Here is a 49,539-nt window from a genome sequence, read left to right as displayed (position 1 = left end):
GAAGCTTGATTGTATCTACTCATGTTATTTGTCCTCTTTGACTTCTGGAAAAATCAAAGACGCATTTAGCATGAGTAGTTTTACAGGCAAAGCCGAAACGGATGATAACCACCTACTGAAGTAGGTGGTTTAGGGCTGAAAATAAAAAACGAGCCTAAGTGGCTCGTTTTTTTGTCTCTAGAGTATGGCAGATTAAGATTCTGCTTTAGTGACTGCGTTTAGAAAACCCAGTTTCTTTGCAACCCATAGTAGCAAACCTAAGGTGATGAAGATTGCCAACATATTTGAGCCGGCATCTGGGTATTGCGCTTTGACAAACGCGGAATGGCCAAATGCTCCGACAAAGAAACACGCTAGACCCACCAGCGGGATATCTTCAGAGACAGGGTTACGTAGGTACTCTTGGTAGAGCGCTTGTACTGATAGTACAAGTGCAATCAGTGGAAAAATTGAGAAAGAGACTTCACTCATAGTTAGCCATGACAACATGGCATCACCACACATACCCGCGACGAGCGCCAATACGAGTGTTTTCTTCTCAGAACCACGATTAACTTGGTTTGTTTCATTCGACATTAATCTATCCCACCTTTTAATCGGTTACGTTCACGTTCTTTGCGATACCAGAAAGCCCCTTTGGCTATCATTCGCAATTGCATTATAAGACGCTCTGCGAGTTCATCTCGCTCATGCCTTTCTAAATCTAAAGCTTCTGCACCTGAGCTGAAGACCAAGGTAACGGATGCTTCTGCTTGGGTAAAAGCTTCGTCCCGAGTCATCCCGGTACTAATCAAATACTCTGTCATCTCTGCGACAAAATGTTGCATCTCACGAGCGACAGCGGTACGAAATTCAAAAGAAGTACCCGATCGCTCACGTAACAATAGACGAAAAACGTTTGGACTACTTTCGATAAACTCCATGAAGGTTTCAACCGAAGTTCGAATCACACTGCCCTCTTTGACAATGCGTTGGCGTGCTTGGCGCATAAGTTGACGCAGCAACAAGCCTCCCTCATCGACCATGGTTAAACCTAACTCATCCATATCCTTAAAGTGGCGGTAGAATGATGTTGGAGCGATTCCCGCTTCGCGTGCGACTTCTCTTAAACTTAAGTTGGAGAAGCTACGATCAGCACTCAATTGACTAAACGCTGCATCAATTAATGAACGACGCGTTTTTTCTTTTTGCTGTGCACGGATTCCCATGGATTTCATATTTGTTTTCTATTTTTCTTTCAACGGTAGCCTTTAATATACAACGATTGGCTTAAGGAGATAACCCATAATCTCTCGCTTTGACAACCGAGTGGCAATTAAACCGAGTTAGGCCAAATTTTCAATCTTTTCGCCCTGAATTAGAGACATACGACATACCCTTGAATCTATTTACTTGATTCTACGTGATCTCACCGACTCTCTAGTGCGCTTTTCTTTTACGCCTTTGAGGAATCAGTTAAAATCTCGCTACAGCAATGTTAAGACTATATAACAAGGAAAAAGCTATGGCGGAGAATAACCACTTTGATGTAATCGTTATTGGTAGTGGTCCCGGTGGTGAAGGGGCAGCGATGGGATTAACCAAAGCGGGATTAAATGTAGCCATTGTAGAAAAAGAAAGCAGTGTAGGTGGTGGTTGTACTCACTGGGGAACCATCCCTTCTAAGGCGCTGCGTCATGCAGTTAGCCGTATCATTGAATTCAACAGCAACCCTCTGTTCTGCCACAATAACACCAGCTTACACTCAACGTTTTCCAATATCCTTGGTCATGCAAAATCCGTTATCGATAAACAGACGCGTTTACGTCAAGGCTTTTACGACCGCAATCAGTGTAGGTTGATTTTCGGCAGCGCTCGTTTCATCGATAAGTACACGATAGCGGTAATGCAAAGTGACGGTACTGAAGAAACCTACAGTGCAGATCGATTTGTTATTGCGACGGGCTCTCGTCCATATCAACCAGACAATGTCGATTTCATGCATGAACGCATTTACGACAGTGACTCAATCCTTAACCTAAAGCATGACCCTCGCCATATCATTATCTATGGTGCTGGTGTGATCGGTTGTGAGTACGCATCGATTTTCCGTGGATTAGGGGTTAAAACTGACCTAATTAACACCCGAGATCGCCTACTTTCTTTCCTTGATAATGAAGTGTCTGATGCGCTCTCTTATCACTTCTGGAACAGTGGTGTCGTGATACGTAACGATGAGACCTTTGAAAAAATCGAAGGAACCGAAGATGGTGTCATCGTTCACTTGGAATCAGGTAAGAAGATGCGAGCTGACTGTATCCTTTACGCGAATGGTCGTACAGGTAACACGGATAAACTCAATCTTTCAGCAGTTGGTCTAGAGGCAGACTCTCGTGGTCAACTTAAGGTTGATGGAAACTATCAGACTGAAGTGGAACACATCTATGCTGTTGGTGACGTGATTGGTTACCCTAGCCTAGCCAGTGCCGCCTACGACCAAGGCCGTTTTGTTGCTCAAGCAATAACGAAAGGCCAAGCAGAAGGCCATTTGATTGATGATATCCCAACCGGCATCTACACCATTCCAGAGATCAGTTCGGTAGGTAAAACTGAACAAGAGCTGACGGCGGCCAAGGTTCCGTATGAGGTTGGACGTTCATCATTCAAACATTTGGCTCGTGCGCAAATTGCAGGGAAAGATATTGGTAGCTTAAAGATTCTATTCCATCGCGAAACCAAAGAGATCTTGGGTATTCACTGTTTTGGTGAGCGTGCCGCTGAAATCATTCACATCGGTCAAGCCATCATGGAACAGAAAGGCGAAGCGAATACGATTGAGTACTTCGTTAACACCACCTTTAACTATCCAACCATGGCGGAAGCGTACCGAGTTGCCGCTCTCAATGGTTTAAACCGATTGTTCTAAGCACCGAAACGAATTAAGCCTGCATTGTATGCAGGCTTAAATATTTAGCTATGCTTCTGAATTAGGTAAGAGGCATGGAAATCAATGTGCTCATCAATAAAGCTGGATATGAAGTAGTAACTATGGTCATAACCCGGTTGAAGGCGAACCTCGACATCTGAACCATGCTCTTGTGCCGCAGCAACCAGCACTTCTGGTTTAAGCTGTTCGACTAAAAAACTATCTGCATCGCCCTGATCAACCAGAATCGGCAGCTGAGACTTCGCCTTTTTGAGCAATTCACTCGCATCGTACTGTCTCCATGTTTCGAAATCATTACCAAGATAAGCAGTAAACGCGTTCTGCCCCCACGGTGATTGCATCGGATTACTGATCGGGCTAAACGCTGAAATCGAGCGATATTTCTCACTGTTCTTCAAACCAATAGTCAACGCACCGTGTCCCCCCATGCTATGACCAAAAATAGAACGCTCTTTAGATACGGGAAAATTTGCTTCAATCAATGCAGGCAGCTCATCAACCACATAATCGTACATCTGATAGTGGCGAGACCAAGGCTCTTGCGTAGCATTGAGATAGAAGCCCGCGCCTTTCCCAAGATCATACCCATCATCATCAGCAACATCGTCACCGCGTGGACTGGTATCTGGCGCAACAATCGCTATGCCTAACTCTGCTGCACGACGAAATGCTCCCGCTTTTTGCATGAAGTTTTCATCTGTACACGTCAATCCAGAAAGCCAATAGAGCACGGGGACGGGGCTACTCTTCGACGCTTTCGGCGGTAAAAAAATCGCAAAACGCATTGCGCAATTCAGTCGGACAGACTGATGTGTGTATTGTTTGTGCCAACCACCGAATACTTTGGCTTGGCTAATATTCTCAATGGTCATAACAACCTCATGGGGAAAAGCGATTTTGATAAATTAGAAAGTTAACGCCCCTGTTTCAGGGCGTTAAAACTTAAGCGTGAAACGTTATCTATCCATGTGAAGTACAGTACGAATAGACTCACCTCTGTGCATCAGTTCAAATGCTTCATTCACGTCTTGCAAACCCATCGTATGAGTAATGAATTCTTGCAGACCGAACTCACCAACCATGTAGCGTTCAACAATTTCAGGTAGCTCTGAACGACCTTTCACACCACCAAATGCTGAACCACGCCATACTCGACCAGTAACCAACTGGAATGGACGAGTAGAGATTTCTTGTCCAGCACCAGCGACACCAATAATCACCGATTCACCCCAGCCTTTGTGACAGCACTCTAGTGCTTGACGCATAACGTTGACGTTACCAATACACTCAAATGAGTAGTCGACACCGCCATCCGTCATTTCAACGATAACTTCTTGAATTGGCGTATCAAACTTTTGCGGGTTAATACAATCGGTCGCACCCAATTGTTTTGCTAGTTCGAACTTACTTTCATTGATATCAATGCCAATGATGCGGCTTGCGCCAGCCATACGAGCACCAATGACCGCCGATAAACCAATACCACCAAGCCCAAAGATAGCCACAGTATCGCCCTGCTTAACCTTAGCCGTGTTTAAGACAGCACCCATACCCGTTGTTACGCCACATCCCAGAAGACACACTTCTTCAAGTGGTGCTTCTTTGTTGACTTTAGCCAGTGAAATTTCTGGCAGTACGGTGTACTCAGAAAAAGTAGAGCAACCCATGTAGTGGAAAATTGTTTCACCATTAATGGAGAAACGACTTGTACCGTCTGGCATTAAACCCTTTCCTTGAGTTTCACGAACAGCCTGACATAGGTTAGTTTTACCTGATTTACAGAACTTACATTCACCACATTCAGCTGTGTATAGTGGAATAACATGATCACCCACTTCAACGCTGGTTACACCTTCGCCCACCATCTCAACAATACCACCACCTTCATGGCCGAGGATTGCAGGGAAGATGCCTTCTGGATCGTCACCAGACAAAGTAAAAGCGTCTGTGTGACATACACCAGTCGCCACAATACGAACAAGTACTTCACCCGCTTTGGGAAGCTGAACATCAACTTCTTCCATTTTTAGTGGTGCGCCAGCTGCCCATGCAACCATCGCTTTCGATTTGATATGAGTTTGACCCGGTTTCAGTTCAAGTGCCATTGGGGTTTCCTTCAAAGTAGGGATTTGTTATGACGCAATAAGCGTAGTTGAGCTCGCGTCTCAATGCTGCGTCGTTTTGTTGGAAGTTATTTTAGGCATTTCAACGACCATGATAATCCAGTCATTTTGAAAATGATTTTTACATATAAGTAATAATAGTGAGCCAATACAAAAAGCCGAGCACTAAGCTCGGCGATAGATTCAAAGAATAATTAAGCGAGAAATCTGTTTTGTCGCCACTGATTAACTAATATCAGTGCAAGCGACATTCCCCTTACGGCCATGAAACTCAACATAGCCAACCATAGTGCATGATTCTCTAGATAGGCCAGCAGATAGAACACCACAAAGAAAGTACAGGTCGAAATAAACATGCTATTGCGCATCTCCGCCCCTTTGGTTGCACCGATAAAAACGCCATCGAGTAAGAAACACCACATAGAAACCATTGGCATCGCGATTAACCAAGGTAAGTATTCAAGAGCAATAGTCTGTACCTGAGGGATATCTGTGATCATTCCGATCAAGCTCGATCCGGCGATAGCAAACACCACTGTCAGCAAAAAGCAGATCACAAAACTCCAAAAGAAGGTTCCGAGTAAAGAATGGCTCAACTGCTGTTTGTCTTTTGCCCCAATCGCTTTGCCGACCATCGCCTCCATCGCATAAGCGAAGCCATCCATACCATACGAAATTGTCATTAGGAAACTCATCAAAACCGCATTAGCCGCGACAATTTCATCACCAAAGCTTGCCCCTTGAAAGGTCATAAAAGTAAATGCAGCTTGCAGGCATAATGAGCGAAGGAAGATATCGCGATTGAGTTTAACAAAACGCGCTAAACCTTGAGTGGTGTCTTTGAGCAGTACCCACACAGGCGGTAAACGTTCAACTCGCCACTTACGCCACACACAATAGAGACCAAAAATCATCCCTGTGTAATCGGCAATGACGGAGGCCAGCGCCGCACCCTCAACTTTCCAGCCCAAACCGATCACAAACAGCACGTCGAGCACGATATTCACCACATTAGCAATGATCACCATCCACATAGGTGCTTTGGCATTTTGGGTTCCTAGCAGCCAGCCTAATATCACAAAGTTGACCAGCGCAGCTGGGGCACTCCAGGCGCGAACAGCAAAGTACTGAGCACCATATTGCTTAACCTGCTCGCTGGCATCACTAAAACTAAATATCCACTCAGCGACAAATTGATGAAATAACAGAAATAGCGAAGCAAACATCAAGGCCATACTCATGCCTTGACTGAAAACCAAGCCCAATTGGTGAGCACTTTTCGCTCCATAGGCTTGAGCAGTGAGCCCCGTCGTCGACATTCTCAGAAAACCGAGTAGCCAAAAAGTCACACTGATCATCGTGCTGCCTAACGCAACACCTCCCAAATACCAAGCATGTTCTAAGTGGCCGATAACAGCAGCATCAACCAATCCCAATAAAGGGACGGTGATATTGGAAAGCACCATAGGAATAGCAAGCAGCAATACTTGTTTATGGATAGCGCGATTAGATAGGATCTGGAGTATTTGCACGTTGTCACTCAATAAACATCAGAGTGACAAGTGTAACGAGATCACCAGCGAAGCTGAACCACTACCGGTGTTAATCTCTGCTTTATAAAACTGAGTTTGGTGATCCAGCGGTGCCACAGTTTCCAGCGTCCGCAATCTCTTTCGAGTGGTGAATAGGTTTTTGCCCAGCGAGCCCATGGCAAGTAACCAAGTAATGCCTCGCCAGGATCACTATACCCATGAGCATAATGAACAGCCCCTAGCTTTTGGCCTAGTTTGGACTGAGTGAGATCTCCCGCTAGCACCATACAGGCACGGGCAGAGTCGAAGTGACAACCTAGAGCTTGAACAAACTTCGCGATTTGCTGCGCATTACAATCAAGCAAAGCATGTTCACAAACAATCAGGACTGGTGTTTTTTCTGGAATAGGTAACTGTTCCAGCCAACTCAGCTCATCAACGCTGCCGCAAATGTGGTGGTAACGTTCACTAGCATGAAACAGTTTCTGACGCCAAAGTAGATTTTCAGTCACATCTAATTCTAGCCAGTGGCACCGACCATTATCGACGCGGTAAAAACGAGTATCGAGACCGGCACCCACATTCACAATCCAACCATCTGGATTACGTCTTATAAAATCCGAGACTTGCTGATCGCACAATTGAGTTAGCGTGACATGAAGCAGCTGTTTTTGGTCAATATCACCAGAAAAACAGTCGGGGGCAAGATGACAACGCTGGCACGCACGCGCAGCGATAGGATCATAGACCAATCCATTGTCAACCAAGCTTTCTCGGCTACGAAGCCATAATGGTTGCAGTAAATTTGTCGGGATCTGATAGCGATGTTTCGTTGATGCGTGATTGACGGCCATTATCATCTTCCTTCCGTAGCCAGAATTCAGATGATAATGAATATCAATTACAAAATCAACAAGTGAGAATAACTCTCAAGAAGAGTCATTACATCCAATCCGTATTGCGGATGATGCCGACAGCCAAACCTTCGATGGTCAATTGCTGACAAGTTAAGTCCACTTTGATCGGTTCAAACTCTTCGTTCTCTGCGTGAAGCAGAACCGTAGAGCCTTTGCGTTCTAAGCGCTTTACTGTCACGTCATCATCCACTCGAGCCACAACAACTTGCCCATCACGCACATCTTGAGTCTTATGAACAGCAAGTAAATCACCATCCATGATACCGATATCTTTCATACTCTCACCATTAACACGAAGCAAGAAATCGGCTTGCGGCTTAAACATACTAGGATCAACTTGGTAGTGCGTCTCTACATGCTCTTGAGCAAGGATAGGTTCCCCAGCAGCAACCTGACCAATCAGTGGTAGACCCTGATCATCATTAGCCGCGTCTTCTAACAAGATACGGATACCACGAGAAGCCCCTGGAATAATCTCAATCGCTTGCTTACGCGCAAGGGCTTTTAAATGTTCTTCAGCAGCATTTGCTGAACGGAAACCAAGTTCGCGTGCAATTTCAGCGCGCGTCGGTGGCATACCAGTGTCATCAATTTTACTCTTGATGAGGTCAAAAACTTGTTGTTGGCGGGGCGTTAACGGCTTCATAAGTCACCTGTCTTTTTATACAGTTAACTGTGAGTATATCCAGTGTTTGGCGAAATGAAAAGCCAATTGATTGTTTTTTAGTAAGTTAGCATGGTCACCCCGTTCTGCTTAAAAGAACAGAATGTCTAACCATACATAACCCGTTAACAACATGGTCACCATTACTGATGCTGAGCCTAAATCTTTTGCTAAACCCGCCATTTCATGTTGCTCAGTTCCGATTCTATCTACTACGGCCTCAATGGCACTGTTAAACAGTTCAGCGATCAAAACCAGCACAACAGTTGCAATCAGCAGAATCCTTTGCCACTGGTTCTCTCCTAACAAAATAGCGACTGGAATCATCAAGGCTGCCAGTAATATTTCTTCACGAAATGCAGGCTCATTTTTAAACGCCGCCTTGAGACCCTGACAGGAATAGCGTGTCGCGTTTTTGAGTCGTTTTAATCCATGAGTGGTTTTAGGTTGCAAGCTTCTCTCTCTTTGCTATTTATTTAATCGAGCTATGGGCGCAAAAATTGATGTTTTCATAATCAATAATAAGTAAAAGGTTCGACCAGTTTCTGTTATCCTTGCCACCTATAAAAATACACGCTTGGGCACATCCCCACTTCTATAGTTACAGAACTGGAAATGTGCTTATGCAAATCATCTATTTTTGAGGCTAAGAACCTTATGTCTTCTGGACGAATGTTATCGCGTTCCTTGCTAAAGCTGCCTATGTCAGTACTGGTTAAAGGGACAACAATTCCTTCAAACCCTATTGAAGATCATAGCATCGATATTAACAAGCCGATTATTTACGCTTTGCCGTATCGCTCAGGTGTCGACTTGCTTGCACTGCAAAAACAAGTCATTGCGCTGGGCCTACCTGATCCCCTTGAGCCTGTAGAAATTAATGGTAAACAGTTTAACCGCTATGTGTTTACCTCAGCCCGACAAACCGTGATGGGCAACGATCAAGATGTACCAAACGAATCGATCACTCTATTCTCCGATCTGCTGGAACTGCATAAGTTTGATTCAGAGCTCGATGTTCAAGTCATTCCGACCACCGTTCTTTGGGGCCGTAAACCGGGTAAAGAGTCACGACAAAAACCTTATCTCCAGTCACTCAATGGGCCACAAAAAGCGAAAGCGGTTTTGTTCGCGGGTCGTGATTGCTTGGTACGTATTAGCCCGGTAGTTTCACTCCGCTACATGGCGGACTCGCACGGTACGGAGGCTTCAATCGCACACAAACTTGCCCGCGTAGCGCGTATTCACTTTTCGCGTCAAAAGCTTGCTGCATCAGGCCCTAATCTGCCAAGTCGTCAGGCATTATTTGATCGTCTGATGAAATCTAAAGCCATTGAAAAGGCCATCGAAGACGAAGCCAAATCAAAGAACATCTCAATTGAGAAAGCGCGTAAAGAAGCGCACGCCATTATGGATGAGATCGCTGCAGACTTCTCTTACTCACTAATTAAGAATGGCGAACGTCTGCTTGGCTGGCTTTGGAACCGTATCTACCAAGGTTTAAACATTACCAACGCCGCTACGGTGCGAAAATTGGCTCAAGACGGACATGAAATTGTTTATGTTCCTTGTCACCGAAGCCATATGGACTACTTACTGCTGTCCTACGTACTGTACCGTGAAGGCATGGTGCCGCCGCATATCGCAGCAGGCATTAACCTAAACTTCTTCCCAGCAGGGCCTATCTTCCGTCGCGGTGGTGCTTTCTTTATTCGCCGTAGCTTTAAGGGTAATAAGCTATATTCCACCATCTTCCGCGAGTACTTGGCAGAACTTTTCGCCAAAGGTTACTCCGTAGAATATTTCAGTGAAGGCGGTCGTTCACGCACAGGTCGTTTGCTACAAGCAAAAACTGGTATGCTGGCGATGACTATCCAAGCGATGCTACGTGGCCTCAACCGCCCAGTAACGCTGGTGCCAGTCTATATCGGTTATGAGCATGTAATGGAAGTGAGCACTTACGCAAAAGAGTTACGCGGAAAGCGCAAAGAAAAAGAAAACGCAGGCCTAGTGTTACGCACAATCCGTAAACTACGCAACTTTGGCCAAGGCTATGTCAACTTTGGTGAGCCCATTCCGCTTAACCAGTACTTGAATGAAAAAGCCCCTGAGTGGACCAAAGATATCGATGCCATGGGCAGCAGTAAGCCTCAGTGGCTAAACCCTGTGGTGAATGATCTCGCGACTAAGATGATGACACATATCAACGACGCGGCGGCAACCAATGCCCTAACTCTGTGTGCGACAGCATTATTGGCTTCTCGTCAGCGAGCACTCTCTCGTGACAATTTAGTTAGCCAAATTGACTGCTACTTGTCGATCTTAAAAAACGTTCCATACTCGACAACCTATACGGTACCGGAAGATAGTGCAGAAGCATTGGTCAAGCATGCCGAGTCACTCGATAAGTTTATTATCGAATCAGACAGCATGGGCGAGATTGTGTCACTGGATCGTAATCAATCGATCTTGATGACTTACTATCGAAATAACATCATTCATTTGCTGGCTCTGCCATCACTTATCGCTCAGATGTTGGTTCGCCATCAAAAACTTTCGCTGAAGCAGATCAAACAGAATGTCGCCTTGGTTTACCCATTCCTCAAGCAGGAGCTTTTCCTGAGCATTGAACAGGAAAACTTGGATGAGCTAACGGAATCCTACATTGAAGAGCTTGCACATCAGGGACTCGTTACGATCGATAGCGAACAAAACGTCGCGATCAATCAAGCTAATACTCAAGTGCTTGTGCTACTTGGACGCACGATTACTGAAACACTGCAACGCTACGCAATCGCTCTAAATTTATTAGTTGCTAGCCCTGATTTAGGTAAATCAGATCTTGAGCAGAAGAGTCAGGACATTGCTCAACGCCTAGGTCGCCTGCACGGAATCAACGCACCAGAATTTTTCGATAAAGGTGTCTTTTCGGCGCTGTTCACAACCCTAAAACAACAAGCGTATCTTGATGTGGATGGCAACTGTGACATAGAGAAAAGCCAAGCTCTTGCGAGCCTTCTCTACTCTATGCTTTATCCTGAAGTACGTTTGACCATCAGAGAAAGTATCTGCCAAACCGCAGAAAACAAATAAAGTGACAATAAAAAGGCATCCTATGGATGCCTTTCTTTTACCAAAATGCGATAAATAACCCTATGGTGATGACCATTCCGACATAGTTGTTATTTAAGAAGGCTCTGAAGCAAAGGTCACGATCACGGTGACGAATAAGATGCTGCTGGAACACAAACAGTGCCCCTACCACCAGCAGACTCCAGTAGTAGCTAGATCCAAGTTGATACCAAGTGCCAACAAACATCAGCATCACCAAGGTGACAAGCTGAAGGGAACCGATCACCATCTTATCAAATCGTCCAAATAGGATTGCCGTCGACTTGATACCAATCTTAAGGTCATCATCTCTATCAACCATCGCATACTGAGTATCGTAAGCAATCGTCCACAGTGCATTAATGGCGAATATAAACCAAACCATCACTGGCATTTCATTCGCTTGTGCAGCCCATGCCATCGGAATCGACCAACTAAACGCTAGCCCAAGAAAGAGCTGCGGCAGGTGAGTAAAACGCTTCATGAACGGATAGATGAAGGCAAGAACAATACCGACAAAAGAGAGCTGAATTGTCAGCGTATTCATACTCAACACTAAAGCAAATGAACTGACGGCCAAGAGAGCAAAGAGAGCCAAAGCTTCCTTTGAAGTCACTCGACCAGAAGGCAAAGGTCTCTGTTTGGTGCGCTTAACATGGCCATCAACCTTACGATCAGCAAAGTCATTAATCACACAACCCGCCGCACGCATAAAAATAACACCCAAAACAAAAACCAGTAGAACCTTTAAACTTGGCATCCCTTGAGCAGAAATAATCAATGCCCAAAGTGTTGGCCACAATAGCAACAAGGTTCCAATCGGCTTATCCATGCGCATAAGTTGCCAATAAGCCAGCGCTTTATCCGCCGTCATTCAAACACTCTCCCCTGAGTAGATGGGCGCTGTAGGCAAAAATAGTTCTGCAACTAACAATGGTTTGTGATTCATCCACAACCGTGAGCGGCGAGCGAGTAAGGGTTGTTCATCAACTTCAACGACCCCAACCTGCAAGGCGTCCCGTTTGACATTGCTGGCACTAAATACCGTTAGTCCAAGGGGGATTTCTCCTTGCTGAGCCAAGTCATACTCTTGCTCCAACATTGACGAATGAGGGATTAACGTTCTCCCAATAACCCAAGCGCAGCCATCGCCTTTGAGAACAACCTTGCGCAACAAGCACTCTTCTTGAGCAAGAAGCGCAATTTCTTGTGAGTTCAGTTTTTCCGCTTTGACAATCTTGTTGTGCAGTAAGTCGACAGTTAAAGATTGGCAATAAGACTCTAATAAACGTGACAGTGAGCCCTGTTCTAACAACCACTTTTTTGCACTTTGTGTAGGGAAGCTAAAATACTCTGGATCCTGCCATTCAACTTGGCGTAACGCAGATAAATAAAGCGCAGTCGATTGATTCATACTAGTATTCAATAAGTAGCCTTATCAGCGTACAATAAAGCTTCGATCTCTGATGTTAACCACCACAACGAGTGCTTAACGCATTTTCATTACAAATAGATGCTCTATTGTAACAAGACTCTGGCGATTCGAGTATCGTGATTGGAAGAAAGAAAAGTTATAAATATGATTAAACGTTACCTAGCCCAAATTTTTGTCGCTTGGAGTCTGTTGATCAGTCTCCCTGCGATAGCGGAAGAAGAAGGCGTCCCCAAACTGGCTTATTTCACCCTTGAACCTGATTTAACCACCAATTTTTTCACTAAAGGTAAAAAGTTGGGTTATATACAGGTTCGAATCGACATCATGGTTGCCAGTCAAACGGATCTTGCCGTGATTGAATTACATCAACCCTTAATTCGCGATGCTGTAATTGAGCTATTAGGGAAGCAGTCTGAAGAGACCATTACGTCATTAGCAGGACGTGAAGATTTACGTAAAACCTTGGTCGAACAACTCAACGCGACTCTACTGCCAGAAACAGGCAAAACAATCATCGCCGATCTGCTCTTCACAAAATACCTCTACCAGTAAATCGTCTAAGGATGGACGGCGTGCATACGCCGTTTTCTTTATCTGCGTGAATTAGCCCGCCCAGCATCCACCGCTCCCATCAGCACACCAGATAGTAGGCCTACAAGATGAGCCGTATTGGCTATGGCCATAAAAGGCTGAACAAACCCGAGAACTAACCAAACAAGCATAAATCCGATGATGGGCTTTGGCATCCCCAGACCCAATTGTGGGGCTTTATAACCCACCACCCATAGATATCCCACCAACGCATACACTACGCCAGATAAACCACCGAAATTCGCACCTTCAACCCAGAATTGGCCAATGCCTGATAGTGCCGCGGATAGCAAAAACAGTTGCAGCACCTTGCCAGAGCCCAGCTTTTGTTCTATATCGCCCCCCAGTTGCCACCACCACAATAAGTTAAAGGCGATATGCATGACTGAAAAGTGTAAGAGAGCGTGGCTAAACCAACGCCATAACTGCCACTCCTGGTGAGAGAATGCTGGGAAATGGAGCGCAGCAAACACGGCCTTTCCGGCACCAAGTTGCTGGAGAGCAAATATGACAACACAGACCGCCATGACCAAGAGCGTTAGCGGGCCTGCTTTCGCTTTTACCATCGCCAGCATACTTGGTGACTGGTATTTAAAGTGATTTTGTCGCGTCTCCGCCATATCCCACGAGGCAGCCTGATACTTACTCGCATTGGGATTCTCAAGAAACTGTTCCAGTTCCGCTTCTGCTTCGATTTGATATTGGCTGTCAGTTAACCACAGTGCAAACTGCCCTTCTCCCTCCGGCATCATTTTGATATCGATCTGGCGTGAAGCCATATAGTCAATAAATGCCTGCGCCATTCTTGGATGATTGAGGGAGATGAGTTTATGCATACCGCTATCCTAAATTAGATTCTGTCGGCAGTTGAGCGCGCTGCCAGGCTTCGAAGCCACCATCAACACTATACACCTGCTCAAAGCCTTGGTTAACTAAATACTGTGCCGCACCTTGGCTACTGATGCCGTGGTAACACATCACCAAAACTGGCTGCTCAAATTCAACGCTATTCATAAACGCTACCATAGTGTCGTTGGTTAAATGGAAGGCATCTTGAGCATGTGCGACGGCAAAAGATTGCGGGTCACGAATATCGACCATACGAGCTTCACCTTGTTCCAATAGGCTTTGCGCGCTATTGACATCGATATGTTTAAACTGGTCCATTAACTTTCTCTTTTCATCATTATTATCTAGCGCCATTGTAACCTATCCAGTGGTTAACAAGTACACGGACTGAGTAAGGTTATCCACTTGTGATCATTAATTCACCGATTGTGGATAAATCTGTGGATTGCGTTGATAAAGTGCTTTCTAGATTATGGATCCACAATATGTAGTGATGATCCTTATTTGATTGTGTGTAAACAAAAATTTATCCCCACGGTAAAACATGCTCAGATGGCTTGATTCACCCTGCTTTCTGACAGATAGCAAAGAAATTTACCACAGACTTACCCACAGGCTACTGAAGCCACAACGATCATCTTGGCAGTGGATTATTTTAGAAAGCGATCACAAATAAAAAAGCCGAGATCATAAGACCTCGGCTTTACCAATTTATCAGCTGTCGAGCTAGTAATTAAAATTCGCCAACTGCAGCTTTCAGTTTTTTCATCGCATTCTTCTCTAGCTGGCGGATGCGCTCTGCAGAGACACTGTATGTTTCTGCTAATTCTTGCAGAGTAGACTTATTGTCATCAAGCCAACGTGAACGAACAATGTGCTGACTACGTTCATCCAGAGATTTAAGTGCTAAGCTCAAGCGATTGTTGGTATGCGCTTCCCAGTTAGCCGCTTCAATGTTGTCTGCAACATCAGACGCTTTATCTTCAAGATACACCATTGGAGCTGTGTATGAGTTACTTGAGTCATCTTCATCCATTGGCATCTCAAATGCCGCATCTTGCGCAGCTAGACGAGATTCCATTTCACGGACTTCTGAAGGTTCGACACCGAGTTCTCTTGCTACAGTCTCTACTTCACCGTTATTAAACCAACCTAAACGCTTTTTAGACTTACGTAGGTTGAAGAACAGTTTACGCTGAGCTTTGGTTGTAGCGATTTTAACAATTCGCCAGTTACGCAGAACGTATTCATGGATTTCAGCTTTGATCCAATGAACGGCAAAGGATACAAGGCGAACGCCGACTTCAGGGTTAAAACGTTTAACCGCTTTCATCAAACCGATATTGCCTTCTTGAACAAGGTCAGCCATTGGTAGGCCATAACCAGAATAACCACGAGCGACGTGCACGACAAAGCGAAGGTGCGAAAGGATCAAACCTTTTGCCGCCTCAATTTCACCGTCATAATGCAGTCTCTCAGCCAGTTCACGTTCCTCATCAGCCGTCAGCATTGGGTAGCTGTTTACTGAACGGATGTAGCTATCTAAGCTATCTTGCGTAACTACTGCCATTGGATATGCTTGGTTAGTCATTCATTTCCTCATCAATCTCTGATCTGGAGTATTTTTTAACCCATCAATCTTGAACCTAAAATGAACAGGTTTCAAGCTGCGAAAGTAATTATGCATAAACAAAATGTCTATACAAGGGAAAAAGTACACGGTAGCGTCTACTTTTTCAATAGTATGACCTCCACAAAGTCAATCAGTTCAAATTAAACTGGCTCGATCTCTTTTAAGTGGCGCTGCGCAGATACCTTAGCGGCTAGGCAACCTAAGAAGGTTCCAAGCATTACTAGCAGTAGCGACTCATCCCAGCTAAGGCCAATTAATCTGAAGTGACTATCATACAGAAGGGCCAATTTCTCCACACTGCTATTGAGCAAAACTGTGATTATCGCAGTCAAAATCCACGCGCTAACCGCACCGAGTAAACCAAACCACATGCCAGAGTAGAGATAAGGGCGTAAAATGTAGCTGTTCGTTGCACCAATCAGCTTCATTGTCTGGATCTCTTCTTTATTCGCTAACACATTAAAACGTAGAGTGTTGCCGACAATTAAGAATACAGAGGCAAGCATCAGCAGAGATAGGGTAATGACAATTCCGCTGACAAGGTTCTTAATCGCATCTAAGCGAGCGAGCCAATCCTCATCCAAACGAACATCAGTAATGCCCTCTTCATCGCTAATACGCTGAACAAGTTGCTTAATCATTTGATTGTCATCTTCACTTGGCGTGATGACCAACACACCAGGTAGTGCATAATCATCAAGCAAGCTCAAGGCATGTTCAAAGCCTGAATACTGACTTAAATCATCCAATCCCTGTTGAGGTGAGATGTAGTTCACTTCAGCCACATCCTCCATGCTTTCGATCTGGTCTTTTAGCACCATGATCCTAGCTTCAGGGGTGTTCTCTTTTATGTAAGCACTTACTTGCGATGGGCTGGTAACATTACTTGATGCCGCAGAGATATTCTTACCCAGTAAGTAAAGAGCCGATGGCATGGCCAATGCCATAGAGATAACTGCCAAGGTTAAGATGTTGCCCATTGGTCTTAACCAAAACTCACCTAACGAAGCTTTAGCTTGCTTGAAATGGACAGCAAAAAAGTTGTCTTTCTTAACGCGATTGTTCGTTCGTGATGCTTTAGCGCTTTTATTGCGAGCATTAATGGCCATAGTCTTCTACCTCACTGAGAAAACCTTGGTTTAATTCAAGATGACGGTATTGTGGGCGAGTATTTACTAACCCAATATCGTGTGTAGCCAGTAGGATCGTCACTCCGGCACGGTTAAACTCTTCAAACAGTTTCAACACTCGATTAGACAACTCAGGGTCGAGATTACCCGTTGGTTCATCTGCAAGTAACAGAGTAGGACGATTGACCACCGCACGTGCTATACCGACTCGCTGTTGTTCACCACCGGACAGTTGGCTCGGTAAGCACTTGGCTTTATCTAGCAGGCCCGTCTTATCCAAGGCTGCGGAGACACGACGTTTGATCTCATTTTCAGAGATGGATTCAATTCGCATCGGCAGCGCGACATTGTCGTAGACGGTTCGGTCCATCAACAAGCGATGATCCTGAAACACAATACCAATGTTGCGACGCAAAAATGGGATGTCTTTATTAGGGATTCGAGTAATGTCATGGTCATTGAAACTGATTTTTCCATCAGTTGGTCGCTCAATGGCACAAATCAATTTAAGCAGAGTACTTTTACCGGCTCCTGAATGACCACCAAGAAAGGCCATCTCACCTCTACGAAGATGAAAATCGACCTTCTGTAACGCCTGTCGACCACCACGGTAAGCCTTACTCACTTGCTGAAATTTTATCACCCGAAATCCCTCTTAACTGAGTTTCTTCAATTGGTCTTTGTGTTTACTCTAGTCTTCACGACTGAATAGAGCGTCAATGAACTCTTGAGTTTCAAATGGACGTAGATCGTCGATACCTTCACCGACCCCAATGTAACGAATTGGAATCTGGAACTGGTCAGCCAGTGCGAAGATCACACCACCTTTTGCGGTACCATCCAACTTAGTCAAGGTGATACCTGTAAGCGGTGCAACATCACTAAACAACTTAGCTTGGCTAATCGCGTTTTGGCCAGTACCAGCATCTAAGGTCAACATGATTTCATGAGGAGCTGAGCCATCAATCTTTTGCATTACACGGACGATCTTACGCAGCTCTTCCATCAAGTTAGATTTATTCTGTAAGCGACCTGCTGTGTCAGCAATCACCACATCTACACCTTTCGCTTTAGCGGACTCTATCGCGTCGTAGATCACTGAAGCACTATCTGCGCCAGTGTGCTGTGCGACTACGGGTACATTGTTTCGCTCACCCCAAACTTGAAGTTGTTCTACTGCCGCAGCACGGAACGTATCCCCTGCCGCAAGCATCACTTTTTTACCTTCAGCTTGGAACTGTTTAGCCAGTTTACCGATCGTGGTTGTTTTACCTACACCATTCACGCCAACCATTAAGATCACGTAAGGCGCTTTAGAACTGTCTACTTCTAGCGGTTTCTCGACGTTCGACAAGATCTCTGCCATTTCTTCTTTTAGAAGTCCATAGAGTGCTTCACCGTCTTTTAGTTCCTGACGTGATGCTTTTTCTGTTAGGTTTTCAATGATTTTTAATGTGGTATCCATGCCCACATCTGCAATAAGAAGCTGTTCTTCCAGCTCTTCAAACAGATCATCATCAATCTGCTTACCTTTGAACAAACCAAAGAAGCCAGCACCAATGTTGGCTTTGGTGCGTGCAAGACTGCGTTTCAAACGAGCAAAGAAACTTTCCGTCGGTTTTTCCTGTTCCACGACACGCGGTTCAACCGCTTGTGGCGTTTCAAGCTCTTCAACAGGTTCAACTATTGCTTCTGCTTCTGCTTCTGCTTCTGCTTCTGCTTCTGCTTCTGCTTCTGCTTCTGCTTCTGCTTCTGCTTCTGCTTCTGCTAGTTCAGCCTTTTTGTCTTCAATTGGTTCGTCAACAACGGCTTGCTGCTCATCTTGTTGTTCGTCAGTCGTTGTTTGTTCTTCTACGGATTGTTTTGCTTGTTCTTCATCACCAAAGCCAAGCCAAGAGAGTAATCCGCGCTTCTTTTTTTCCGTCATCTGGGGCTATCCTAGATCGTCTTAATTAACTCAGACTTTTTTCTGCGGGCATTATCCACACTGAAAAAAGCAAAATGACAACAAAGTGAAAAGTTTTCACTGCCAGAGTGTTGGTATACACTTTGTCATCAACAAATTTGGGCTGTATGTTAGCGCTCAACAGCAGAGCGACTGGCTATAGTATCACTTTATTAGCGGTCAAAAAATCTATGGTAAGACGTCGCCAGCAAAACACATCACAAAAAAAGCCTTCAACCGGCTTTGTTCGTATTATTAGCGGCTTATGGAGAGGAAGAAAACTGCCTGTTCATGATGCCGAAGGACTAAGACCAACAACAGATCGCGTCAAAGAAACACTGTTTAACTGGATCGCTCAAGATGTTCCCCGCGCTAAATGCCTCGATCTGTTCGCCGGCTCTGGTGGACTCGGTTTTGAAGCCGCTTCACGCCAAGCAGAGATGGTGACACTTATCGAGTTAAATCCTAACGCATTCAAACAAATTGAGAAAAACATTGCTTCATTAAATGCCAGCAATCTGACAGCTCATAATACTGATGCAATTAGCTTTCTTAAACAGCCGGGCACACCTCATCATGTCGTATTTATTGATCCGCCATTTCGCAAAGGCTTACTGGATGAAACCGTTGCCCTACTTGAAAGTCATGGCTGGTTAACGGATGACGCTATGATTTATGTCGAGACTGAAAAAGAATTGAGCCTTGACTCCATCCCTGCTCACTGGCACTTACACCGTGAGAAAACAGCTGGTCAGGTCAGCTATCGACTATTCGAAAGACAAGCAGATCAATAAGGAAATTTTGATGAAAGCACTGATTCTTCTGGCCAAAGCCGCAATAGGCTTTGTCTGGTTTATTCTAATCATGAACTTCTTTATGCCGTTTCCTGGCAAAGCAGCCATCGCGCTCTACATCATGACAGCATTCCTGTTCATTATGCATGGTTTGCAAATGGCGATTTTCATTGGCGCATTTGGAGACAAAATTAAAATGAGCAGTTGGGAAAAATGGTCAATACTGATCTTTGGTATCTTCGCCCTACTTGATATTCGTCGTAAGCACATGACCTAACCATTCCTGAAACAAAAAATGCCGCTCCAAATAGAGCGGCATTTTTATTTTTACGTTTCAACGCTAAGCAAGATAACTCTTCACACCATCTAAGAACATCTGGGTAGAGATCATGATCAGTAGCAAGCCCATTAAACGCTCTATCGCTTTTAGGCCACGTTCTCCCAATATACGGTGGAAGAAACTGTAGAACATTAGAATAAAGAAGGTCACGCTCCACGCGAGTAACACAGCAGCAGAAAGCTCAAGTAAATTGTTCGGGTACTGGCTTGAAAGCAGCAACAGAGCGGCAATAACTGATGGCCCTGCAATCATCGGGATAGCCATCGGCACGATAAAGGGCTCCTCACCCGCGGCCAGGCCAGTAATACTACCTGCACTAGGAAATATCATCTTAATTGCAATAATAAATAGGATGATGCCACCTGAAATGCTTAACGTTTCAGGTTGAACGTGCAAGAAGTTAAGAATCGTCTTACCTGCAAACAAGAACAGCATCAGAATCGCAAGCGCAAAAATCAACTCGCGAATAAGTACTTTACGTCTGCGCTTGGGATCGAGATGTTTTAGGATCGATAGGACAATAGGAAGATTGCCAAGCGGGTCCATGATTAGAAACAGCATGGTCGCGGCGGAAAGAATGTCCATAAGAGGTCTCCAAAACGTTATATATCAAGCACTAAAAATTCGGCGAAGTATAACAAGCTCACCAGACGATTTGGAGACATTGACAGAAATTATCTTAACGGTGGTATCGAGTCATAATTAATGACTGCACACTCTCTCTGCATTCACCATCCAGATACCATCTTGTACGATCACTTTCTCGCGATCGATAAAAAACTCGAGTAGTGTTTCCAGCGTAAATCCATTGCACTTACATGTACGAAAACGTGCTTGCTCACCAAATGCTTCGCTTACCGCCTGCTCTAAGTCTGATTTAGACATAGGCTGCTCTCGCAATAAGTTTAGAACGTTATGGGCATGAATTTCGTTTGTCATGGAACTTCCTCACTAAAGGTAATAGACCGATCAAGAATACATGCTTCATCGATATTTTCTTTGATTTTAAATAATCAGAGAAGCCGTGATAAGTGAGTGAGCAAGGAGATAGCTACCAGAGACAAGGTAACGTCCCCGATACATTGAGGGACGGTAATCACTGATTGCGAGTAGCACTGCCGATAATGTTAACGTCACTGTTCCAACGAAACCTAAACCATTGGCAATGCCGCCATTAAGCAACCACACTTCACCGGCAGCCCAATTGAGCTGTAACAGTGCGATTCCCATCATAACGACAGGGAAAATAAGTCGATCTATTTTGGGCAGTAGAAGAAAGAAGCTCACGATTGCAACGCCTAATAGCATTGCAGGCAACCACCACACGATATCACCTGACAACTTCACCCAAAAAGAGGCACCATAGCAGAGCTGGGCGGTGACAAAGCCGACAAAACACAACTTTAGGTGACGCTTTACAAGATAGAGCCAATCCGCCGCCATAGAAACGAGCAAACCAAGTGATACCCACCACGCATCGATGCCAACCAGAGCATTTTGACTCCAGAGCATGACCAACAACATAAGCAACGACATTGTTTTAAACATCGCTGCTTGTCTTACGTGATTACTTTCACTCGCAGAAATACTGATATATCCCGAAAGAGCAACAGATAGCCAGCTCCACATTCGAACACCTCAAGAAAATTTGAGGTGCTAGTGTAGGCAGAGTCGTCAAGATGTCTACCGTAGAAGGGCAAAATTTGGATCTCGATAATACTTCTCGCCGTCAACCAAGCCGACTTCTGTGAATCACCATCAGTATTGCTTTTTGCTCACAATGTTCTCAATGGATGAGAATTTCAGTATATCTTTATCTAGCACGCTTCAGATCGACCAATCGCAGTAAAAAATAAGAACTAAACGTAGCACATTTTTCACCCTAAAATTAAATCATTAAAAATTAATAACTTAACAAAAAACACAGAAAGCCCCCTCATTCAAAACATGAAGTTTTCTCATATAAACCAACCCAATCGCCCAGTATAATTTTTAGACTGAGCGCCAAAACAGAGTCAGATAGAAACTTAAAATGAACTTTTGACCATCCCTAACAATGACATGACGAACTAACCAAAAGTATAGGAAAAGTCATCTCACCCAATGAGAAAAAACAACGCCAATCATTATAAATCAACAACTTAAAAAACAAAAACAAAGCAATTAGCTGGCATCTTGAGCGGTTACAAAACTATCAAAAAACAAATTAACCTTCGAAATTCATCGAAAACAACGATAGAAAAGTATCTTTTTTAAGGACTAGCGATCAAATCACTTGATCTAACCACCAAAACACTGCTATTGTTAGTCACACATTGTTAAACATCAATTTAAAGGAGCAGTGCCATGATTTCTTCTTCACAAAAACAAGGACTTGTAATGATCGCAGTAGTCGTAGGCCTAATGACACTGCCGATGATGTACTAAGAAATTATTAAAAACAAAAAGGGACGCATTAGCGTCCCTTTTTGTTTTTATTGGGTTTTAAACCATCACTTTGATTCAAAAATACTCTGTATGTCTAAGTTTAACACTTAAAAAATAAAGGTCGTTTTTAGCAATTACTCTACAAATGTTTCGACAACACGTCCCAATGAGCATAATAGAACAATAATGCCGCAAGAGTGATTAAAGTCATCAAGGTTATAGCTGCTCTCCAGATGAAACGGCTACTCCTAGGTGTCAGCTCTTTTTCACATTCATCACAAGCGGCTAGAAACTCTTTGCGACTATCTAGTTTGTAATCTTCTTCATGCACGATTTTATTGCGAATCGTTGCGATATATCTCAGCTTACCTATTACATCGTGAGGAAGTCTTTCTTCACAACTGGTAATAAGCTGATGCAGTCCCTTACCGTCTGCATGATATTGCGTCCGAAGAAGCTTCTCGATCTTGCGTGTTCGAGTGACCACTTTTTCAATATCAGACATAGTTTCCCTCCATCGCTACTAAGTTTAGGGGGTAATTGTTACTTGTTCTATCTACTGTCCCATTTTTTCTACAAGTTGCAAGTTAATTTATGTAAATGAATCAATAGCTAATCAACTAAATTACTTCCCTTCCCCCTGTGGCAGCATGTGATATGACTCGAAAAAAGCATTCCATCTTGCTGTTTTGTTTTTACAGCAAGAGCCGTGCCCAGACTATCTAGTGAAATCACGTTAAAATGGCTGCGTTTAGTAAAAGGGACGAAAACTATGCCTCTCACTCTTTCTATTGCTATCGCCCTTTTTGCGCTTATAAGTGGATGGGCATTTGTCCATTTCTACCGTAAGCACATTCAGGGTGAAAATGCCCCACAACAAACAGTCGAAGTGACCATCCTCGATAAACAGGCAATTACAGTTGATGATCCGAAGCCTGGCCAAGATGACCAAGAATATTGGATCTATGTTCAAAAAGGAAAAATTGGTCCTAAACGTGAATTTCAGGTTGGTATCCACTATTTCCATGCCTTAAATCCGGGCGATCAAGGTACGCTCACTTATCAAGGTGCCAAGTTTCTCCACTTTGCTTTAAAGCGTTAAGGCAACAGCCAACGTGTATAAGCCGATCTCGCCAGTAGCCAGCTCATTGCAAGAGAGCCACAACCACTAATTATTATCCATACAGGGATAACCCAGGCGGGATGTCCCTGATGCCAGGCGAACTCTTTCATCGGCCATAACACGATTGGATGCAAAATATAGATGCCCAAGCTATGACTGCTAATGAACCCAATCACTCGATTGGCTTGGGATGATAAGCCTTCGCCAAAATAACGGCACAACATAAACACCATGCTCGCCGCGATGACAACGTTAAGTGTTTTATAGGATAGCCAACGTCCTACCGTATATTCTTCGGCCACTACACTATTGTTTATGACCATAAAGCCTGTGACAAATAGGGCAATGGCTCCGAGCACAGCGAAAATCATCACGTATTCTTTGCTTAGCGGCACACGTTGGTAGAGCAAGTATCCAAGAGGAAGATAGCCGCTATAGAGCCACATTTGATTGCTCCACACACCATCGATACCTGTAAGGTAGAGCAACGTAGTACCCAGCCAGATAGCGACGTAGGCATAGAGTGAGCTCTCGCCATATTGTCTTATGACAAACTGAAAAAACGGAATCACAAAATAGAGCGGGATAAAGTAGTAAAAAAATCCCAGATGGTAATAAGTAGCGTGTGTCAGGCTGTTTTCAAGTAGAGACTGAGTTTGCTGGCTGTCAAATCCGTTCAGGCTCCAACCTGCTAGAAATGCATAAAACAATGACCAGACAATAAAAGGCAATAGCACTTTGCCTAATCGACGTTTCACATAGTACTTAAAGTCAAATGGCCGCTTATCACTCAGCATCAAGGCGCCTGTGATAAGAATAAAAACGGGCACCGCCCAGCGCGTTACGCTATTGACTCCAACCGCCGTCGCCCATTGGTTAAATGGGATGAGACCCAGTTCATATCGATAAGGGGCAAGGACATGAATAGCGATCACCGCTACCGCTGCTACGCATCGTAGCAAGTCAAAAAAATGGACTCTTTCTCTCATACCTAACCCTTTGCAAACTAACTTACTGAATATAGCAATAAAAAAGCTGACCAAAGTACAACCTTGGTCAGCTTTCAGTCATGAATAGTTGATAATGTTAAGCTGATGCAACGTGTTCGATTTTCGGCAATTTCAAAGAAATCATCGTTGTTAACGCTAGGAATGCAAATGACACCCACAAACACGCCGAAAGACCCGCCATCTGAAACACCCAACCAGAAAGGATCGTTCCAATAAGACGCCCCATGGCGTTGGCCATATAGTAAAAACCAACATCCAAGGAAACCCCATCCCCTTTGGCGTAGCTAACAATCAAATAAGAGTGCAATGATGAGTTCACCGCAAAGATTGCACCAAATAGCAGCAAGCCACCGACAATCACCAGCTCAGGTTGCCAACCAATCTGAACAGCGTAGGCAATACAAGCGGTCACTACCGCCAAACCACCAGCCCACAGCATAGCAGCATGCCCGTCAGGAACTTTACCCTCTGCCTTACCCGTAATCTTTGGCGCTATCCCCTGTACAATCCCATAAGCAATGGTCCACGCAGCCAAGAACCCGCCTACCCATAAATGATCCCAGCCAAACACACTACCAAGATAAATCGGTAACGCGATAACAAACCATACATCTCGAGCACCAAACAGGAACATACGCGCCGCTGAAAGAATATTGATAGGCTCTGACTTGGAAAAAATCTGCTTAAACTTTGGCTTAGTTTTCGCTTTACCCAAATCACTTTCTAACCCAACTAGACTGCCGATAAACACTAAGCTCAGTACACCAGCCATAAGCAGTACTGCATATTTAAAACCCACTAACGACAGCAACAATCCACCAATAAAGAATCCAGCACCTTTCAAAGCGTTTTTTGAACCGGTGAGAATCGCTATCCATTTATAGAGAGAGCCTTGCTGTTCATCAGGCACCAATGTTTTTATGGAACTTTTGGCGCTCATTTTGTTGAGATCTTTTGCGATACCCGATAGTGCTTGAGCCATCATCACCCAGGGAATCGTCAGCCAACTGGTCGGTACCGCAAGCATGGCTAAGGCGAAAATCTGCATGCCCAAACCAATGTTCATCGTCTTATTTAAGCCAAGACGCGCTCCCAACCATCCGCCGATAAGGTTAGTGACAACACCAAAAAACTCATAAAACAGAAATAGCGACGCAATTTCTAGAGTGCTGTAGCCAAGACTGTGGAAATAGAGCACGACCAGCATTCTGAGTGCACCATCAGTAATGGTGAAGTTCCAGTAGTTAAACGTCACCAGCATATATTGGCGCACGTTTTTACTCAGATTTGCGAACATAGACAACCTAACCTTGTTTACTTGCTATCTAATCACACAAAAGAGTGCTAGCGAAAATAGAGCAATAAGAGCTTTTAGACACCAATAGACCAAAAGCTCTTTTCGTCGCTATTTTTCAGCTACCGCTTTGATGTAATCGACCTGAACAGACTTAGTAAAAGCACCAGGGCGTAGTGCCTGTATCGCTTCTACAATCTCTTCCAGTTGCCATCCTTTTTCTAACAAGAGATGGGCGGCAAATAGTCCAGTGCGTCCAGAGCCTCCCATACAGTGCATGGCAACTTTGCCTCCGTTGTCGACAATCTGGTGTAACTTAGGACTCGCTTGCTGCCATTTGTTAATAAAATCACCGGCCGGAGCGCAGTCATCCTCAATCTCTATCTGGAACCACTGCATCCCCATTTGCTGTGTTATTTCACCGAGTGCGGAGACATCTTTGCTTGCAAGTTCTGCGTTATCCAGTGCAGTCACAATCGCCTGCACACCTTGCTCTTTCAGTTGAGCCAGTGACTCGGCTAGATCTACGCCTTTTGTTCCAGGACATGGGGTAAGAATCAAAGCACCAGCTTCTAAATCAAGCTGCCAAGATGGGTGTGTCATTGTCTCTCTCCTTACGCCAGACCGACTTTACGAACCAGTTCCGCAGTGCGCGTCGCGTAGCCCATCTCATTGTCGTACCAAGCGTAAATTTTCACCATGCGGGTACCCACAACCATGGTTGACTGAGCATCAACGATGGTTGAGCGTTGATCACCTTTATAGTCAATCGACACCAGAGGTCGCTCTTCAAAGCCCAGAATACCCTTCAGCTCCCCTTGAGAAGCTTCTTTTAGCAAGGCATTCACCTCTTGCGCTGTGGTATCGCGTTTGACATCAAAAATGATGTCCGTTAGTGACGCGTTGGCTAACGGAACACGGACTGCATGACCATTAATTTTGCCTTTCAACTCAGGGAAAATCTCAACGATCGCCGTCGCACTGCCCGTCGTGGTTGGGATTAAGCTCATGCCACATGCGCGGGCACGACGTAGATCCTTGTGGGGTGCATCGAGAATTGTTTGAGTATTCGTCAAATCATGGATGGTCGTAAATGAAGATTGCTCAATACCCAACTTCTCATGGATCACTTTAACGACTGGCGCGATACAGTTGGTAGTACACGAAGCGGCGGTAACAATACGGTGGATCGCAGGGTCGAAGATTTCATCATTGACTCCCACAACGATATTCGCAATTCCAGGCTCTTTAACCGGTGCAGAAACAACAACGCGTTTTACACCTTGCTCTAGGTATTTGTTTAAGAAAGCGGTTTTGCGATGGACGCCCGTCGCTTCAATAACCACATCACAGCCAGACCAATCAACGGCGTCAATATCTCGCTCCTGAGTCGTTACTACAGTGCGACCATCAATCACCATCGCATTGCCGTCTACTGCAACCTCGTGATGCCAACGTCCTTGTACTGAATCAAACTCTAGAAGGTGAGCCAGTGTGGCGGTGTCACCGGCAACATCGTTGATTAGAACAAACTCCAGTTCGGGCCAATCAAACGCAGCACGCAGGGCTAAACGTCCAATACGACCGAAACCATTGATACCTACTTTAATCGTCATAACTTTGTCTCTTTATCTTCAAAAACTATGGGCAGCAGACTGGACGAGACTGGATTGCATGAAGTCTCTCTATATCTTGCTGGTATTCTTTTTTCAGGCAGTTGGAAGCCACCAAATCATCGATCAATTTGTTCATCCACCCTGGCAAGTCTTTCGCCAAACGGTAAAACACCCACTGACCTTGTCGAACATCGACCAAAATTCCGTTCGAGCGCAGTTGAGCAAGATGACGTGATACTTTCGGTTGGCTCTCTTTCAGTGCTTCTGTCAACTCTCCAACACACAGACACTCTTCTCGCATGATTAACATCAAGCAACGAACACGGGTCTCATCAGAAAGCAATTTGAAAAATTGGTGAGGTAGCATAAAATATACTCATATATGGATATGCGAATATGTTTATTTAATTAGATGAATTGATCAACACCTGAACGGCATTTGTCATAAAAAATTCATGATTGGGCAGTGGGGTTAAACGACCTTAATAAGGTCTTGGCTCCAACGTTGGGCCTGATTGATTCTTGGCATCACTTCATGAATCGAGAGGTTGAGTTGCTGACACGCTGACTCCATACCTGTCCAGTCGGCACTCTCGTAGCACTCTTCCAATTGCAATAAAGTGCCATATGGCCCCTTTCTTTCAAGCAAAACGACTTTAATGGCTTTACATAAGGGCAGTTGATTAACCAACTCTTCGAGTGGCATATCCAGCAACGCATCAAGCATTGAAAATAAACCAATAATGAAAGCCTGCTCGCACAGTTGCTCAAACGGGTTGTCATCCGACATTAGTTGAAAGAACTGAGCGCGCTGAAGGCACAAGGTGTAAATCTCTTTTGGCTTATAAGCCGAAACAAATGAAGCGACCACCAGTGACACAAATATCTTCAGCTTGTCTTGACCCAGATAAACCAGCGCCTGACGAAATGATGAGATAGGTACTTCAATCCGATTCGACATGGTATTAACGAAGCGCAACAGTTTAAATGACAGAGCCACATCTCGAGCGACAATCCTTTCTATCTGCTCAAAGTCCACTTGTGGCTGACATACAGCGCGGAACAAGTCCATCGCAATCACCTGCTCAGGGCTAAGATACCGCTGTCGAATAACAACAGGCTTACTAAAAAAGTAGCCTTGAAAAAACGAAAAACCAGCAGAGCGAGTCGCAAGAAACTCTTCTTCTGTCTCGACTCGCTCTGCTAAGAACTTCCGTTTGACGCCCATGGCTAATCGCTCTTTGATCAACGCACAAGACTCTTCCAGTCCCGTTGCCATGATGTCGATCTTAACAATGTGCACCAATGGCAGAAAACGCTCCCATTCAGGCTTGTAAACAAAGTCATCTAACGCAATTAGATAACCATTGGCATGGATCTCTTTGACGGCTAAGAACAGTTCATCGTTGGGAATACAGGTTTCAAGAATCTCAACCACAATCTGCTCTTTTGGCAACGAAAGCGGAAGTAGTCGCACCAGACTTTCGTGTGGGAAATTAATGAAGCAGCGAGAAGCCGCAATACAAGGGTTGGTCCCAATCGATAGGAAGTTTTCGACAATCAGCCGATAGGTGGCGCGGTTGGACTCGATATGACTTGGGTATGCATTGCTTTCGCCATCACGAAACAACAACTCATACCCTAAGGTTTGCCGCTTAGCATTTAAGATAGGTTGACGTGCTACATACGTATCACGTATTCGCTTTTGCATATCAGTCAGTAGCTCAGTTATGCTTTTGCAGCTGCCAATAGCGCACCACACCCCATAAACATAGAGCCAAACACTTTGTTTATCTTAGACATAATACGATCAGAACGAATGAAACGGCCCATCTGCGAAGCCAAGCTGGTGTAGCCCAACATAACGACTGAATCTATAGTTACGGTTGTAATACCTAGCACCAACAATTGAGTCAATTGGTCTCTTGCAGGGTCAATAAACTGTGGAAACAGAGCCACAAGAAAGACAATGGACTTGGGATTAGTAAGGTTAATCAACACCGCTTTGCGCATTAGGTTGGTACGTGACATATATTGAGTCGCCTCATTCGCCGCCAAGCTTGAGCGATCACGCCATTTTTGGATACCAAGCCAAATCAGATACGCCGCTCCTACCCACTTAATTACGCTAAATGCCAAAGCAGACTGTGCAACCAAGGCGCCAATACCAGCACCTACAAGAGCAATATGAATAGCAAGACCAATTTGCAGACCGGCGATAGCAGAAAGAGAATGGCGTGTGCCGTAGCTCAGTCCATTACTTATGGAATTTACGGTACCAGAGCCTGGCGCAAGGCTAAAAACAATTGCCGTAACCACATAAGCAAGCCAAACATGCATATCCATAGTATTTCCTCTCGACTAAACGTAGCTAGCCACACATAATCTAACTCTGCCGCAAAAATCAATCATATTCAGGTCATTAGCGTCAATGAATGATTCAAGCTCCAACATAACTCCTTCTTATACTCAAGAGTCAGATTTTGAGCAAGCAATCAGTAGCGATATTGCCAACTTTTGGCAATCTAGGCAGCAGGGCTACCTAAAATCGTTCGATCGGACCTCATTATACTGGATAAAGTTCTGTTCACCTCAGCACACTAAAGCGATTGTCGTGGTCAATGGACGAATCGAGTGCACCACGAAATATCAAGAACTGTTCTACGACCTATTTCAGCAGGGTTACGATATCTATTCCTATGACCACAGAGGGCAAGGGCTATCTGAACGTCTGATTGAAGATACACAGATGGGATATGTCGGAGAGTTTGAAGATTACGTTCAAGACCTAGACGTCTTACTCGAGCACTTCAGCTTAGAGCACTATGACAAGCGCTATTTACTTGGTCACTCTATGGGGGGAAACATCGTTACTCGTTATCTCCAAACACGCGATTCTCAATTTGATGCGGCATCACTTAGTGCGCCAATGTATGGCGTGAACCTGCCGTGGCACCTTAAACCCATTGCAACCCTGCTTGGCCAACTACTGACGGCAGTTTACTCCAAACCAACTTTTGCTCCCGGCCAAGTGGCTTACTATCCCAAACCTTTTGCGGGTAACCTACTTAGCCAAAGTTCGATTCGCTACCACTGGTTCCGCAACCTCTATGAGCAACACGCTGAACTAAAAGTAGGCGGAGCAAGCACGCGTTGGGTATGGCAAGGCTTAGTCGCCTGTAAACAGTGCTATTTAATGACACGTCACATTAAGACGCCACTGCTCGTGATGCAGGCAGGAGACGATCAGATCGTCTCCAATCAGGCACAAGATCAATTTATGCGTAAGCTGGCTAAAACACATCAAGATTGTGTATTGGAAGTCATCGACGGCGCCAAACACGAGCTATTGTTTGAGAAAGACGAATACCGTAATCAAGCCCTCGATCTCACCCTGAACTTCTTTGAAATGCACTAAAATAGGAAATGATTGAGGGTGAAGTTTACCCTCTTTTTCCCCTTTCTCTTGGAGTACACTATTCGCTCTAACCAATGGCGAATCAACGCTGCACAACGAGGGTGATATGACCAACTCACGCCAAGATACTCCTTTTCACATTGTCGCCTCCGATCTCGATGGTACTTTGCTTGCTCCAAACCACCAGCTAAGCGAGTTTTCCAAACAGACACTGAAAGCCCTGCACGAAAAAGGTTTCACCTTTATCTTTGCTACAGGTCGTCACCACGTCGACGTAGCTGGTATTCGAGAAATCGCCGGGATTCCAGCCTACATGATCACTTCTAACGGTGCCCGAGTGCATGACCAGAATGACCAACTCATGTACAGCAAGAATGTTCCTGCTGATTTGGTTCAAGCGGTGATCGATGTGATCAGAGAAGATCGCAATATCTTTATCCACATGTACCAAAATGAAGACTGGCTGCTGGATAGAGATGATGAGATGCTCGCAAAATTTCATAGTGAATCCGGCTTTAGCTACAAGCGATTCGAAGCACAAGCTGCGCCATGCGAAGGCATAGCAAAAATATTTTTCACTCATCCAGAGCACGATCATGACCATCTCGTTATCTTCGAGAAAAAGCTGCGAGAAACGTTTGGCGACCAGCTAAATATCGCGTTTTCCACACCTTGGTGCCTAGAGGTTATGGCAGCTGAAGTGTCCAAAGGTCATGCGCTAGAAGCGGTTGCTAAGTCCTTAAACCTCACACTAGAAAACTGCATTGCCTTTGGCGATGGTATGAACGATGCTGAAATGCTTGAAATGGCTGGAAAAGGCTTGGTGATGGAAACAGCGCACCACAAGGTGAAAGAAGCGCTGCCTAATAACGAAGTCATTGGTAGCAATGCCGATGATGCGGTCGCTCATTACCTCCAAGACCATCTGTTTTAATGACTTAATTCACGACCATCAGGCTGCTTATTGCAGCCTGATTTGCTTCATGAGAATTGTCTTTGGCTGGGGAGTTTCTCTTTGTCGAGAATCGCACTCCACTCCTGCTCAGAAACAGGCATTATTGATAAACGATTGCCCTTTTTCACTAACGGCATATTTTCCAACTCGGGCATGGCTTTCATTACTGAAAGTGGGATTAAGCGCTCTGTCTTACGAACAAACTCGATATCCACCATCACCCAGCGTGGGCTATCTGGCGTTGATTTTGGATCGTAGTAGTCGCTTTCAGGATCAAACGAGAAATGATCTGGATAAGCTTCCCTCACGACTTTAGCTATGCCTGCCACACCTACTTTTTTGCATGATGAGTGATAAATCAGAACCAAGTCGCCCATTTTAATCTGATCACGCATCATATTCCGAGCTTGATAATTCCTTACGCCTTCCCAGCAAGAAACCTTTTGTGTTCGAAGAGTGTCAATAGAAAAGGTGTCTGGTTCTGTTTTGAACAGCCAATATGCCATAATAGACTCCGCCAATTTCTGAATAGGGAAGATATAGCATGAAGGCGCTCCGAAACCCAGCGGCTGTAATGACTTTACTTACGTTGTCAGCATGTTCGACATTTGATTCTCAACAAGTAACTTCAACGCCAACAACGCCTAAAGCGAGTTTAGATAACCCAGCGAGTATTCAAGCACAAACGTTTGTAATGCGCGGTGAAGTGATACTTGGTCATGAGGTTCGCTCCATCACACCTTGCGGTAGTCAACAGCAGTATTGGCTCGACCTACCCAATGACAGATTTCAACAGGCTCTTAAACTCGTCCCAAGCCCATATTCACCTCTGTACGCAGAAGTGGTCGGTCACCTTGCAACTGGTCAAGCGGATGGTTTTGTTGCCGACTACACGGCGCGCTTCATTGTTGATTCAATCAATATCCTTAGTGCGGAAAACCCAAAACGCTGTGATCAGCCAGTTAAACCTACTTCTGCATTTGGTAACGAACCATACTGGTCTGTTGCCTTTTCAGACAAGTTCCTCACATTTCAAAAACTGGGCGAAGAGAAACAACAACTCGCACTGAAATCGAGTCGAATTGAAACCGATCGCCGACGATATCAGTTCGATGCCGGATCGCTAGAACTCAATAAACGCAGTTGTGTCGATGGTATGAGTGACTCTCTCTACGGATGGAGTGCGACATTGCAACTGGGTGACTCTACCTACAATGGCTGTGCAATGCTATCGAACAAAGATGCTACCCACAATTGGACGGGGGTTTATCAGGCCACATCCACACAAGCTAGCAACTTTAGTGTCAGCTTAAATATCGCTTCTGACCATACGGCCACAACCACTTACAGCTATAATGACGGCGAATCAGACTCTGTAGAACGAGGCTACTGGCAACAACTAAACCCAAATCAGGTTCAGGTTGTCATGACTCACCATCAGCAACAACCTCTGCTTTCTGAACGTATCTTTAGCCGAGAAGAGAACCAGATAACGGCTGACAAAGAAAAAGTGGGCAATATGGTCTACCCTATTGCTGACGGTGGACTGACTTTATTCAAGTCCGAGCAGAGCGCCTCGACAACGTATAGAACGACTAGTCCACTCGCTATCCCTGCAACCGCTGAATTTAATCCCAAAGTTGACAAAGCACTGCGAGATTATTTCAGCGCTAACGGTATAGATCCTACCGGGACTCGCTACCGCTGGCTTAGCTACGACCTCAATGGCGATGGCCATAATGAACTATTGGCACAACTCGACTGGTGTGGCTCTGGTGGCTGTACGCTCCTGATTTTCGACAATCAGCAACAGGATTGGCGCTTTAATAGCAAAATCACCTTAGTCAGAACGCCAATTAACGTTGGAGTCAATAAACAAAGTGGCTGGCAAGATCTGGTTCTATTTGTTAGCGGTGGTGGCGCGATACCTAACCAGCACGTTCTAAAATATAATGGTGTTAAGTATCCGCTAAACCCAAGTACCGCCCCAGTGGCAGGTTACGATGAAATCAGTCCAATCCAACTGTTCTCTGATGGACTAACCCCTCATCAACAAGGCATTACTCTTTGAATACTGTAATAACCTCTGAGGGCACTCGTTGCCCTCACTGTCTGCTGCAACATCAGTGTGTGTGTGACTTGTTGCCAAAGACACAAGCCCCTATTCATATTGCACTATTAATGCACGAGAACGAGTTGGATCGCGAGACTAATACCGGTAAATGGTTACTCCAAAGTTTGGCAACCAGTAGCTCTCATGTATGGCAGCGCACGGAGCCTTGCACAAACTTAATGGCATTGATGGCTAGCCAACAGTATGACCCGTATTTGCTCTTCCCAAGCGATAAGAGCATCGATATATCAGAGATTAAACGTCAGCAAAGACAGGCAACAACAAATAGCACGCCCCTGTTCATTATTCTCGATGGCACATGGCAAGAGGCGAAAAAGATGCTGCGTAAAAGCCCTTGGTTGCAAGCGTTGCCACAAGTACACCTTGAACCAACCCGAGTCTCCACCTATCAGTTGCGACGTAATCAACAACAAGGCCATCTATGCACATTAGAAGTGTGTTGCGAGCTACTTGATGCCGTTGGTGAACCAAACTCATCAGAACAGCTATTAGTTTTTTTTGAACACTACATGCAGGTGTTTAAAGCCGACAAAAGTGGTCACGTTTTCAACGCTAAAACAGACGTTTAGGCTCTGCTAAATAGAAGCCTTGCAGGTAATCAACGCCGATGCTTTCCGCAATGCTACAAATCTCACTATTGTGGACAAACTCCGCGACCGTTTTGGCATTGAGAACCTGACACAGTTTAACTAACTGGGCCGTAATACGGCGCTGTTTTTCGTCTTGGTCGATATTTCTTATCAAGCTGCCATCTAACTTAATAATGTCTGGCTCAAGACGAATGATCTCATCTAAATTGGAATAACCGGAACCAAAATCGTCAACCATCAAGCGCACACCCAGTTTTTTGAAGTGACTGCAAACTTCCGCCATGCGACCAAAATCTTTAATCTGTTCCGATTCTAAAACTTCAATACCTAACCGATAAGGCTCATTCATCTCAGTGACCGACTGCTCAAGTAGGTACAACGTTTTATCACTCAGCATATCCTGTGGTGATAAGTTTATGGAGAAAGACTCTTGTCTGTTGGCCATATATGCCACCGTAGAGGTCAGCATGTGGCGACTCAAACGCGTATATAAATGAGTTCCTTCGATAATAGGTAAAAAACGCCCTGGAGAGATGATGCTGCCCTCATCTTCGATTCGAACCAGACACTCTTGTGACACTTGTTCTCTTGTATGAGCGGCAAATATGGGCTGACTGTAGGTAATGATGCGTTTATTAAGAATGGCTCGGCTAACGACTCCCATCAACTCAAGCCTATCTTGATGTTCAGCAACAGAAACCGCGCAATCTTTCGCATTACACATATGGGTGTTACGTGCTTTTCCCATTCGTCTAGCATCGATCGATTTTAGCAGTAGCTCTTCTCCCTCAACTTCAGGGAAATCAAATCGACTCGCGATGCCTGCGGTAATCGATACTGACAAGTAGTCGAGTTCTGGCAACTCAAATGGGTCAAAATTAATGTGTTCTAACTCTTCAGCGAAAGAGGAGAATTCAACCCGAATTTGTTCACTCGTGCGATTGGACATAAAAACAATCGCCCACTCAGCAGGTCCGATATAGTAGAGGTGTTTAACAAAATCACTACCATGGCGATGAGCAATGCTTGAGGTTATGTGCTCCGTCAGATCTCGGATTAGCTCATCAGCGACTTGATAACCGTACTTTTCATTAACCTGATGAAAGTTCGACAATTTAAAAGTGATAATATGCTCATTGCTTTTCACGCGAGTTAACCTTTCCTGTAAGGCTACTCGATTCTGCAATCCAGTATGTTTATCGAGGCGGTAACTCTCAATCAACCTCTCGGTCTGTTTTGCCAGTTTTTGTTCAACACCTTGACGGATCTGGTTGAGCTCATCAATTGAATGACGAATGAGGTGAAAAAGTGGTGAGACCGGAAATTCGTCGTTATCAGCAACGGTCAGAGCCGGACGCGAGTCATCTTCACTCATCGCAACATAAGTCATGCTGTGATGCAGCGTCTCTTGACGCTCGCTACGATAAAATTCCCCTAAGCAGTATGAACCACAACAAATTTCGAACTGATCGAAAAGCCTGATTTCACTGACACCCTCCACAAACTCCAGTCGAGACTCACAGTTATAGATAAACACAGACTCTGGGTTATATTTTGCTAGTTGAATGACATCATGGCGAACCTGTTCAAGCGTTAAAGAGGGATGGTTGTAGCAGATGCGTACTTCATCACCAATCGAGATCGATTGATCAAGTTCAATACTACCGTCAGGGTAAAGGGCTCTAGGACAACTGATTTGCCCAGAACTGCTTTCTAAAGGGAAGCTTAACATCTGCTCTAAAGCTAACGAGCGCCCTTGTGCGAGCCTCATTTGATATAAACTATAAGCAGGCTGGTAGTCGAGAGATTTGAGCTTAGCGCCTTCCGCATCGGTGACTCTTAATGGACCACCAACAGGCGTCCATTCAGAAAATGCGTTGCGCCATACTCGCAAACGATCACTGTGGAGAGCAACCGATACCGATCTCTTTTGATAAGTTTGAGTGCCATACAACACCCACTCTTCACGTACATCAACATTGGCGGCCACACCACCACTGATCGGCACTGATGTTAACTCCCCTAGCGCTCGGTAGAGGTTAAAATCCAAACTCTTGATGTGTTGTGAAAAACTGATGATGAGTTTCGACTGCTCATTCAGTTCAAGAGCACCAAAAACATTGCGTGCTTCTTGGATAGGATTCTCAGTCAGTTCAACACATGCAGAGGTGATTCGAGTATGCTCAAAGCAAGAGATAACAACTAAGCTTCCATGATGAGTGATCTGCCCATCGACAATCGTATGGCGGGTGCTATGCCCTATGATGTGGCTATGTGGAAGGAATTCATGAATCTGCCGAGCATAAGCACATACTCTATCTTCTGGCTCTGTTGAAAAAAGCTGGACAAGACATGATGCAGAATTCCTAGCAGGAATATCCTGGAGAAACGCCATTAATTGCTGATTATCAGTCACCAGCGTGGAATAAGTGCGCATTCAAATAGCCTAAGACGTGTTTCATTTATTTACTAGTGGCTATACCGTAATGCATATGCATCCATATGAAAAGAGTTGATTTCGAGAGTTGTTAGTTACTTCCCTATCAATAACAATAAGTCAGACAATCGGTTTACTTCAACATCCGGGATAACTTTCACCTTATCATGTTGATACAAATCGATATTTTGATCGTTGAACCAGCAAGCCTTCATTCCACTGCGCTTGGCGCCAAGGACATCTGAGACCAAGTGGTCACCAACGTGCAAAATATCCTCAGCGGGTATCGCCAAAAATTGTTGCGCCTTATCGAAGAGATCTCGATGGGGTTTTGCATAACCATCTGGGCCAGCTTTCAGCACCAAAGAGAAGTAGTCAGCTAAACCAATTTTTTCCACATCAACATTACCATTAGTGATCGCTACCAAGGGTATCTGATTAGCCAGCTCGGCCAATACCTTGTGAGATTCTAACGGTACTGTGAAATCGCTCCGAAGCTCTAAGACACGCGCAATCGCCTCTTCAGCCGCCGACTGTGCTTGCTGCGGCTGATAACCAAGCAAAATCAGTCCCTGCTCAATTTGTTTATAACGCCATAGCGTCACATCGTTAGGTAACCAGCTATCTTGTTTTGCCAAGGTTCGTTTTAAATCATACCACCAGCTTAGCGGCTGAGTCGTAGAGATAGGGTGTTGGTGGTGCAACCATTCAACCACCTGGCGTTCAACCTGACGAATGATTGGACGATTATCATAAAGCGTGTCATCAAGGTCGAAAGTCATTGCTTTGACTGCTTGCCATTGGCGGAAAAATTGCACAATTAACTCCCTTTCTTTTTCGCTCTTGGGTGTGCCTGATCGTAAACGTCAGCCAAATGTTGAAAATCTAAATGGGTATAGATCTGAGTGGTTGAAATATTTTCATGCCCTAACAGCTCCTGAACCGCTCGTAGATTATTACTCGACTCCAACATATGTGTGGCAAATGAATGTCGCAGCTTATGGGGGCTAATGTGGCTCGCGACAGACTGTTTATGGCCCCACTCCGCCATACGTTTTTGAACATTCCGGTGCGATATCCTAACGCCAAGCTTTGAGACGAACAAAGCTGGCTCATCACTCTTCGCTAAGCTAGAGCGAACTTTCAGCCATTTGGTTACCCATTCCGCCGCCATTCCAGAGAAAGGGACTTTGCGTTCTTTATCACCTTTACCGATAACACGCAGTTCACCGGAAGAAAGGCTCACATCCTTAAGGTTTACATTGACCATTTCAGCCAAACGAAGCCCTGCACCATACATCAGCTCCATCATTGCGCGATCTCTAATCGCTAATGGATCATCTTCATTCACCTCAAGCAATTGACCTACTTCATCAACATCGAGATTTTTAGGCAAAGGACGTTTTTTACGTGGCGCAGAAACCCCTTTGGCTGGATTTGCAGTCAATTCGCCGCGCAAAATCAGAAAGTCAAAAAAGCTACGTAACGAAGAGAGACGAGTAGCAATACTGCTGGCCTTCATCCCATCACGCATTCCCTTGCTGGCAATTTGGCGCACCCATCCAGCGTCCACTTGTTGCCAACTTTTCAGACCAAGATGAACAAGGTGACTTGCGATGGTTTCAAGCTGTTGTTTGTAATTGCGCTGGGTATGCAAGCTCAGCCCCTTTTCGCTTCTTAAATATTCATAGAAGCGTTCCAGAGGCTGTCTTAGTCCGTTAGGAAGAGGAGTTACTGATTCGCTCATGCTCTTCACATTGCCAAGGCAGGCTTTCAATCAAATGAGATAACACCAGCGCCAAGTGACGCAGGAATAAGGTGTCCATATGGGGCTGGAAATGACCACCATCACCGCTTGAGAACATCAGTACTCCTTGAAGTGCTTTCTTATACAAGGGTAGCACGACATACGAACCCATTTCTGGTGCTCGAGAGTTTTCACCTAGCAATAATTCGCGATCTACTTTGCGCATACGCCCCAAGTAAGCACTCTTACCATTTAAATGATTGGTCGCAAAACGCTGATAGTTTTCTTTATTCAATGAGTAGTAGCCCGATTCGCTATCAAGTAAGCGCACATAAGCCACTAATCCTAGTGATTTGGCCATATTTTCAATGGCTTTTACTACCGAAAACAGAGTGTCACATTTGAGGATCTGCTCTTGCAGCTCCATAAACTCATGAAATGTTCTGTCATTACTTTTAGCCAGAGACATCAATGAGGTGATCTCTTCTTCTAACTCTTCGATTCGCTGACGCTGCCGGTTCATTTGCACATGAACCAGAGAAACAGCACCTTGTTCCTGACTTGGCAGTGCCAGTCGGTCCACTAAATCACGTCGATGAGTAAAAAAGTCTGGATTGTCACTTAGGTACTCGGCTACCACTTCAGCCGTCAGTGCATCCGCTTCAATTTGAGACACGTTGAATCCTTGTTATTATTTTATTCTTAGCAGCTTAGCTGACCATCAAACACATGGGTAGCAGGGCCTGTCATGTATAACGGTTTCCCAGGTCCTTGCCAGCTAATGTGCAGCGAACCACCAGGCAGGTTCACTTTAACGCTTTCGTCTAATAGCCCTTGGATGATACCAACAGCTACCGCACCACAAGCACCACTGCCACACGCTTGAGTCTCACCAGCCCCTCGCTCATAGACTCGTAGGTTGATTTCATCTCGTCGCAATACTTGCATGAATCCAGCATTAACGCGCTCAGGGAATCGCTCATGGGACTCTAGAAGAGGTCCTAATGTGTCGACATCAGCCGTAGCGACATCATCAACCACAGTCACCACGTGAGGGTTACCCATGCTGACTGCACCACAGAATAAGGTTTTTTCCCCTGTACGCATGATGTACGTTTTTTCAGTCTGCTTCGCTTTGAAAGGAATCTTACTTGGTTCAAATTCCGGCACTCCCATGTTCACCGTAACCTGATCATCTTCCTCTATGTTCAGTACCATTTTACCCTTTTTAGTACTGACACTAATGCTGTACTTGTTAGTTAATCCTTTCATTCGGACAAAGCGAGCAAAGCATCGAGCACCATTACCACACTGTTCAACTTCACTACCATCAGCGTTAAAAATTCGGTAGTGGAAGTCGGTTTCAGGATCGTATGGAGCTTCCACGACAAGCAGTTGGTCAAAACCAACGCCTGTGTGACGATCCGCCATGCGACGGATCAAATCAGGGGAAAAGAAAATATTTTGAGTAATACAATCAACGACCATGAAGTCGTTACCCAAACCGTGCATTTTTGAAAAATGGAAATGCATAAGACTTCAATTACTCCGGAAGTACGTTTTCAAGTGCCCACAAACTGGATAGTTCTTCTCTTTGGCGCACTAAGTAAGCTTGATCGCCATCAACCATGATCTCTGCTGCACGAGAACGAGTGTTGTAGTTGGACGACATGACAAAGCCATAAGCACCAGCAGAACGTACCGCTAGCAAATCATTTTCCTCAATCACTAGCGAACGGTCTTTACCGAGAAAATCACCCGTTTCGCAGATAGGTCCCACCAAGTCGTAAGTCATTGGTTCGCCTTTGCGAGGGCAAACAGGCACGATATCTTGCCATGCTTGATAAAGCGCTGGACGCATTAGATCATTCATTGCGGCATCAATAATGGCGAAATTCTTGTGTTCGGTATGTTTAAGGAATTCAACCTTAGTCAGTAAGACACCTGCGTTAGCTGCAATCGCACGGCCGGGTTCAAAGATAAGCTCCAAGTCTTGATGATTTTCAAGACGACCTAGCAGTGCCTTCGCATAATCAGAAGGCTCTGGTGGCAGCTCATCACGGTATACCACCCCTAAACCACCACCAACATCAAGATGATCGATCTTAATACCTTGGGCTTTTAGATCATCAATAAGTGCGAGCAAACGATCGGTTGCATCGATAAACGGTTCAATATCGGTTAGCTGAGATCCAATATGGCAGTCAATACCGCGAATCTCTAAGTTCTCTAGACTTTGAGCAAATTTATAAACCGCAGGTGCACGATCAAACGCAATACCAAACTTGTTATCACGTAGGCCAGTTGAAATATAAGGGTGAGTATTTGCATCGACATCTGGGTTAATGCGCAGCGAGATCGGCGCTTTAAGACCAAGCTCTCCAGCAACCTTGTTGAGGCGCTCAAGCTCTGGCTCAGACTCTACGTTGAAACACTTGATCCCCAGCTCTAGCGCTCGTTTCATCTCGGCTTCGGTTTTACCAACGCCAGAGAATACAACTTTGCTTGCTTCACCACCGGCAGCAATGACTCGTTCCAGTTCACCACCAGACACAATATCAAAACCAGAACCCAGGCGAGCTAACACATTCAATACACCAAGGTTTGAGTTTGCTTTGACGGCATAGCACACCAAATGTGGGTGCTCACCTACCGATTTATCAAACGCGTGCCAGTGACGCTCAAATGTTGCGCGTGAGTATACATAAAGTGGCGTGCCGTACTGTTGTGCAAGTTCTGTTAGTGCGACATCTTCGGCCCATAGCTGGCCATCATCCTGATAGTTGAAGTAATCCAAAGTACTTTCCCTTATATTCTGTTTCTAATTATTGTGAAGACTGCTCGTTCTGCTGAGCATCTTCAGGCATGTAAAGCGGTCCAGTTTGACCACAGCCAGCTAAGCCAAGCACCGAAAAGATAAAAAGAGCTAAGATCGATTTTTTCATTGGTTGTATCGTGATTATTCTATCAATGCCCCCTATAATCGCACCACACTCAAGAAAAGCAATAGGATAGATTAGATGAACGATACGGAATTTCATCAGTTAGTAGATGTTCAAATGCAAATCATCGAGGAAATGATTGATGATTCAGGTGCGGACATCGATTACGAGACCTCTGGCAACGTAATGACTTTGGAGTTTGAAGACCGCAGTCAAATCATTATCAACCGTCAGGAACCAATGAAAGAGATCTGGCTAGCATCTAAATCTGGGGGGTTTCACTTTGCTCTAGTTGATGGTAATTGGACGTGTTCAAAGACTGGACTAGAACTTATTGCTATGGTTAAGCAAGAGTGTGAAAAACACTGCGACGAAGAGATCGAGTGGGCCTAAGGCATCATCCCTGCCCAACATAAAAAAAGAGCATCCTTAGATGCTCTTTTTTGTATTCGTTTATGCATTGACTATCTTGTTTGGCCTAGTGTAACTGGCGCCATCATTTCGATAAGGAACAATATAAGGTTCGTCATCTTCTGGACGAACAATCTGGTAGTACTGAGGCAAATTGAAATTGATCAGTTTCGAAGAGAGCGGATTTTCATCTTTCACCGAGGTATAAAAACTGTTCACGCTCGCAATCATCTCATCTTTCTCACCTTTAAACTGGTGATAGACTTCCACTCGATTCGATTCGTCCAACACGTAGATATTGAAGCCTTTATCAGTATCTTCAAAAAAGAACTGAATCAAACCTTCGCTAGCAAAACCATCAACCACTTCAGGCAACTGATAGTCCTGTTCCTTATCTAGCATCAGAAGTGGTGAACCTTTCAACTTGTTGGTCGAAATACTGCGATAAAAATCTACCGAGTTTTCCAACATTTGAACCGAAACACCACGACGTTCATAAAAAAGACCGTAAGTTTGCTGACCTATGCGTAAAGCCTTAAATCGACGACGTTTTTCTTGTTCAACTGGCTTGAGACGTAAATCAATACACTCTGCCAATAACTGATAAACCTTGTTGCGCATGACGCCACGTAGATTTTTGCTGTAACAGAACACATCAACTGACTCTGGCGGGATCGCATCCTGATGCATTTTCCCTAGCACGGTTTTCAACCCGTCCAGCATGGCCGTTTCACCTTTAAAATGCAAAGTACGCACTTCATGCCACGAATTGCGGTAAACCAAATCAACACTGCCGACTAGGCATTTCTGCTCAGGACCAAAGCTAAAAATATCTGTGGTTTTAGGATCAAGCTTCAAAGACTTACCACTCAGGTCTGCTGTTGGATCGTTTTCAAAGTTGATAAACATCGCCAGTTGACTAATTTCACATGGGCTAGCTAACGCTTGCATTGTCGGTCGGCGTTTACGCAGTGAGAATGTATTACGTAGGTCACTCACCATCTGATAGAACTTGTCGATGTCGAGGTGAGCATCACGAATCACAGAATGCAAACGAGTCGATTCTGTAATCAAACCATTGAAGAATGACCATGCGACTAGCTTACTCAAATACTCGTTATGTTCTAACGGCGCCTGACCGATAATACGGTGTGGAGTCAAAGGTTGTTTATACAGATACCAACCCGCTTTATTTGTCCGTCCTGGACGAACTTCAATAAAGGTGAGGTCAGGCTCATGCAAATCAGGAGAAATCTGAGGATTAAGCAGCGTAACTTTACCTGGTAACACTTCAAACGCAGCATACAGCTTACGCGCCAAGATACTAATATCCTGAGGGCTAATGGCAGAAGTAATATCGTTGCGACGAGCAAACTGAATAAGATTCCGGTAGCTCTGCATCAAAGCGTCCAGCAGCGCATGGTGCACAACTTTGACTTGCTCTACTTTCCAGTTACGACGGTCATCAAGCTCTTCAATAACAGAGTCTGACCAGTTCCACTGCTGTACTAGCTCACTCAGCGCTTCACGACGCCATTCCACCGAACCCACACTTGGTTCTCTAGAAAGCTTTTCGTGCGTTTTAAGATAAAAACAGCGGCGCACTAAATCTAAACGCGTGGTATCTCCAATACGTTCAAGATAACGAGTCACCTTTTCTAGCATTAGGTAATACGCATCCATCCCGTAAAGATCCGGCTCATGCGCAAAGAAACGTCGCTTAGTATCTAGGCTCAACAGCTGGGTATTTGGGTACTCCCACGAATAGGCTTCTAATAAAATGGCTTTCAGAACCGACTTGTATGGCGAGTCAATACTCTTGTAAAGCTGCCATAGATTCGAGCCAAAATACTCCTCTGCAGGAATTCGATTCAATTTGCCGAAGTCAATCCACTTAGAGCAATCGATATATCCTTTACTGCACAGGTCTTTTACATATTCGTCGTAGCACTCTTCCATCTCAGTTGGAACAATCTGCCACAGCAAGCGCTGGCCAGCGAGGCGGACAGCACTGCGATAAAACTCATCAAGTAACAGTAGATGCTGAGATGAACCACAGTTGTCACCGGTCATTTCTTCAGAATGATTTGAACGGAAACGTTGCTCATCCATTAAGAAGAAATTCGCTTCAACACCCTGAGTTTGTGCCCAGTCAGTGATCAGTAAACATTTGTTGGTTAGGCTTTCTCTTTCCTCGCATTCCATCTCAGGTGATACACATACCCAAATATCCAGATCACTGGAGGTGCTTTGCCCAATAGAAGATGTACTTCCCATGGTATAAAGACCGAGAATCGCTGGATTTTCACTGGTAGGTAGAGGCTGTCCAATGGTTAATTGGCTATCTTCAACGAATTGCTGCTGAATGTCGTTAAGCTCAAAATCACAAATACCAAAAGGAACGTTGGCATCAAAGTAACCAGGAAACAGAGGATGGTTGAAATGGAGTAGAGTTGGGATCAGATGGAAGACTCGTTGACTTGGTAAATCCATAAGCGCCAGCGCACGTTCAATACGTTGCTGGTTAAGGTTATCAAGTCTCTTTATTAACGTCTTGGTGTAAGCCTGCAAGGGAGCTTCCTTGGTTCATATCCTAGATAGTGCCTGACTAAAAACTGTCCTAAAGCACCAACAAAACGTGATCAATCTAACATTTTTATTTGGATTGGTAAAGAAATGTACGATCTGATCTACACAATTTTGTCCATCTGAAGTTGCCGCTCTTAGTGTGGTACGTAACTGCTCTTAATAATAATAGCCTATTTTACAAACGAGACATTTATCACACTCTTTCGATGATTTTGTGCTAGCAAACATCAATCCCTCACCCGAATGAATATGCAGTAATGCATTTTTAGCCGACAGTGGTAGGATTAGCGATTATTTTGGTATCAGCAGAACACTATGACTCAAACAACTCCAATTCGTATCGCTACACGTAAAAGTCCACTTGCGCTTTGGCAGGCTCACTATGTTAAAGACGCATTACAAGCTGCTCACCCAGGTTTGGAAGTTGAGCTAGTGACCATGGTAACCAAAGGCGACATTATCTTAGATACACCGCTAGCAAAAGTGGGTGGTAAAGGTTTATTCGTTAAAGAGCTTGAAGTCGCCATGCTGGAAGGTCGAGCAGATTTGGCCGTCCACTCGATGAAGGACGTTCCTGTCGATTTCCCTGAAGGCCTAGGCCTAGTCACCATCTGTGAGCGTGAAGATCCACGCGATGCTTTTGTATCCAACACATACAGCAGTATTGATGAACTCCCCCAAGGAGCAATTGTGGGCACTTGTAGCCTGCGTCGTCAATGTCAACTTAAAGAGGCTCGTCCAGACTTAGTCATTAAAGAACTGCGTGGCAATGTTGGCACTCGTCTCAGCAAACTGGATGCTGGCGAATACGATGCCATCATTCTTGCTGCCGCTGGCCTAAAACGCCTTGAACTGGAAGAGCGTATCAAGAGCTTTATTGAACCAGAACAGTCCTTACCAGCAGTTGGACAAGGGGCAGTCGGTATTGAATGTCGCTTAGACGATGAACGCCTTATTGAACTCCTAGAGCCACTAAACCACAAAGAAACCGCAGACCGTGTTCGCTGTGAACGCGCAATGAACCTAACCCTAGAAGGTGGATGTCAGGTGCCAATCGGTAGTTACTCGCTCATTGATGGCGACAACATCTGGCTACGTGCTTTAGTGGGTGAACCAGACGGCTCTAAGATCGTTCGTGGTGAGATCCGTGGCGCTCGTGCAGACGCAGAAGCTCTAGGTGTCGAACTTGCTAATCAACTATTGGCAGACGGCGCGAAAGAGATTCTGACTAAACTGTACGCAGAACACGAGTAAATCACTATGGCAGTACTGGTCACTAGGCCGGGACAACAAGGCCTTTCCCTATGTGAGCAACTTTCGAAGGTTGGAGTTTCCAACCTTCACCACCCTCTTATACATATCCAGCCCGGTGAGCACTTAGCCGGATTAGAGAATCGAATAGCTGAAGTTGACATCATCATCGCAGTTAGCCAGCACGCAGTGGAAGCGAGCGATCGTTTCCTCTCACAATTGAGCCTAACTTGGCCTTCACAGCCGATCTACCTTGCCGTTGGTCAAAAAACTGCACATGTTTTGAGCAAAGTGAGTCAACAAAAAGTACACTACCCAGAAATTAGTGACAGCGAACATCTACTTAATCTGGATGTACTGCAAAACGTCACCAACAAATCAATCCTCATCTTGCGTGGAAATGGCGGGCGAGAACTCATCTTCGATACGCTCTCTGCACGAGGTGCGTGTGTTGAATATAGAGAAGTATACAAACGAGAAAACCTAGCTTTCCGCTCAGATTTACTCGTACCGTTCTGGCAAGATAAAAACATTAATCAATTAGTCATCACCAGTTCAGGTCAGCTCGACTACTTTATTTCGCAGTTTAATCAACAACAACGGGACTGGTTATTTACGCTACACCTCTACGTACCTAGCGAGCGTATAGCGCAACAAGCACGAGAAGTCGGTTTTAAAGTGGTCACCAATACTTTCAGTGCCTCGAACCCAGTGTTATTGGCTGCTCTCCGGCCAGACAAAACAGGACAATAAGTCATGACAAGCAAAAATAAAAACGAAAACATTGCCCCTGACCAAGAAAAAGATAAGGCAGCGGACGCAAACAAATCGGAAACAACAGCGTCTGCAGAAACAGCGGTAGAGACAGCAGAGCAAGTCTCACCAGCCAAGGAACCAAAACCTAGCGAAGCCGCGAAAACTCAAGCTGAAGATAAACAAGCCAAACGTGGCGTTAAGCTCGCGACTGTTGCCATCGTTATTTCGGTCCTTTTCGGTGGCGGTCTTACCTTCCAAATGCAACAAAAGAACGCTGAATACCAAGCGCAAATTAGCGCATTACAGACTCAGTTGCAGCAAACTCAAAACTCGGTTCAATCTGAACTTGAAGCGACCCAGCAGCAAGCCATCGCCAAAGCGACAGAAATCACTCACCGTGCAGAAACCGTATTAGCTCAGCAACAAAAAAGCATTGAAAGCCTTCAGTTAGCCGTTGCTGATGTGAAAGGGCGTCGGCCAAATGACTGGCTTCTCGCGGAAGCAGATTACTTGGTAAAACTGGCAGGACGTAAACTCTTTCTTGAGCATGACGCGGTAAGCGCAACCAAACTGATGGAAAGTGCGGACCAGCGCATCGCTGCACTGAACGACCCAAGTTTAGTTCCACTGCGAAAAGCGATGGCCAACGACATTACTAAGCTAAAGACCATTCCATTAGTTGATCGTGAAGGTTTAGTGCTACGCATTACAGCACTACAGCAACAGGTAGATAAACTCCCACTTGCCAATGCCCTACTTCCTGAAGCAGATAAGCAGCAAAAACCTGTAGTTTCAGAAGACATCTACGACTGGCAAGATAACCTAATTACTTCACTAAAAGATTTCTCTGACAACTTCATCACTTTCAGAACTCGTGATGGCAACGTTATTCCACTCCTATCACCTCAGCAGCACTTCTACTTAAAAGAAAACATTAAGGCGAAGTTAGAAACAGCGATTAAGGCCGTCTACGTAGAACAGCAAGAAATCTACTCGACTGCGTTAACAACCGCAGACAAATGGTCATCAACCTTCTTTAACCAAGACTCAAATGAAGTGAAAGAGTTTAATAAAGCTCTAGAGCTATTGAGCTCACAAAAGGTTCAAGTTGAGTATCCGGTTAAGCTTGAAACCCAACAGAACCTATCTGATGTCATTCGTGAACGCCTTCGTCGTGAAGTAACGACTCTAGTATCGGAGGATAAGTAATGTTTCGCCTTATTTTTCTCTTTGTCGTACTCGGATTAGGACTGTTTGTTGGTACTCAGTATGCAGGTCAACAAGGCTATGTGCTGATCTCAATTGCCAACAAAACCATCGAGATGAGTGTCACGACTTTAGTCATCTTCGTTATTGGCGCGCTAGCAGCACTGTTCGGTTTAGAGTATCTGATTAAGAAAGTATTCTATGCGAGTTCAGCGACATGGAATTACTTCAGCGTACGTAAAATGAGACGCTCACGCCGCTACACAAATGAAGGAATCATCAAGTTGCTCGAAGGTGATTTCAAGCTCGCAGAGAAAAAAGTGACTCGTTGGGCCAATCATCATGATATGCCACTACTCTGTTACTTAGTTGCATCAGAAGCAGCACAAGGCATGGGTAATGAAGCACAGCGTGATCGTTACTTAGAACTGGCAGCACAGCAAGAAAACGCTGAGCTAGCGGTTGAGCTCACTAGAGCCAAACAACAAATTCGCGATGCTAAGTACAACCAAGCTCTTGAAACGCTGTCAGGCTTGAAACATAACTATGCCAACAACCTAATAGTGCTGAACTTACTCAAACAGGTTTACATTGAACTGAAGCTTTGGCAGCCGCTTTTGGACTTACTGCCAAAACTCGTGAAGAATAAGATCGTGACCGAAGAGGAACAAGAGCCATTAGCACAACGAGCACAATGCGGCCTGCTTACTGAAGTTGCAGAGCAAAAAGGGAGTGAAGGACTGATCGCTCACTGGAATGCACTACCACGCAAGGTGAAATCAGACGCTCACCTAGTGGAGTGCTTTGCGAAACAACTCATCAACCGTCAGGCAGATAACGAAGCGTTTACTTTAATTAAAGAAACACTTAAGAAGCATCCGAATTCTGAATTATATCGCTTACTTCCTGAGCTTAAACTCTCAGACAGCCATCCAGTTATCACCTTCTTAGAAGAAGTTCTAAGAAAAGATACCAATAACGCACAAGCAAATAGTGCTTTAGCGCAGTTCCACCTACGTAATGAAAACTGGAGTGGCGCTCAACAGCACTTAGAGAAAGCGCTCTCTATACGTTCAAACGTCTCAGATTACGGTCTACTGGCGGATGCCCTAGAGAAACAAAACCTAACTAAAGCCGCACATGAAGTCTCAAAAAAAGCACTGACTCTGGTCAGCGGCCCTGCTGCTTAACACTAGCAAGTACTTTAGAAAGCCACCTAATCAGGTGGCTTTTTTTTGGTTCATCGCGGATAAGCGGGAACTCAAAACAAAAACGGTAGAAAGTGATAGAGTTTTATCGCCAAACAAAACCTACACAAACTACCGTTTTCATGCCGAATAATACTTTCCTATCGTCATTCTGGGAAGGCTTTCAGATCGTAAAGTCTCATAAAACTGACTCATTAATATCTATCACCCTAATTCCTGACTCAGTTGCGTCAAATCGTCATGGACGAATTTGCCATATTCAAGGGGCATCGTTATGCCACGGTTGTCGCAGATGCACAAACGCACCAAGTGCTCTGGATTGGTCTAGGTAGAGCACGCAAGGACATACGTCCCTTCTTTGAAACTCTTGGAGAATACGCTCAAAATATCGAAGTTGTGGCAATGGATATGAACACAGCTTTTGACCTAGAAGTC

At 44.8% G+C, this 49,539-nt stretch carries 51 protein-coding genes and 1 pseudogene; 16 read left to right on the top strand and 36 right to left on the bottom strand.

Translation table 11 applies throughout. The annotated features are described in order from the left end of the window. Positions 1-192: 192 nt before the first annotated feature. Together QTN94_RS12055 and fabR are read right to left on the bottom strand one after the other, a co-directional pair. Positions 193-576 (bottom strand): YijD family membrane protein, encoded by a 384-nt coding sequence (locus tag QTN94_RS12055; protein ID WP_138971318.1) that lies wholly within the window; start codon positions 574-576, stop codon positions 193-195. Continuing rightward, entirely contained in the window at positions 576-1,217 is a 642-nt protein-coding gene (gene fabR / locus QTN94_RS12050) for an HTH-type transcriptional repressor FabR (RefSeq protein WP_138971317.1), read from the bottom strand. The genes QTN94_RS12055 and fabR overlap by 1 nt, the downstream gene beginning before the upstream one ends. A gap of 257 nt (positions 1,218-1,474) precedes the next feature. Here fabR and sthA point away from each other — a divergent pair, with 257 nt between their 5' ends. Then, positions 1,475-2,905, top strand: coding sequence for a Si-specific NAD(P)(+) transhydrogenase (gene sthA, locus QTN94_RS12045; protein WP_331427762.1), 1,431 nt, complete (start codon positions 1,475-1,477; stop codon positions 2,903-2,905). 44 nt (positions 2,906-2,949) lie between these two features. Here sthA and fghA read toward each other — a convergent pair whose 3' ends face one another. The 6 genes from fghA to QTN94_RS12015 all read right to left on the bottom strand — a co-directional run bounded on the left by fghA (position 2,950) and on the right by QTN94_RS12015 (position 8,615). Continuing rightward, a complete protein-coding gene (gene fghA, locus QTN94_RS12040; RefSeq protein ID WP_331418375.1) occupies positions 2,950-3,798 on the bottom strand; it encodes an S-formylglutathione hydrolase in 849 nt (282 codons plus the stop codon). An 84-nt stretch (positions 3,799-3,882) separates the two neighbouring features. Further along, positions 3,883-5,031 (bottom strand): S-(hydroxymethyl)glutathione dehydrogenase/class III alcohol dehydrogenase, encoded by a 1,149-nt coding sequence (locus QTN94_RS12035; RefSeq protein ID WP_331418374.1) that lies wholly within the window; start codon positions 5,029-5,031, stop codon positions 3,883-3,885. Between the two features lie 212 nt (positions 5,032-5,243). After that, positions 5,244-6,581: an MATE family efflux transporter DinF gene (dinF, locus tag QTN94_RS12030; protein ID WP_331427761.1), complete on the bottom strand. Its 1,338-nt coding sequence runs from the start codon at positions 6,579-6,581 to the stop codon at positions 5,244-5,246. 41 nt (positions 6,582-6,622) lie between these two features. Further along, positions 6,623-7,435 carry a class I SAM-dependent methyltransferase gene (locus tag QTN94_RS12025; RefSeq protein WP_269378419.1) on the bottom strand — a complete coding sequence of 271 codons (813 nt, stop codon included), beginning with the start codon at positions 7,433-7,435 and terminating at the stop codon, positions 6,623-6,625. Between the two features lie 88 nt (positions 7,436-7,523). Further along, positions 7,524-8,144 (bottom strand): transcriptional repressor LexA, encoded by a 621-nt coding sequence (lexA, locus tag QTN94_RS12020; protein WP_138971311.1) that lies wholly within the window; start codon positions 8,142-8,144, stop codon positions 7,524-7,526. Positions 8,145-8,252: 108 nt separating this feature from the next. Continuing rightward, positions 8,253-8,615 carry a diacylglycerol kinase gene (locus tag QTN94_RS12015; protein WP_331418371.1) on the bottom strand — a complete coding sequence of 121 codons (363 nt, stop codon included), beginning with the start codon at positions 8,613-8,615 and terminating at the stop codon, positions 8,253-8,255. A 204-nt stretch (positions 8,616-8,819) separates the two neighbouring features. On the opposite strand from QTN94_RS12015, the gene plsB reads away from it, so the two are divergent. Then, on the top strand, positions 8,820-11,255 hold the full coding sequence (gene plsB / locus QTN94_RS12010; protein ID WP_331427760.1) for a glycerol-3-phosphate 1-O-acyltransferase PlsB: 2,436 nt from the start codon (positions 8,820-8,822) through the stop codon (positions 11,253-11,255). 37 nt (positions 11,256-11,292) lie between these two features. Here plsB and ubiA read toward each other — a convergent pair whose 3' ends face one another. Next, the gene (gene ubiA / locus QTN94_RS12005) at positions 11,293-12,147 is read right to left on the bottom strand and encodes a 4-hydroxybenzoate octaprenyltransferase (RefSeq protein ID WP_331418000.1); all 855 of its coding nucleotides are present in this window, start codon (positions 12,145-12,147) and stop codon (positions 11,293-11,295) included. After that, a complete protein-coding gene (locus QTN94_RS12000) occupies positions 12,148-12,687 on the bottom strand; it encodes a chorismate lyase (protein ID WP_138971307.1) in 540 nt (179 codons plus the stop codon). Between the two features lie 165 nt (positions 12,688-12,852). On the opposite strand from QTN94_RS12000, the gene QTN94_RS11995 reads away from it, so the two are divergent. Then, positions 12,853-13,260, top strand: a complete 408-nt coding sequence (locus tag QTN94_RS11995; RefSeq protein ID WP_138971306.1) for a flagellar basal body-associated protein FliL — start codon at positions 12,853-12,855, stop codon at positions 13,258-13,260. Positions 13,261-13,298: 38 nt separating this feature from the next. On the opposite strand, the gene glpG is transcribed toward QTN94_RS11995, so the two are convergent. The 6 genes from glpG to ftsY all read right to left on the bottom strand — a co-directional run bounded on the left by glpG (position 13,299) and on the right by ftsY (position 18,838). Then, positions 13,299-14,135: a rhomboid family intramembrane serine protease GlpG gene (gene glpG / locus QTN94_RS11990; RefSeq protein ID WP_331427759.1), complete on the bottom strand. Its 837-nt coding sequence runs from the start codon at positions 14,133-14,135 to the stop codon at positions 13,299-13,301. 4 nt (positions 14,136-14,139) lie between these two features. Beyond that, positions 14,140-14,466 carry a thiosulfate sulfurtransferase GlpE gene (glpE, locus tag QTN94_RS11985; protein ID WP_331427758.1) on the bottom strand — a complete coding sequence of 109 codons (327 nt, stop codon included), beginning with the start codon at positions 14,464-14,466 and terminating at the stop codon, positions 14,140-14,142. Positions 14,467-14,881: 415 nt separating this feature from the next. Next, complete coding sequence (gene rpoH / locus QTN94_RS11980; protein WP_138971303.1) at positions 14,882-15,739, bottom strand: RNA polymerase sigma factor RpoH; 858 nt, start codon at positions 15,737-15,739, stop codon at positions 14,882-14,884. Positions 15,740-15,921: 182 nt separating this feature from the next. After that, positions 15,922-16,890 (bottom strand): permease-like cell division protein FtsX, encoded by a 969-nt coding sequence (gene ftsX, locus QTN94_RS11975; RefSeq protein ID WP_331427757.1) that lies wholly within the window; start codon positions 16,888-16,890, stop codon positions 15,922-15,924. After that, on the bottom strand, positions 16,880-17,554 hold the full coding sequence (gene ftsE, locus QTN94_RS11970; protein ID WP_138971301.1) for a cell division ATP-binding protein FtsE: 675 nt from the start codon (positions 17,552-17,554) through the stop codon (positions 16,880-16,882). The genes ftsX and ftsE overlap by 11 nt, the downstream gene beginning before the upstream one ends. A gap of 48 nt (positions 17,555-17,602) precedes the next feature. Further along, entirely contained in the window at positions 17,603-18,838 is a 1,236-nt protein-coding gene (ftsY, locus tag QTN94_RS11965; RefSeq protein ID WP_331427756.1) for a signal recognition particle-docking protein FtsY, read from the bottom strand. 209 nt (positions 18,839-19,047) lie between these two features. On the opposite strand from ftsY, the gene rsmD reads away from it, so the two are divergent. Both rsmD and QTN94_RS11955 read left to right on the top strand, forming a co-directional pair. Beyond that, complete coding sequence (gene rsmD, locus QTN94_RS11960) at positions 19,048-19,650, top strand: 16S rRNA (guanine(966)-N(2))-methyltransferase RsmD (RefSeq protein ID WP_138971324.1); 603 nt, start codon at positions 19,048-19,050, stop codon at positions 19,648-19,650. A 10-nt stretch (positions 19,651-19,660) separates the two neighbouring features. Then, positions 19,661-19,927: a DUF1145 domain-containing protein gene (locus QTN94_RS11955; protein WP_331427755.1), complete on the top strand. Its 267-nt coding sequence runs from the start codon at positions 19,661-19,663 to the stop codon at positions 19,925-19,927. Positions 19,928-19,990: 63 nt separating this feature from the next. Here the strand turns inward: QTN94_RS11955 and QTN94_RS11950 are convergent, their stop codons facing one another. From QTN94_RS11950 to QTN94_RS11935, 4 genes are all read right to left on the bottom strand, one after another. Beyond that, on the bottom strand, positions 19,991-20,575 hold the full coding sequence (locus QTN94_RS11950) for a YhgN family NAAT transporter (protein ID WP_138971298.1): 585 nt from the start codon (positions 20,573-20,575) through the stop codon (positions 19,991-19,993). Between the two features lie 117 nt (positions 20,576-20,692). Next, positions 20,693-20,929 (bottom strand): YecH family metal-binding protein, encoded by a 237-nt coding sequence (locus QTN94_RS11945; RefSeq protein ID WP_331427754.1) that lies wholly within the window; start codon positions 20,927-20,929, stop codon positions 20,693-20,695. 66 nt (positions 20,930-20,995) lie between these two features. Then, the gene (locus QTN94_RS11940; RefSeq protein ID WP_331418003.1) at positions 20,996-21,619 is read right to left on the bottom strand and encodes a lysoplasmalogenase; all 624 of its coding nucleotides are present in this window, start codon (positions 21,617-21,619) and stop codon (positions 20,996-20,998) included. A gap of 937 nt (positions 21,620-22,556) precedes the next feature. Further along, complete coding sequence (locus tag QTN94_RS11935; protein WP_138972189.1) at positions 22,557-22,922, bottom strand: DUF4145 domain-containing protein; 366 nt, start codon at positions 22,920-22,922, stop codon at positions 22,557-22,559. A gap of 267 nt (positions 22,923-23,189) precedes the next feature. On the opposite strand from QTN94_RS11935, the gene QTN94_RS11930 reads away from it, so the two are divergent. Next, positions 23,190-23,519 carry a DUF2500 domain-containing protein gene (locus tag QTN94_RS11930; RefSeq protein WP_138972190.1) on the top strand — a complete coding sequence of 110 codons (330 nt, stop codon included), beginning with the start codon at positions 23,190-23,192 and terminating at the stop codon, positions 23,517-23,519. Here the strand turns inward: QTN94_RS11930 and QTN94_RS11925 are convergent. The 7 genes from QTN94_RS11925 to rhtB all read right to left on the bottom strand — a co-directional run bounded on the left by QTN94_RS11925 (position 23,516) and on the right by rhtB (position 29,806). Next, on the bottom strand, positions 23,516-24,529 hold the full coding sequence (locus QTN94_RS11925) for an acyltransferase (protein ID WP_331427753.1): 1,014 nt from the start codon (positions 24,527-24,529) through the stop codon (positions 23,516-23,518). The two genes, QTN94_RS11930 and QTN94_RS11925, sit on opposite strands and share 4 nt — an antisense overlap. Before the next feature lie 97 nt (positions 24,530-24,626). Next, positions 24,627-25,847, bottom strand: coding sequence for an organoarsenical effux MFS transporter ArsJ (gene arsJ, locus QTN94_RS11920; RefSeq protein ID WP_331427752.1), 1,221 nt, complete (start codon positions 25,845-25,847; stop codon positions 24,627-24,629). Positions 25,848-25,955: 108 nt separating this feature from the next. Continuing rightward, positions 25,956-26,447, bottom strand: coding sequence for a cyclin-dependent kinase inhibitor 3 family protein (locus QTN94_RS11915; protein ID WP_331418007.1), 492 nt, complete (start codon positions 26,445-26,447; stop codon positions 25,956-25,958). 11 nt (positions 26,448-26,458) lie between these two features. Then, positions 26,459-27,460 (bottom strand): ArsJ-associated glyceraldehyde-3-phosphate dehydrogenase, encoded by a 1,002-nt coding sequence (locus QTN94_RS11910; RefSeq protein ID WP_331418008.1) that lies wholly within the window; start codon positions 27,458-27,460, stop codon positions 26,459-26,461. A gap of 25 nt (positions 27,461-27,485) precedes the next feature. Next, positions 27,486-27,827: a metalloregulator ArsR/SmtB family transcription factor gene (locus tag QTN94_RS11905; RefSeq protein ID WP_138972195.1), complete on the bottom strand. Its 342-nt coding sequence runs from the start codon at positions 27,825-27,827 to the stop codon at positions 27,486-27,488. Positions 27,828-27,932: 105 nt separating this feature from the next. Beyond that, positions 27,933-29,159, bottom strand: coding sequence for an EAL and HDOD domain-containing protein (locus tag QTN94_RS11900; RefSeq protein WP_331427763.1), 1,227 nt, complete (start codon positions 29,157-29,159; stop codon positions 27,933-27,935). 29 nt (positions 29,160-29,188) lie between these two features. Next, entirely contained in the window at positions 29,189-29,806 is a 618-nt protein-coding gene (rhtB, locus tag QTN94_RS11895) for a homoserine/homoserine lactone efflux protein (protein WP_269378402.1), read from the bottom strand. An 85-nt stretch (positions 29,807-29,891) separates the two neighbouring features. Between rhtB and QTN94_RS11890 the strand changes: the two genes are divergently transcribed. Both QTN94_RS11890 and QTN94_RS11885 read left to right on the top strand, forming a co-directional pair. Continuing rightward, positions 29,892-30,878 carry an alpha/beta fold hydrolase gene (locus QTN94_RS11890; protein ID WP_331427751.1) on the top strand — a complete coding sequence of 329 codons (987 nt, stop codon included), beginning with the start codon at positions 29,892-29,894 and terminating at the stop codon, positions 30,876-30,878. Between the two features lie 106 nt (positions 30,879-30,984). Further along, positions 30,985-31,812, top strand: a complete 828-nt coding sequence (locus QTN94_RS11885) for a Cof-type HAD-IIB family hydrolase (RefSeq protein WP_269378400.1) — start codon at positions 30,985-30,987, stop codon at positions 31,810-31,812. Positions 31,813-31,859: 47 nt separating this feature from the next. Here QTN94_RS11885 and QTN94_RS11880 read toward each other — a convergent pair whose 3' ends face one another. Next, positions 31,860-32,339: an EVE domain-containing protein gene (locus tag QTN94_RS11880; protein WP_138972199.1), complete on the bottom strand. Its 480-nt coding sequence runs from the start codon at positions 32,337-32,339 to the stop codon at positions 31,860-31,862. Positions 32,340-32,377: 38 nt separating this feature from the next. Here QTN94_RS11880 and QTN94_RS11875 point away from each other — a divergent pair, with 38 nt between their 5' ends. After that, entirely contained in the window at positions 32,378-33,904 is a 1,527-nt protein-coding gene (locus tag QTN94_RS11875) for a COG3650 family protein (protein WP_331427750.1), read from the top strand. Then, on the top strand, positions 33,901-34,536 hold the full coding sequence (locus QTN94_RS11870; RefSeq protein WP_331427749.1) for a tRNA-uridine aminocarboxypropyltransferase: 636 nt from the start codon (positions 33,901-33,903) through the stop codon (positions 34,534-34,536). Before QTN94_RS11875 ends, QTN94_RS11870 begins: the two co-directional genes overlap by 4 nt. Here the strand turns inward: QTN94_RS11870 and QTN94_RS11865 are convergent. The 7 genes from QTN94_RS11865 to lptM form a co-directional block, all read right to left on the bottom strand. Next, on the bottom strand, positions 34,520-36,994 hold the full coding sequence (locus tag QTN94_RS11865) for a bifunctional diguanylate cyclase/phosphodiesterase (RefSeq protein ID WP_331427748.1): 2,475 nt from the start codon (positions 36,992-36,994) through the stop codon (positions 34,520-34,522). The two genes, QTN94_RS11870 and QTN94_RS11865, sit on opposite strands and share 17 nt — an antisense overlap. A gap of 95 nt (positions 36,995-37,089) precedes the next feature. Continuing rightward, positions 37,090-37,812: a 5-amino-6-(5-phospho-D-ribitylamino)uracil phosphatase YigB gene (gene yigB / locus QTN94_RS11860; protein WP_331427747.1), complete on the bottom strand. Its 723-nt coding sequence runs from the start codon at positions 37,810-37,812 to the stop codon at positions 37,090-37,092. Between the two features lie 2 nt (positions 37,813-37,814). Continuing rightward, entirely contained in the window at positions 37,815-38,741 is a 927-nt protein-coding gene (gene xerC / locus QTN94_RS11855) for a tyrosine recombinase XerC (RefSeq protein WP_331427746.1), read from the bottom strand. Beyond that, a complete protein-coding gene (locus QTN94_RS11850; RefSeq protein ID WP_269378393.1) occupies positions 38,713-39,417 on the bottom strand; it encodes a DUF484 family protein in 705 nt (234 codons plus the stop codon). The genes xerC and QTN94_RS11850 overlap by 29 nt, the downstream gene beginning before the upstream one ends. Positions 39,418-39,443: 26 nt before the next feature. After that, positions 39,444-40,274, bottom strand: coding sequence for a diaminopimelate epimerase (gene dapF, locus QTN94_RS11845; RefSeq protein WP_331427745.1), 831 nt, complete (start codon positions 40,272-40,274; stop codon positions 39,444-39,446). Between the two features lie 10 nt (positions 40,275-40,284). Then, a complete protein-coding gene (gene lysA, locus QTN94_RS11840; protein WP_331427744.1) occupies positions 40,285-41,538 on the bottom strand; it encodes a diaminopimelate decarboxylase in 1,254 nt (417 codons plus the stop codon). Positions 41,539-41,566: 28 nt separating this feature from the next. Further along, positions 41,567-41,686, bottom strand: a complete 120-nt coding sequence (gene lptM / locus QTN94_RS20655; protein ID WP_419723661.1) for an LPS translocon maturation chaperone LptM — start codon at positions 41,684-41,686, stop codon at positions 41,567-41,569. Positions 41,687-41,761: 75 nt separating this feature from the next. Between lptM and cyaY the strand changes: the two genes are divergently transcribed. After that, the gene (gene cyaY, locus QTN94_RS11830; RefSeq protein ID WP_331418019.1) at positions 41,762-42,076 is read left to right on the top strand and encodes an iron donor protein CyaY; all 315 of its coding nucleotides are present in this window, start codon (positions 41,762-41,764) and stop codon (positions 42,074-42,076) included. 60 nt (positions 42,077-42,136) lie between these two features. On the opposite strand, the gene QTN94_RS11825 is transcribed toward cyaY, so the two are convergent. After that, complete coding sequence (locus QTN94_RS11825) at positions 42,137-44,665, bottom strand: class I adenylate cyclase (protein ID WP_331427743.1); 2,529 nt, start codon at positions 44,663-44,665, stop codon at positions 42,137-42,139. 333 nt (positions 44,666-44,998) lie between these two features. Here QTN94_RS11825 and hemC point away from each other — a divergent pair, with 333 nt between their 5' ends. From hemC to QTN94_RS11800, 5 genes and pseudogenes are all read left to right on the top strand, one after another. After that, positions 44,999-45,937 carry a hydroxymethylbilane synthase gene (gene hemC / locus QTN94_RS11820; RefSeq protein ID WP_138972209.1) on the top strand — a complete coding sequence of 313 codons (939 nt, stop codon included), beginning with the start codon at positions 44,999-45,001 and terminating at the stop codon, positions 45,935-45,937. 6 nt (positions 45,938-45,943) lie between these two features. After that, on the top strand, positions 45,944-46,687 hold the full coding sequence (locus tag QTN94_RS11815) for a uroporphyrinogen-III synthase (protein ID WP_331427742.1): 744 nt from the start codon (positions 45,944-45,946) through the stop codon (positions 46,685-46,687). Between the two features lie 3 nt (positions 46,688-46,690). Further along, positions 46,691-47,899, top strand: coding sequence for a uroporphyrinogen-III C-methyltransferase (locus QTN94_RS11810; protein WP_331427741.1), 1,209 nt, complete (start codon positions 46,691-46,693; stop codon positions 47,897-47,899). Beyond that, on the top strand, positions 47,899-49,086 hold the full coding sequence (locus QTN94_RS11805; RefSeq protein ID WP_331418024.1) for a heme biosynthesis protein HemY: 1,188 nt from the start codon (positions 47,899-47,901) through the stop codon (positions 49,084-49,086). The genes QTN94_RS11810 and QTN94_RS11805 overlap by 1 nt, the downstream gene beginning before the upstream one ends. A 246-nt stretch (positions 49,087-49,332) precedes the next feature. After that, a pseudogene (locus tag QTN94_RS11800) lies at positions 49,333-49,539 on the top strand (transposase); the annotation flags it as partial.

This window comes from Vibrio sp. M250220 (assembly GCF_036533795.1).
Lineage (GTDB): Bacteria > Pseudomonadota > Gammaproteobacteria > Enterobacterales > Vibrionaceae > Vibrio.
This window is presented reverse-complemented; position numbering and strand designations above follow the sequence as displayed.

What these genes read in the sequence shown, in the direction of transcription:
- fabR (WP_138971317.1), bottom strand. Translation starts at nt 1,217, where the DNA reads ATGAAATCCATGGGAATCCGTGCACAGCAAAAAGAAAAAACGCGTCGT.
- ubiA (WP_331418000.1), bottom strand. Translation starts at nt 12,147, where the DNA reads ATGACGGCGGATAAAGCGCTGGCTTATTGGCAACTTATGCGCATGGAT.
- rhtB (WP_269378402.1), bottom strand. Translation starts at nt 29,806, where the DNA reads ATGGATATGCATGTTTGGCTTGCTTATGTGGTTACGGCAATTGTTTTT.
- QTN94_RS11925 (WP_331427753.1), bottom strand. Translation starts at nt 24,529, where the DNA reads ATGAGAGAAAGAGTCCATTTTTTTGACTTGCTACGATGCGTAGCAGCG.
- QTN94_RS11945 (WP_331427754.1), bottom strand. Translation starts at nt 20,929, where the DNA reads ATGACAAACGAAATTCATGCCCATAACGTTCTAAACTTATTGCGAGAG.
- QTN94_RS12035 (WP_331418374.1), bottom strand. Translation starts at nt 5,031, where the DNA reads ATGGCACTTGAACTGAAACCGGGTCAAACTCATATCAAATCGAAAGCG.
- lptM (WP_419723661.1), bottom strand. Translation starts at nt 41,686, where the DNA reads ATGAAAAAATCGATCTTAGCTCTTTTTATCTTTTCGGTGCTTGGCTTA.
- ftsY (WP_331427756.1), bottom strand. Translation starts at nt 18,838, where the DNA reads ATGACGGAAAAAAAGAAGCGCGGATTACTCTCTTGGCTTGGCTTTGGT.
- QTN94_RS11955 (WP_331427755.1), top strand. Translation starts at nt 19,661, where the DNA reads ATGAAAGCACTGATTCTTCTGGCCAAAGCCGCAATAGGCTTTGTCTGG.
- glpG (WP_331427759.1), bottom strand. Translation starts at nt 14,135, where the DNA reads ATGCATAAACTCATCTCCCTCAATCATCCAAGAATGGCGCAGGCATTT.
- QTN94_RS11940 (WP_331418003.1), bottom strand. Translation starts at nt 21,619, where the DNA reads ATGTGGAGCTGGCTATCTGTTGCTCTTTCGGGATATATCAGTATTTCT.
- dapF (WP_331427745.1), bottom strand. Translation starts at nt 40,274, where the DNA reads ATGCATTTCCATTTTTCAAAAATGCACGGTTTGGGTAACGACTTCATG.
- QTN94_RS11880 (WP_138972199.1), bottom strand. Translation starts at nt 32,339, where the DNA reads ATGGCATATTGGCTGTTCAAAACAGAACCAGACACCTTTTCTATTGAC.
- QTN94_RS11995 (WP_138971306.1), top strand. Translation starts at nt 12,853, where the DNA reads ATGATTAAACGTTACCTAGCCCAAATTTTTGTCGCTTGGAGTCTGTTG.
- QTN94_RS11810 (WP_331427741.1), top strand. Translation starts at nt 46,691, where the DNA reads ATGACAAGCAAAAATAAAAACGAAAACATTGCCCCTGACCAAGAAAAA.
- QTN94_RS11805 (WP_331418024.1), top strand. Translation starts at nt 47,899, where the DNA reads ATGTTTCGCCTTATTTTTCTCTTTGTCGTACTCGGATTAGGACTGTTT.
- hemC (WP_138972209.1), top strand. Translation starts at nt 44,999, where the DNA reads ATGACTCAAACAACTCCAATTCGTATCGCTACACGTAAAAGTCCACTT.
- QTN94_RS12025 (WP_269378419.1), bottom strand. Translation starts at nt 7,435, where the DNA reads ATGGCCGTCAATCACGCATCAACGAAACATCGCTATCAGATCCCGACA.
- QTN94_RS11910 (WP_331418008.1), bottom strand. Translation starts at nt 27,460, where the DNA reads ATGACGATTAAAGTAGGTATCAATGGTTTCGGTCGTATTGGACGTTTA.
- cyaY (WP_331418019.1), top strand. Translation starts at nt 41,762, where the DNA reads ATGAACGATACGGAATTTCATCAGTTAGTAGATGTTCAAATGCAAATC.
- QTN94_RS12000 (WP_138971307.1), bottom strand. Translation starts at nt 12,687, where the DNA reads ATGAATCAATCGACTGCGCTTTATTTATCTGCGTTACGCCAAGTTGAA.
- sthA (WP_331427762.1), top strand. Translation starts at nt 1,475, where the DNA reads ATGTTAAGACTATATAACAAGGAAAAAGCTATGGCGGAGAATAACCAC.
- glpE (WP_331427758.1), bottom strand. Translation starts at nt 14,466, where the DNA reads ATGGACCAGTTTAAACATATCGATGTCAATAGCGCGCAAAGCCTATTG.
- QTN94_RS11915 (WP_331418007.1), bottom strand. Translation starts at nt 26,447, where the DNA reads ATGACACACCCATCTTGGCAGCTTGATTTAGAAGCTGGTGCTTTGATT.
- QTN94_RS11865 (WP_331427748.1), bottom strand. Translation starts at nt 36,994, where the DNA reads ATGCGCACTTATTCCACGCTGGTGACTGATAATCAGCAATTAATGGCG.
- QTN94_RS11885 (WP_269378400.1), top strand. Translation starts at nt 30,985, where the DNA reads ATGACCAACTCACGCCAAGATACTCCTTTTCACATTGTCGCCTCCGAT.
- QTN94_RS11815 (WP_331427742.1), top strand. Translation starts at nt 45,944, where the DNA reads ATGGCAGTACTGGTCACTAGGCCGGGACAACAAGGCCTTTCCCTATGT.
- arsJ (WP_331427752.1), bottom strand. Translation starts at nt 25,847, where the DNA reads ATGTTCGCAAATCTGAGTAAAAACGTGCGCCAATATATGCTGGTGACG.
- rsmD (WP_138971324.1), top strand. Translation starts at nt 19,048, where the DNA reads ATGGTAAGACGTCGCCAGCAAAACACATCACAAAAAAAGCCTTCAACC.
- QTN94_RS11935 (WP_138972189.1), bottom strand. Translation starts at nt 22,922, where the DNA reads ATGTCTGATATTGAAAAAGTGGTCACTCGAACACGCAAGATCGAGAAG.
- lexA (WP_138971311.1), bottom strand. Translation starts at nt 8,144, where the DNA reads ATGAAGCCGTTAACGCCCCGCCAACAACAAGTTTTTGACCTCATCAAG.
- QTN94_RS12055 (WP_138971318.1), bottom strand. Translation starts at nt 576, where the DNA reads ATGTCGAATGAAACAAACCAAGTTAATCGTGGTTCTGAGAAGAAAACA.
- QTN94_RS11950 (WP_138971298.1), bottom strand. Translation starts at nt 20,575, where the DNA reads ATGGACATTCTTTCCGCCGCGACCATGCTGTTTCTAATCATGGACCCG.
- rpoH (WP_138971303.1), bottom strand. Translation starts at nt 15,739, where the DNA reads ATGACTAACCAAGCATATCCAATGGCAGTAGTTACGCAAGATAGCTTA.
- fghA (WP_331418375.1), bottom strand. Translation starts at nt 3,798, where the DNA reads ATGACCATTGAGAATATTAGCCAAGCCAAAGTATTCGGTGGTTGGCAC.
- QTN94_RS11905 (WP_138972195.1), bottom strand. Translation starts at nt 27,827, where the DNA reads ATGCTACCTCACCAATTTTTCAAATTGCTTTCTGATGAGACCCGTGTT.
- QTN94_RS11875 (WP_331427750.1), top strand. Translation starts at nt 32,378, where the DNA reads ATGAAGGCGCTCCGAAACCCAGCGGCTGTAATGACTTTACTTACGTTG.
- plsB (WP_331427760.1), top strand. Translation starts at nt 8,820, where the DNA reads ATGTCTTCTGGACGAATGTTATCGCGTTCCTTGCTAAAGCTGCCTATG.
- QTN94_RS11890 (WP_331427751.1), top strand. Translation starts at nt 29,892, where the DNA reads ATGAATGATTCAAGCTCCAACATAACTCCTTCTTATACTCAAGAGTCA.
- QTN94_RS11930 (WP_138972190.1), top strand. Translation starts at nt 23,190, where the DNA reads ATGCCTCTCACTCTTTCTATTGCTATCGCCCTTTTTGCGCTTATAAGT.
- xerC (WP_331427746.1), bottom strand. Translation starts at nt 38,741, where the DNA reads ATGAGCGAATCAGTAACTCCTCTTCCTAACGGACTAAGACAGCCTCTG.
- ftsX (WP_331427757.1), bottom strand. Translation starts at nt 16,890, where the DNA reads ATGGCCATTAATGCTCGCAATAAAAGCGCTAAAGCATCACGAACGAAC.